Consider the following 55,949-nt stretch of genomic DNA (forward strand, 5'->3'; position numbering starts at 1 on the left):
TCGGAGGTCGAGGCCTGGTAGAACCGCGTCTCCTTCTCCATGCCGAGGATGCGGATCGCTTCGAGCAGCCGCAGCACGCCGATGGCGTCGGCGTTGGCGGTGTATTCCGGGCTTTCGAAGCTGACGGCGACGTGGCTTTGCGCTGCGAGATTGTAGATCTCGGTCGGCCGGATCTGCTGCATCAGGCGGATCAGATTGGTCGAATCCGTCATGTCGCCGTAATGCATCAGGAACGGCACATCGCCGACATGCGGATCCTGGTAAAGATGGTCGACCCGTGCGGTGTTGAACGAGGACGAGCGCCGCTTGATGCCGTGCACGATATAGCCGAGCGACAGCAGATGCTCAGCCAGATAGGCCCCGTCCTGGCCCGTCACGCCGGTGATGAGAGCGACCCGCTGGCTCATAATATAGACTTGCTCCCGATGACAACCGACAGGCGCGGTTGACACCACCGTCGAAAACTCTCCCTTCTTTGACATATCGGCCGCTGGGGTCAACCTCACAGGCGCGCCCGGGCGGGATTCCCGGGCGCTCCTCTCGAATCAGGCCGAAGCCAGCAAAAACTGCGGGGTTTTACTGCGAACGGTCCGACGTCCAGCCCTTGTAATCCTTGATATTGTCCCGGGTCACGAGCTTCGACGGCAGCAGTTCGACGGTCGAGGCCGGCTTCTGCCCATTGAGAATGCCGACGCCGACCTGCACGGCGCGCCGCGCCATGAAGAACGGGTCCTGCGACGCTGACGCCTGGATCTGCGGCGACGCCGGATCCTTGAGCGCGGCCTCGATGTCGGGCGCGCCGTCGACCGCAGTGATGATGATGCCGCTGCGGTTCTGCTGGCGCGCCGCAAGGTCAGTGCCGATCGCCTGCGGATCGTTGATGGCGAAGATGGCGTCGATCTTGGGGAAGCGGGTCAGATAGCCCTGCGCGACGGTGAGGCCGCCCTCACGCGAACCTTTGCCGTCCTGGTCGCTGGACAGCACCTTGATCCCCGCATTCTTCGCGAAGACGCTCTTGCAGCCGGTGACGCGATCGATGACCGCTGAGACCTGCGGCCCGTTCTCGATGATGACATCGCCTTTACCGCCGAGCTTGTCGACGATGTACTGGCAGGAAATCTCGCCGGCCTGGACGTTGTTCGTGGTCACCGTGGCATCGGCGCCTTCGGCCGCGGTGTCGACCGCGACGACGACGATACCCGCCGCCTGCGCCTTCTTGATCGCCGGCCCGATCGCCTTGGGATCGCCCGGGTTCAACAGGATCAGGTCCACGCCCGCAGCAATGAAATTGTCGATCTGGGTGACCTGCTTGCCGAGGTCGTATTCGAAGCCGACGGCGGTGATCTTCACATTGGGATTGGTCTTCTTGGCCTCGAACTCGGCGCCCTTCGACAGCGCGACGAAGAACGGATTGCCCATCGACCCCAGCGAGACGCCGATCGACTTGAGCTCCTTGGCAGAGGACGGCGCGGTGGTCAGGGCGAGCGCCATCGCGGCGCCGGCAAGCGTGGTCATCTTCAACATTGGCTTCCTCCCTGGTCTGTCATCAAACCCGGCACGGCAGACCAGTTGCCGCAACGGAATTTCGCATCCGCGCTCATGTGCGCGCCGAGCCGTTCATGTTCTGGCTGAGCCTTGCAGCCGATAGCGATCCAGCGCCACGGCGCCGATGATCACCAGGCCCTTGATCACATATTGCCAGATATCGGAAACGCCGGTGAGGATCAGGCCGTTCGAGAGCACGGCAATGATCAGCGCGCCGACCAGCGTTCCCCAGATCGAGCCGATGCCACCGACGAAGGACGTGCCGCCGAGAATGACTGCGGTAATGGCGTCGAGCTCGTAGCTCTGCCCGAGCTGCAGCCCGTTTGCCGCGTAGAGCCGCGCCGCCTGCATGGCGCCGCCCAACCCGGCCAGCAATCCCGACACGCCATAGACGAAGATCAGGACGGCCCAGACCTTGATGCCGGCCAACCGCGCCGCGCTTTCGTTGCCGCCCACCGCGTAGATATGCACGCCGAGCACGGTCCGGCGCAGCACGAGCCACGAAACGAGGATCACGAGCAGTGCGATCACCGAGAGCCATGGGATCGATGCCACGCCGGGCACAAGCGTCAGCGAGCCGTTGCCGATGAAGGCGTAGGGAATGGACGGGTTGAACACCGTGGTGTCGGCGCCGAGCAGCCGCGCCAGACCGCGCACGGCGGTGAGCGAGCCCAGCGTGACGATGAAGGGTGGCAAGCGCAGCAGCGCGATCAGCGCGCCATTGACGATTCCGAAGCCGAGACCGGTGAGAACGGCGGCTGGCAGCCACAGCGCGCCGAGCTCGGGCAGTTTCGACATCGTCAGGCCAGCCATTGCCGACGCCGCCAGGATCGAGCCAACCGAGAGATCGATGCCCCCGGTGAGGATGACGAAAGTCATGCCCGCGGCGAGCACGGTGTTGACGGCAGCCTGCTGCAGAACGATGCCGAGATTTTGGCCGGTGAAGAAACGACCATCCGACAGATAATGAAAGCCGGCGCATAGCAGCAGCAGCACCGGCAGCATGCCGGCCGCGCGGATCAGGAGCCTGATGCGCTGGCGCTTGGTTTCCTGGGCGGCGGCAAGTCCGTTTGCCGTGGCGGCCTTCGCCTGTGTCGATCCGTTGTCAGGCATCGAGATGCTCCGTCCCCGTAGCGAGGGCCATGATGTCTTCCTGGGTTAATGGCGCCGTCTCGGTACGCCTGACCTCGCCCGCGACAAGTCCCGACCGCATCACGATGACCCGGTCGCAGATGCCGATGATTTCAGGGAGATCGGATGAGATGACGAGGATCGCGGTGCCGGCCTTGGCAAGATTGTCGATGATCGAATAGATCTCGGACTTGGCGCCGACGTCAACGCCGCGCGTCGGCTCGTCCAGGATCAGGACCTTCGGCGCAATCGCCAGAAGCCGCGACAACAATACCTTCTGCTGGTTGCCGCCGGACAGGCCACCCGCGGGGACACCGACATTGGCGGCGCGGATGCTGAGACCCGCAAAAGCCCTGTCGGCGCGCTCGCGCGCCTTGTCGCGATCCAGGAACCAGCCGAGCTTGGCATCGCGCCCGAGCACGGCGAGGTTGATGTTGTCCAGACATGACATGTCGAGGAACAGGCCAAGCGCCTTCCGGTCCTCGGTCAGGTAGGCGATGCCGGCCTCGAGCGCTTCGCCGGGCGTGCGGATGTCAATTGGCTGGCCTTCGAGTTCGAGACGGCCCGAAATTCTCGGCGCCGCGCCGATGATGAGATGCGCAAGCTCGGTGCGGCCGGCGCCGATCAGGCCGGCAAGCCCCACCACCTCGCCGGCATGCACGGTGAGCGAGCAGCCCCTGACGCGCAGCCCATCGGCCACGTCGATCGCGCTGAGCACGGGATGCCCCTTCCCGGCCTCGGGATCATGATCCTTTTTATAGAAAGACGAGACATCGCGTCCGACCATCATGCGAACGATGGCGTCGGCGCGGATGTCCTGCTTGTCGAGCGAGCCGACCAGGCGGCCGTCGCGCAGCACGGTGACGCGGTCACCGAGCGCGTAGACCTCGTCCATGCGGTGCGAGATGTAGATGATGGCAAGCCCCTCGGCACGGAGCTGACGGATCAGCGCAAACAGCCGCTCGCTCTCGCCGGCCGACAGCGCGGTGGTCGGCTCGTCCATGATCAGGATTTTCGAGCGCGCGTGCAGCGCACGCGCGATCTCGACGAGCTGGCGCTGGCCCATGGAGAGATGCGCGACCAATGTCGATGGCAGGAAGTCCGCCCCCAGCCGCTCCAGGATCGGGCCGACGCCCTCGCGCATGGTGCCGCGCGCCAGCAAACCTGAACGCGAGATCTCGCGGCCGAGATAAATATTCTCCGCAACGCTCAGATTGGGGGCCAAAGACAGTTCCTGATAGATGATCGAGATGCCCGCGGCACGGCCGCCAAGCGGTCCCTCGATGCGCACCGGCTTGCCCTCGATGCGGATCTCGCCGCCGGGATCGGGCCGGTAGGCGCCCGACAGGATTTTCATCAGGGTCGATTTGCCGGCGCCGTTCTCGCCCATCAAGGCATGGATCTCGCCGGCATGGACGGTGAGATCAACCGCGCGCAGCGCCTTGATGCCGAAGAAGGATTTTGAAACTCCCCGCATCTCGAGGATCGGATCGTTCATCGTGCCTCCCGGCGCACAATGCATTTCCTGTCCGCATCTCGTTTTTGAAGCGCGGTTCGCCATTAAACAAAAGGCCGCAGCACAGGGCAACAGCGAACAGGCAGAAATACCGACGTGAATCGACGCTAGTGGCGCGGCCGATACAGTTCATGCCAGGCGGGAAGCCGTTCGGCGTAGGATTCGACCAGCGCGCCATCGGGTTCGAAGGTTTCGACGCGCTGCGGGGACGTGCATACGGCAGCGATTGCCTCGCCGGTGACAGCAAGCCGCCCCAATCTCGCCGCACCGAACGCGGCTCCGGTTTCACCGTCGGCAAAGCGATGAATCGGAACATTCAGGACGCTGGCCAGCACCGACAGCCAGAACCGGGATCGCGATCCGCCGCCGATGACGTCGGCTTCCGTTACCGCAATGCCGGCGTCGCTGAGCGCGTCCCGGCAATCGGCGAGGGCGAAGGCGACGCCCTCGAGCACGGCCTGCACGATCGCCGCGCGGTCGGTGCCGTGGCTCAAGCCATCGAGCATGCCGCGTACGACGGGGTCGTCATGCGGCGTCCGCTCGCCGGCGAGATAAGGCAGGAAGCTCACGGGAGACGGCGCCTGCGGGCGCGCCCCCAGTGGCGCCAGCAGCTCGGCTTCCGTGACGCCGAACAGCCGCGCGGCCCAGGCCAGACACGAGGCCGCCGAGAGGATCGCGCCGGCCTGAATCCACATGCCAGGGATTGCATGGCAGAAGGTGTGGACCACGCGGTCCGGATTGGCGGCCATGTGGCTGGTCGGCGCCAGCACGGCGCCTGAGGTTCCCAGCGAGATGAACGCGGTTCCGGGCCTGATCGCGCCGATGCCGATGGCACCCGCCGGATTGTCGCCAGCGCCGCCCGCGATCATCGGGCACCTCGCCATGCCCCAGCGCTGCGCCAGTTCGCTGCGCAATGTCGCCGCGGGCGCGCACCCCTCGACCAGGCGCGGCATGTGCGCGCGCGACAGGCCGGTCGCGGCCAATGCGGCATCTGACCAGTCCCGGCGCGCCGCGTCGAGCCACAACGATCCCGACGCGTCCGAGACGTCTTCGATCGCCTCGCCCGATAGCACCAGCCGCAGATAGGCCTTCGGCATCAGGACGCGTGTCGTTGCCGCAAAAATCTCGGGCTCGTGTGCAGCGATCCAGAGCAGTTTGGGCGCGGTGAATCCGGGCATCGCCTTGTTGCCTGTGATCGCACGCAGGGCGGGCCAGCGCTGCTCCAGGATGCGACACTCCGCGGCGGAGCGTCCGTCGTTCCAGAGAATGCAAGGCCGCAATGGCTTTTCGCTCGCATCAAGCAGCGTGGCGCCATGCATCTGGCCGGACAGCCCGATGCCTTCGACCGCTGCCAGCTCTTTTCCGTGCGATGCCTTCAAGGCGTCCAGCGTGGCAAAGGTCGCCTCGAGCCACTGCGCGGGATCCTGCTCGAAATAGCCCGGCTGCGGCGAGGCGATCGTCAACGCCCGGCTCTCGCTCGCAATCACGCGCTGCGCGCCGTCGACGAGAACGGTCTTGACCGCCGAGGTGCCGAGATCGATGCCGAGATACATGACGGATGTGGTTCCCGAGGTTTAGCGGCGACTGCGGATGACGCCAGACATTACGTGTGCATTTAAAAGAACTTTGCTTCCACAGCATAGTGCGTCGCGACTTTGCGCGCAGATGTTACATGAATGCAGCAGTTGGCGGTTGCCAGTCCTGGTTGATTGGACCACAGTTCTTGAAAGTGGAGGTCGTCTGTTGCGCTTGCGCAGGCTCGATCCCGTTGCCGCGCCGGAGCAGCCATGCAGCGATCCAGGGCAGTCTTTATCACGGGTCTCATCTATGCCCTGATCGGTCTGGTGCTCGCCGGCGGTGGCCTCTGGCTCGCCGAATTGGGGGGGTCCATCTTCTATGTTGTTCTCGGTGTCGGCATTCTCGCCACTGGTGCATTGCTGCTCGCACAGCGCCGCTCGGCGCTATGGCTGTTTGCGATCGTGCTGGTTGGCACGCTGGGATGGGCCGTCTCTGAGGTTCAATTCGACTGGTGGCCGCTCGCATCGCGCGGCAACATCGTGTTCCCCATGGCGCTCTGGCTTCTCACGCCGGTGATCGTTCGCGGGCTGCTGCGAGACGAGCCGGTGTCCTACCGAAGCGCGACGCTGCCGCTCTGGATCGGCGTTGCCGCAGCTTCCGCCGTACTCATCATCGCGCTTCTGTCCAGCTATCACGACATCAACGGCTCGATCATCGAGCAAGCGTCGATCGTGCCGCAAAGCGAAGCCGACCCCCAGCCTGATGCCGATTGGCGGGCGTATGGACGCACGCAATTCGGACAGCGCTATTCGCCGCTGAAGCAGATCACGCCTGACAATGTCGGCAAGCTCCAGGTCGCTTGGACCTTCCGCACCGGCGACGTCCCGACGCCAGAGGATTCAGGCGAGACGACCTTCGAGGTCACGCCGATCAAGGTGCGCGACACGCTCTATCTTTGCTCGCAGCACCAGGTGCTGTTTGCGCTCGACGCCAAAACCGGCAAGGAACGTTGGAGATACGATCCCAAGCTGGTGTTCAACAAGACGTTCCAGCACATGACATGCCGCGGGGTCTCCTACCACGAAACCGCGGCGGGTGCCGTCGACAGCAGCGGCAGTCCCGCGCCCGCCGAATGCCCCCGTCGGATCTTCCTGCCCGTCAATGACGGGCGCATGATCGCGCTCGATGCCGACACCGGCAAGCTGTGCGAGAGTTTTGGCGATCACGGCAGCCTCGACCTCCAGCAAGGCATGGGGATCAAGACGGCAGGCTTCTTCGAGCCGACGTCACCGCCGGTTGTCAGCGACAAGATCCTGGTCGTCGCCGCCGCGGTGATCGACAATTATGCGGTCGAGGTGCCTTCGGGCGTGATCCGCGGCTTCGACGTCTACACCGGCAAGCTGGTTTGGGCCTGGGACTCCGGCGCGGCGGACGAGAATGAGCTGCCGTCGCCGACGCGTCACTACACCAACGGTTCGCCGAATTCGTGGATCGCGGCCTCGTTCGATCCGAAATTGAACCTGGTCTACATCCCCACCGGCAATAACGGGCCGGACATCTGGGGCGGCAATCGCAATGCGCTGGTCGAGCGCTATTCCAGCTCGATCGTCGCGCTCGACGTCAACACCGGCAAGCGCGCCTGGTCGTACCAGACGGTGCATCACGACCTCTGGGACATGGACGTTCCCTCACAACCGAGCCTGGTCGATGTGACCACCGCCAGGGGCGTCGTTCCCGCGATCATCCAGCCGACCAAGGTCGGCAACATCTTTGTGCTCGATCGAAGGACCGGCGAACTGATCGTGCTGGCGCCGGAGCGTCCCGTCCCGCAAGGAGCCGCACCCGGCGACCGCACCGCGCCGACCCAGCCGTTCTCCGAGCTGACATTCCGCCCCGAGGCGAAACTGACCGGCGCGGACATGTGGGGCGGCACGATCTTCGACCAGCTGCTGTGCCGGATCATGTTCCACCGGCTGCGTTACGAGGGCACGTTCACGCCGCCGTCGCTGCGGGGCACGCTCGTATTCCCCGGCAATCTCGGCATGTTCGAATGGGGCGGCATCGCGGTCGATCCCGTGAGACAGATCGCCATCGCCAACCCGATGTCGTTGCCGTTCGCATCACGGCTCATTCCGCGCGGCCCGCAAAATCCTCCGGCGCCGACGGCCGAGAAGCCGGTCGGCAGCGAGGTTGGGACGCAGCCGATGTATGGCACGCCGTTCGGGGTGGATATCCAAAGCTTCCTCTCGCCACTTTCCGTGCCGTGCTACCGGCCGCCATGGGGCTCGATGGCTGCGATCGATTTGAAGACGATGAAGATCGTCTGGCAGCATCCCAACGGCACGATCCGGGACACCACGCCGCGGCCGCTGCCCTTCAGGATGGGCGTACCGATGCTGGGTGGGCCGATCACGACCGCCGGCGGGGTCGCGTTCTACACGGGGACTTACGAGTACACGATCCGGGCCTACGACGTGCGCGACGGCAGGGTGCTTTGGGAAGATCGCTTGCCGGCCGGCGCCCAATCGACGCCGATGAGCTACGAGGTCGACGGCAAGCAATATGTCGTCACCGCGGCCGGCGGCCACGGCTCGTTCGGCACCAGGCGCGGCGATTACGTCATTGCCTATGCATTGAAGGATTGAAGCCGGGAGCGACCTCATGATGGCATCCTCCGGCCAGCGAGCGAAGCATCCGGCGGCGCTTCTCTGGTTAGGGTCTGTCGGCGATGGTCGCCTGTCCAGGCAGCCACGCCGCTTATGCCGCCGATCTCACGATCCCCGGAGGTGCGATCAGTCCGGCACCGGTGCCGTGGCTGTTCGGCGACTGGGACGGCGCAAGAACCCGGCTGTTGAATGCGGGTATCGATTTCCAGTTTGGCTACACCAGCGAGATCGCCGGCAATGCGACGGGCGGTGACCGGCGTCAGGTCGGCTAAACCGATCAATGGACCTTTGGCCAGACTGAAGTTCAATCTGCAGGGTTTTGGCTATTTTCAGTTCGGTGTGTTTGACGCCAATCGCAATTACCTGAAGATGGCGCAATCGGCGCTTCCTGTTCAGGGTGCCACCAGTTTCTTGCGAATGGCATAGCGGACCAGTTCGGCCGTCGACGACATCCCGAGCTTGCGCATCGCCGAGGCACGATGGGTCTCGACCGTCTTCACGCTCAGCTCTAAAATGGTACTTATAGACCTGTTGGTATGTCCTTCCGCAATCAATTGGACCACGCACTGCTCGCGCGACGTCAGCAGCATGTCCGACCTGCCCTGCTTGTTGAGCTGGTAGTCATGAAGCAGCTTCTCGACCAGGGCGCTGGTGAAGTAGGGCCTGCCCTCGAGCAGCGTCTCGATCGCGGAAATCAGGTGCTTTTTGGCATCCGACTTGAACAAGAAGCCGCGGACGCCCGCCAAAATTGCTTCGGTCAGCAGTTCCTCATCTTCATGCATTGTCAGGATCAGCACTTCCGTACGCAGATCAGCCGCCCTAAGCCGGCGGCTCACCTCCAACCCGTTCATGAGCGGCATCGAGTAGTCGACGATCACGATGTCCGACCTCGTCTCCAGGGCCAATCCGACGGCTTGCTCACCATTGGTCGCTTCGCCAGTGACGATCCAGTTGGAGTGCGTTTCAACGATCGCGCGAAGCCCCGAACGTACGACTTCATGATCATCCGCAATCAAGATGCGTTTCATGGCGTCGTTCTCGTTTTCCGGCCGCAATTGATGGAGACGACCGGCAGCAGCAATGTCGAACCGATCATGCCGAAGACGGTTCGAAGCGCCATCATGCAAAACCCTGAGCCGCCCCGGCGAATGTACCGACGAGGCCTCCTTCCAGCAGATCCCACAGGTCGACGCGCCGTCACGCCTCAACCAGCTGCGCGCGAACGGCGTACCGGACCAAGCCTGCGGTCGAATTCACGTCCAGCTTACGCATCGCAGCCGCTCGATGTGCCTCAGTCGTCTTGACGCTGAGGTTCAGGATCGCGCTGATGCCTTTGTTGCTGTAGCCTTCGGCAACCAGTTTGACGACAAGCTGCTCGCGTGGCGTAAGCCCACGGCGCACATCTGCTTCGTCGCCCGCGCCGTGATCCAGCTCGTTCCGACAGCTTTCGCTGCAGAAACGCTTGTGAACCAGAAGCGCGTCGACGGCCGCCAACAGCAATCGGTTGGCATCCGATTTCACCAGAAACGCGCGTGCACCGGCCTCAAACGCCTGCTGCGCGAGCAGACCGGACTTGTACACAGTGAAGATCAAGACCTCCGTCTGCAACGGATAGTCCCTGATCCGCCGCGCAACCTCCACCCCCGTCATTCGCGGCATGGAGAAGTCGACGATAGCCACATGGGGCCGGCTTTCGATTGCCGCGGACAGCGCCTTGCTGCCGTCGTTCGCCTCAGCAACCACTTCCCAATCGGCTCGCTGTTCGAGCACCGCTCGCAAGCCCGATCGCACCGCTTCGTGATCATCCGCGATAAGAAAGCGTTTCATGGCAGAGCACTCCAATGTCATTACACGGCAGCCATTTCCACCCGCCACCGGTAGCCTTCTTCTTCCCTCAATGGGTGCCTGTCTGCGCCCTCACAAAGGCCGTGGCCTTTCGCCGGCCACGCCTGTTCGTCGCCAGCCCATGCGGAAACACCGCGCGCAAGACAGTACCGGAGCGCTGTGTTGCCGGATCGGAGCGGATGTCCAGCGAACCTCCGATCTGCTCGAGTCTTGCCCTCATCGCGGGAATTCCGACGCCGATGGACATCGCCTTTGCACCTTGCTTCGCGTAGTCGGCGCGGAGCCCCCGTCCATTGTCGCTGACCGTCAGTCGAAAATGGCTGTCGGTCGCGTCGATGACGATGCTCACTTCCGTCGCTTGGGCATGGCGAAATATGTTCGTGAGGGCCTCCTGGACGATCCGCAGCAAGGCGCGCTGCTTCTCGTAAGGCAGCCGATCGACATCGGGCACGATTGTAGTCGTGACCCGCAACGAGGTGCGAGCCGCAAACCCATTGGCGTACCGCTCAATCGCGGCTTTGAGCCTATCGACCGTCAGATTCTGAGGGTGCAGCAGATAGGAAAAGGCGCGGATTTCCCTGAGCGCCTCATCGATAGACGCATCGATCTCATCGCAAAGCCGCTCGACGCTGACCGGATCGCTCATGTTGCGCCGGATCCGCATGAGACCGAGGCTCGCGGCAATCAAATGCTGACATGTCGAATCATGGAGATCGGAAGCGATTCGCTGCTGGATATCCTCCTGGATGGACGCCAAATTGATGCTGACGTGTGCGTCCTCCGCTCCTCCAGACGCGGCTTCGAATGCGCCATTGCGCATGGCACGATGGCTGCCGATCAGCCAGATCGCACCAACGGGCGCGGGATCCACAACCGGAACGATGGTCGTCTCCATATTTTGCGGCCGGCCGCGAAATGCGAGGCGATGGCGAATCCTGACTTCCGCTCCGTCTGCGAGACAGGCGCGGAGGGCTTCGCAGATGGATCTGGCGTCGTCCCTGCTCATGCAGTTGGAGACGTCCATCTCCCGGATGTCGTCGGACGAGATGCCGAGATGCGACTCGAAGGCCGGATTGATCCCCTCATAGACGAAGCGTCCACCAAGCGAAGGGCGCATTACGAAGAGAAAGTCGGCTGAGCACATCCAGTACAGACGGTCGCTGGCTTCTTCGAAACCGAGCCGCAACCACCCTGTGCCGCTGGTTCGATTTGACTCGGAGCCGGGAAAGCTATGGGGCTTCACGGTACGCGCTCACTCTGCTGCGGCAACGCCCGACATTGAAGCTCAATATCGGGAGTCGCCGTCCTGCCCCGCGTGCGAGGGCATCCATCGCTGGATGAGAGTACGGACGCCCTTGGGGTCGGCCGATTATACACCGTCAAGTTGATCACACCACAAGTAGTAATGGTCTCAGATCAACATCTCGAATCCGTGAGGTGAGACCTGGAGGGGATCAAATATGCAGTTTGTGCCAGACTATCCGACGCTGGATTCAAATGAGATGCAACAGATGCTAAAGTGCCGCAAACAGCCTTCACGAAGTGTTCGAGGGATAACAGGTTCCCGATATGCAACCAGCACGCTCCGGGAATCGTGCGTATCGTTCTCGGGTCAACAGGTTGGTCGGCATGTGCCACCATGCGCTAACGGCTTCCATCTCCGCTCGCGCTGGACTTCTTTTTCTTTCCTGCCTTCGCGCTCGGAGGGAACTATTGAGGCGGCGCAATCACCAGCGGATGAGACGGCCCTCGGAGGCGATTGGTACCGACGTCGTCCCTGAGTGCATCGGTATCCAGGCGTTGGCTCCAGTCGACAGAATCGCGCGGGTCATGTGAAGACCTCGCGACACGCGAGTGCACAACATCCTGGCCGATCGACTTGCCGGCGGGTTCACCATGCGCCTTGGGCGGAGCCCGGAATATGAGGTGATGACCTAGTCTCGGATCTGGATTCCCCCGTCGCTGAAAAAAGCGGCTTAAGCGGGCGTTGGAGCGGAAGCCCCCGCCCGCCCCTTCTCCGCGAACCAGGCGACGTACAATGTCGGCAGCAAAACCAGCGTCAGCACGGTCGCAACGAGCAGGCCGCCCATGATTGCGACAGCCATCGGTCCCCAGAATACGGTCGGAGCGATCGGGATCATGCCGAGGACGGTCGACACCGCCGTCAGCATGATAGGACGGAAACGGGAGCTGCTGGCATCCACCGCCGCCTCCCACGGACTCTTGCCCCGTGCCCGTTCCGCGTCGATCTGGCTGATCAGAATCACGGCGTTCTTGCTGATCATGCCGAGCAAAGCCAGAACGCCAAGAATAGTGACAAAGCCCATCGGTCTGCCGGACAGTAACAACGCGGCGACGACACCGATCATCCCGAGCGGTGCCACGCTTACGACCATTAGCAGTCGTGGAAAGCTCTGCAACTGGATCATCAGGACAGTGAACATGACGAACAGCATCATGGGCACCACAGCGAGCACCGACGCCTGCGACTTCCGGCTCTCTTCCACGGTCCCACCGACGGCCACATCGTAGGACGCCGGCAGTGTCTTCCTCAGCTTGCCGATGGCGGGCGACAGAGCGTCCACCACCGTATCGGGCAGCGTTCCACCGCTGATGTCGGCACGCACCGTCAGGGTCGGAATGCGGTCGCGTCGCCAGATCAGGGGATGCTCCTGGCGATATCCGAAAGTCGCGAACTGGCTGAGCGACACCGTCCTGCCGCCAGGCAATGGCACCTGAAGAGTACGCAGGTTGGACAGCGAAATGCGCTGTTCATCGATCGCCCGGGCCACCACATTGACCAGATAGATGTCGTCGCGGACCTGGGTGACGATTGCGCCAGTTATCACCGTGTTCAACACGCTCGATATCGCTTGCGAGCTCAATCCGAGACGTCGCGCTTCATCCTGGTCGACCTGAATGCGCAGCTGGCGCTCCGGCTCCATCCAATCAAAATTGATGCCCTTGGTCCTGGGATCGGAGGCAACGATCTGCCCAAGCTTGAGCGCAATCTCACGTACCTGCTCGACATCCGGTCCGCTAACGCGATATTGCAGCGGCCATCCGACAGGGGGGCCGAGGCCAAGCGGCGAAACCGACGAGACGGCGGCCGGAAACTCCTCCGCGAGCAGACGCTCCAGCCTCACGTGCAGGCGCTCGCGCGCTGCGGCGTCGTTTGCCACGACAACGGCCTGCGTGAACGAATCGTTCGGAAGCTCGACATTGAGCGGAAGATAGAAGCGGATCGCTCCGCGCCCCACATTGGTGCTCCAGTGATGGACGTCCGGATCGCCCGTCAATGCTGCATCCAGGCGCCTGGCTGCCGTCTCGCTCGCATGGATCGATGCATTCTGCGGGAGACTGAGGTCCACAAGCAATTCGGGCCTGTCGGACGATGGAAAGAATTGCTGCGGGATCAACGGAAGCGCAAGAACCGACGCCACAAAGAGCGCCAGTGAGATCGCGATGGTCAGCCACTTGGTACGCATCGCCAGCGCAAGAAACGTCCGATAGAAACGGAGCATCCGGCCGGGCGCGGCCGAGTTATTCTGTTTCGGTGGAACTAAAATGATCACACCCAGGAGTGGCGTGAAGATCACGGCAACGAGCCACGACACCAGGAGCGCGATGGCGACCACCGCAAACAGCGAGAATGTATACTCGCCGGCCGAACTCGCGGCAAAGCCAACCGGGATGAAGCCCGCGATCGTCACCAGGGTTCCCGCGAGCATGGCAAAGGCATGGCTGCGATAGGCAAATGTCGCGGCGTCGATCTTGCTGTCACCTCGCGCCAGCCGGTTGAGTGTGGCGTCCGTAGTCGTCATCGCGTCATCGACCAGAAGTGCGAGCGCGATGATCAGTGCGCCAAGCGATATGCGTTGCATGTCGATGCGGGCGATCTCCATGAGCGGAAACACAATGGCGAGCGTCAGCGGGATGGCAAGCGCGATGATGAGACCCGGACGGATTCCGAGGCTGATGAAACTCACCACGAGGATGATGGCGACCGCCTGCAGAAGCGAGGTCATGAATTCGCCAATGGCATTGCCGACCACGACAGCCTGGTCGGCCACGAGCGCGGGCTCGATCCCAATCGGCAGGTTGGCCGTGATCTGCGTCATCGCCATCTCGATATTCCTGCCGAGCGCAAGTATGTCGCCGCCATCGCGCATTGCGATAGCGAGCCCAATTGCCGGCTGACCGTTGACCCGAAACATCGGTTGCGGCGGATCCACGTACCCGCGCCTCACCTTCGCGATGTCACTCAGCCGAATCGTGCGACCGCCTGCGACGAAATTGACACTGGCGATGTCCTGCTCCGACTGAAAGCTGCCCGACACCCGAACTGAAATGCTTTCCTTGCCGGTCTGGATTGTGCCCGCGGGCCGGACGATATTCTGCGCTTGCAGAGCGCCAAGCAAAGCCGCACGATCAATGCCTAAGGTCGCCAGGTCCTGCTTGGAGAACTCGACGAAGATCACCTCGTCCTGTGCACCCAGCAGTTCGATCTTCGACACGTCAGGGACCTGAAGCAATTGCGAGCGGATGTTCTCGACGTAATCGCGCAGCTCCCGCTGCGTGAAGCCGTCGCTGGTAAATCCGTAGATGATGCCGAACGTGTCACCGAAGTCGTCGTTAAAGCCCGGGCCGACAACTCCGGCGGGGAGCGTGTGGCGTATGTCTCCGACGCTCTTCCTTACCTTATACCAGGTATCGGTAACCTGCCTTGCGTTAGCGCTTCCCTTCAGGTTGACGAAGATGGTGACGAGACCCGCCCGGGTGAAGCTGCGCAAGAAGTCCAGATGGGGGATTTCCTGCAACTGTCGCTCGAGCCGCTCCGTCACTTGTTTCATCGTCTCTTCGGCTGTTGCCCCCGGCCAGGCCGCCTGAACGACCATCGTCTTGATGGTGAACGAAGGGTCTTCATTTCGTCCAAGGCGAAAATACGCGAGGTAACCGGCGATCACGGCGACCATCATGACATAGACGACGAGCGAGCGGCGCTTGAGAGCCCATTCGGAAAGGTTGAGGCCGGTCATGGCTCTGACCCGAGCACGCGTACCTTTTGGCCGGGATGAATTGCCTGAACGCCCGCGGTGACAATGATCTCGCCTGCGTCCAAGCCCTGCGAGATGATGACGTCGGCCTGGTCGAAACGCAGGATGTCAACGTTGCGTGCCGACACGACATTCGTCGATGGATCGACGATCCAGACGGCTGGCTGCTGATTTAGCCGTGTCAGCGCAGTTGCCGGTATGTCGATCACCGGTCCGGAGCCGGTTTCGACGCGACCGTTTACGGTCGCGCCGAGCCGCATGGCTGGCGGCGGGTCCGTCAAGCCGACCTTGACCTCGAACGTGCGGGTGACGGGGTCGGCCTGCGCCGCGACCTGACGGATACGGCCCTGTGCCGTGATCTTCGGATCATCAGTGAGGCTGACGGTAACCTGTACGTCGGTGGGCGCCGATCTGACCATCTGGGCCGGAACGTCGAACACCGCGTCACGGCCGTCCTGCCTCGCGATGTTCGCGATCATTTGACCAGCCTGAACGACCTCGCCGGCAGAGGGGCCCGTCGCGGTGATCTTGCCCGGCGCGTCGGCTCGCAGCTCGGTGAAACTGACGAGATCGTGCGCAGAACTGACTTGCGCTTCGGCTGCCTCGACCTGCGATTGGGCGGTCTGACGTGCTTGCGTTGCCGCCTCGAAATTGGCACGCGTGGTCCACCCCTGCGCCAACAGCGTTTCCTGGCGCTCATAGTGGTTGCGGGCCTGCGTCAGTTGGCCCTGTGCAGCGGAGAGAGCCGCCTGCGCCTGCCGCAATGTGCTCAGCTCGTTCTGGGACTCCAATTGGGCCAGCAACTGTCCGGCCTCAACCCTGTCACCGAGCTTGGTGTGGTTTGCAAGCAGGCGTCCGGAGATTCGAAAGGCGACGCTCACTTCGTCCTCGGCCTCGATGCGACCTGTGAAAGTCAACGGCACCAGGCTGTCGCGCTTCTCGATCGTCGTGGTCCGGACCGGACGCGGAAGCGATTCCTTTGTTTCCGCTTGGCGGCCGCAGGCCGCCAGAAGCGGCGCGAATACAGCGACAATCAGCGTCAAGGCAAGAATTTGCAGAGATGTCGTTCGCCGACCGTGCATCGCCATGCCCTCGTCGAGTTCCTGAACTGTGGTCAGGCAGGTTGCCCTTTCCCGGAGGTCGCGATCTAACCGTGTCGCCCCTCGCTATTGTTGCCCAAGGGAGCGGCCGTACACATCGGCAAATCTACTCGTACGACCGGATGCAATCGCGGTGCGGGGGCGCAGACGTACGGGAAACGCGGGCGATGCGTGAACAACGCCTCCCGGACCGCTCCGGGGAATTCCTGACGCTCGATCAGGCAATCACCCGATATTGCCGGTCGCACCATGAGTGCACGGTTCAGAGGCCAGGTTTTCGAAACACCGCAGAACGACCCGATGTGACCTATCGCCAATTGAGGAATCCTACGTGAGAGAGTCCTCAGGAAAAACAGATGCGCGTACGAGCGTCAGGGCCGGGGTATTCTGGCGGAGCGCGATGTCCCGAGCCGCATGGTTCCTCTGCCTTTGGCTCGTGCTTGCCGATGCTGCTCTCGATGACATTCCTGCTGCAGCAGTCGCCGTCGCGACGGCTACTGCGACCAGCTTACGATTGCTGGAGCCTGGCACGTCGCGGCGCTCGCTTCGTGCCATCTTCCAACTCGCGTTTCTGTTCCTTTACCACTCCATTGTGGCCGGAGTGGATGTCGCAAGGCGCGCAATCGATCCCCGCCTGCCGCTGCGCCCTGGATTCGTCACGTACCCAACTCGTCTTCCAGGTGGCCAGCGCCGCAACGTTTTCACGACCCTCACCAGCCTTTTGCCTGGCACGGTGCCAACCGGAGAGGAGAACGGGCAGATCGTCTATCACTGCCTCGATGTCGGGCAACCGGTCGTTGCCGAACTTGCCGCGGAGGAAGGGGCGTTGGTTCGAGCCCTCTACAATGACTGAATTCCTGACAACCGCAGTCGGCTTGATCCTGGCGATGCTGGGGCTCGGGCTGGTGTCCATCTTGCGTGGCCCGGCAGATGCCGACCGGATGATGGCAGCGCAACTGATCGGGACGGCCGGCATTGCCGTCTTGCTACTGCTCGGCACCGTGACGGGCGTGCCGGCGGCTGTCGACGTGGCATTGATACTGGCACTGCTCGCCACTTTCGCATCCATCGCATTCGTCAAGAAGGGGCTTTCCCGCCTCGAAACCGATGGGGCCGGTCCGGGGGAGGACAGATGAGCGTCGCACGGGACATCATCACGGTTGCGGGGGTGTCGGCAGGCGTATTCTTCTTTTTCGCCGGCACTGTCGGTCTTCTTCGCTTTCCCGACACGCTAACTCGTCTGCATGCGCTCAGCAAAGCCGACAACCTCGGCCTGGGTTTCGTCGTGCTCGGGCTGCTCCCCCAAACAGGAGGCCTGCGCGACGGACTGAAGTTGATCAGCATCTGGATGTTCGTACTGCTCGCGGGCGCCACCGTCTCCCAATTGATAGCGCGCACGGCACGTCAGAGCGGATCAGGCGAATGAGCATTGCAACAGTGTTCGAGATCGCGCTCGCCGTCGTGGTGCTGGGCCTCGCCATCTGGACGATTGCCGTCCCCGACACCTATTCGGCCACGGTCGGTTTTATCGCCTATGGACTGCTGGTGGCGCTGATCTGGGTCCGTCTTGACGCCGTCGATGTCGCGCTGACCGAGGCTGCAATTGGCGGAGGCCTGGGCGGCGTCGTGCTATTGGGTGCTGCGGCCCGGCTGCGCGGTACCGAGGCGATGACAATGGAACGACCCAGCCTGATCGTGCGCCTGAGCGCAGCCGCGCTGTCGGCGTCGATCGCAGCAGCGCTGGCTGTCGCGATCCTGCTTCCGCCCAATCCAGCGCCAACGCTCGCGCCCGACGTCGTCTCGAATGCCGGGGCGACCGGAATGGCCAACCCCGTCACCAACGTGCTCATGGCATTCCGCGCGATGGACACCATGCTCGAGAAGGTCGTGCTCCTGCTCGCCATCGTCGGTGTCTGGTCCCTTGCATCGGACCAGGCCTGGGGAGGTCGTCCCGGACCACGCCACCAGGCTGATCCAAATGGTGTTCTCGCCTTTCTCGCGCGCCTGTTGCCACCCGCCGGTATCGTCGTCGGCATTTACATCTTGTGGACGGGCGCTGATCACCCCGGCGGAGCATTTCAGGGCGGCGCCGTTCTCGCATCGATGTGGCTGCTGGTGATCATGGCCGGGCTGGTGGATACCCCACCCGTGCGCAGTCGATGGCTACGGCTCGTTCTGGTGGCCGGCCCCGGCTTATTCCTTGTTGTCGGCCTTGGCGGGCTCTGTTTTGGGTCGGCGTTCCTTGCCTATCCGGCTGCGTTCGCCAAACCGCTGATCCTGAGCATTGAGGCCGCGATGCTCCTGACGATCGCGACGACGCTCGGCCTGCTGCTCGCCGGTGCACCTGAAAGGAGCGCAGAGCGATGAGCGCCGTGACGGTGTTCGGATTGTACGCTGCCGCGGCAGTCGGACTCGGGCTCTATGGCCTGATTACGACCCCGCAACCACTTCGCAAGATCATCGCATTCAACCTGCTCGGCAGCGGCGTGTTTCTTCTGTTCGGTATCGTCGGGCGACGAGGCGCGGCGGCGGGCTTTGGTAACGACCCGGTGCCACAGGCCCTGGTGATCACCGGAGTCGTGGTCGCGTTTTCCGCGACGGCTCTGGCGATCGCCTTATTGCTGCGGCTTTTCCAGATCGCAGGGTCCACGACACTCAACAGTCGGGCGGCGGCGAGCCCGCGCTCCGATCCGTCCGGCAACTGATGCTGCCCCCCGCCCCCGCGCTGGTGACGACCGCCGGCGGCTTCCTGTTGGTGCTGTCGATCGTCGCGCCGGTCGCGGGCGTCCTGCTGGAGTTCGCTCTCGGCGAGCGCTACGTTCGGCCGGTTGTCTCCACGGTCATACCGGTCGGATTGGCGATTGCTGCCGCCGTCCTCGTCCTCTTGCCGCGGAGCGATGGCCACCTCGTCTATCTGCTCGGCGCCTGGCCACCACCGCTCGGCGTAGCCCTCCGCGCGGACGGATTGTCGGCGGTCATGCTCGCGACGACGGCGGTGGTGATCTGCGCGGTCGCCATTTTTGCCGCGACCGATTTTCGTCCCCAATCTGTCGAAGCGCGCACACCATTCGCATTCTGGATCCTGCTGCTGGCAATCTGGGGCGCGCTGAACACGATCTTCGTCGCGGGAGACCTCTTCACGCTGTATGTTGCGCTGGAATTGCTGACGTTCGCCGCGGTGCCTCTGGTCTCTCTCGACGGCCGCGCGGAGACGCTTCGGGCTGCGTTGCGGTATCTGCTCTTCGCACTGCTCGGTTCGGTCTTCTATTTGATGGGCACCGCGCTGCTCTACGGTCTCTATGGCACGCTGGATATCGTGCTGCTGTCTCATCGCGTCTCCGCGGAGCCCGGCGCGCTCATTGCGGCGGCGCTGATGACGTCCGGCCTGCTCGCTAAGACCGCGCTGTTTCCGCTGCACCTCTGGCTGCCGCCCGCTCACGCCGGCGCCCCGGCCGCAGCGAGCGCGATCCTGTCCGGCTTGGTCGTGAAGGGGTCATTCTTCATCGTTGTGCGGCTCTGGTTCTATGTGCTGCCCGCCCTGCCGGGCTTTACCGCTGCACAGTTTCTGGCAACGCTGGGGGCCGGTGCGATCCTGGTCGGGAGCATCGTTGCCCTACGGCAGGAACGCCTCAAGCTGCTCGTCGCATATTCGACACTGGCCCAGATCGGGTACCTCTTCCTGCTGTTTCCTCTCGCACTCGATGCCTCGGGCCGACTCGAGACCGGACAGGCCCTGGCGGGTGGGTTGATTCAGGCGATCTCCCACGCCACCGCGAAAGCGGCAATGTTCATGGCAGTCGGGTCGATCTACGCCGGACTCGGCCATGATCGCATCACCGGGATCAGTGGCGCTGCACGCGCTCTGCCCTTGAGCGTCATGACCTTCGCCTTAGCCGGCTTCGCACTGATGGGAATCCAGCCGGGCGGTGCGTCGCTTGCCAAGGAATTGTTGCTCCAGGAGACGGCGAGGACGGGACAGTGGTGGTGGGCTGGCGTGCTCCAGGTCGGCGGGATGTTCACGGCCGCCTATGTCGTACTGGTACTTGCCCACGCGCTTTCGCCTCCGGATCGGCCGGTCGCCCTCGCCGCGAGGCCGCCACGCGGCAGCGGTTTGGCGGCGCTTGCCTTGGCGCTCTGCTCGCTATTCCTTGGCCTGCTGCCATGGGAGCCGTATTTGCCGATCCCGTATGCTCTGGAATCGAAACTGTTCGGCGTCGAAGCGCTCGTCAAATTGCTCGTAACCGTGCTCGGAGGTGTCGCGCTAGCGATCCTGCTCAGTCCCTGGCCACATCCGCTGGCCGGTACGGTGGCCCGGAGGGATTTGAAGACCGTGCCCGGCCCCTTCCGGCGCGCGTGTCTAGGGTTTGGCAGCCTTGTCGAAAGAGGCGATCACGTTCTCCGTCAATGGCCGGCGGCCGGCATCTGCATGCTCGCAGTTGCGCTGCTGCTCGCCGCCTCGATGTTCGGAGCAAATTGAGTAGCTGAACGCTCGAAGCCTATCGTGAAGCGGTCCTTCCGGATAGACGTTTGTCCCAGAGCCACCATAGGATCCGCATAGGATCCGCGATCGAATGGTCCGCAAAAGCTTTTGCTCAGCTTGCCAACGGACTCTTGAGTGCGGCGCGGTCCATGTCCGCCGCGCCGCATTCTGATGGACAGAACTCACGTTCAAGCCAGTCACCACCTCAGGAAGAGCTGAGCGATTTAGGTCCGTCTGCGGACGCAGGTCCCGCTTCTTCCGCTGAGCGATGCGCGGCATTGATCTTCAGTATGGTACATACAGTGAGTCCCTCGTCCAGCGACCTTGGCGCACCACTGGATTTCGCGCGCCGCCTCTCCCGGCGCAACAAACGCGAACATGGTTGCCGTGAACGTGAGCAACGCCGCTGCGATCATGGATTTGCGAATTGGCGCGCGGACCAGCAAGGCGGATGAAAGGGACGGCTTAAACCTCGGCATGTTTCTCTCCAGTGTAAGTGTGTAGTTGCGCCAGCAGATTGAAGCATTCGAACCCATCGGAATATCAGGTGTTCACCCTGTTGGAAGATCGGGAGTCACCTGATGTAAGGCGTCGTCAATGTGCGATGCTGCCTTCTCCACAGGACTAGCTGAACGTATTACGGCGATCACCGACCTGTTCTTCGCGCATCGGAAATTCATCCTTCGAGCCCGGGGTTTTCTCCGATGCCGGGCCGGCGGTTCACCCTCTAGTCTCGATTTGGCACCGTGCAGCCGGGATCGGTCTCTCCGGCGCGGGGCTATCCCAATGGAAACGGAGGTCTCCATGTCCGATCTTGTCGCAATCGTGTATCCGAACGAGGCGAAGGCCGAGGAAGTGCGTCAACGACTGCTCAGGCTGCAGAAGGAATATCTGATCACAATCAGCGATGCAGTGATCGCCGTGAAGACGGACTCCGGCGGCATCAAGCTCAATCAACTCGTCAACACGACGTCGATGGGCGCAGTGACCGGCGGTTTCTGGGGGCTTCTGATCGGCATGATTTTCCTCAATCCGATCCTCGGTGTCGCCGTCGGCGCGGCCTCCGGCGCGCTCGGCGGCGCACTTTCCGATTTTGGCATCGACGACGCCTTCATGAAGGAATTGTCTTCGTCACTCCACACCGGGAACGCCGCCTTGTTCGTCCTGATCAAGAATATGACTGCGGACAAGGTCCTGAAGGAGATCAAGGACGCCGGAGGGACCGTGCTGAAGACGTCGCTGGATGACACCAGGGAACAGGCCCTGCGCGACGCGCTGGCAAGCGCCGCGGAGCGGCCCGCGGCCTGAACGCCACTCAGCGGCGGTTGCCGGCCAGGCGCAGCAGCATCATGAACAGATTGATGAAGTTGAGATAGAGCGACAGCGCCGAGATCACCGACTTTCGGCCTGTCGCCGTTTCATCGTCCCCACTGTCGTACATCGCCTTGATCCGCTGCGTGTCGTAAGCCGTGAGCCCGGCAAAGACGCCGACGCCCACGATCGAGATCAGCCAGTCGAGCCCGGTGGATTGCAGGAAGAGGTTCACCAGGCTGGCGATGATGATCCCAATCAGGCCCATGAACAGGAAGGTGCCGAGGCCGGACAGGTCGCGCCTTGTAGTGTAGCCAAAGACGCTGAGCGCCCCGAACGTCGCGGCGGTGATGAAGAAAACGCGGGTGATCGAGGCACTGGTGTAGATGTGGAGGAGCGTCGAGAGTGACACACCGACCAGCGCCGCATAAATGAAGAACAGAATCCGCGCCGTTGACACCGACAACGTGTTGATACGAGAACCAATGAAGAAGACCAGTGCCAGCGGCGCCAGTATGAAAACCCACATCAACGGACTCTGCAGCAATGCGGGACCGGTGAGCTGATAGGTCAGCCACGCGACAATGGCGGTCAGGCCGACGCCGGCGGCCATGTAGTTGTAGATGCGCAGCATGTAGCTACGCAGTCCAGCATCCACCGCGATTGCGTCGCCGCCGGCCGCGCCTGCGGCCGTTACGTTCTGATCATAGTTCGACATCGCCTGTCTCCTCTCAGAACCCGCGGAATCGGGCCACGCTATCCCTCGGACGCAGAGGACGGCATCGGACAATGACCCGAGAGCCGGCAGGGACAATCACCAGATTGCGCTGCAATTTTCGGCACTCCGCACCGCCCACTCACGGCGACCATTCTACGATTACAAATGGGCAACCTGGAACCGCCACACGTGTCCTCCTTTTGGAGAGGCCGCCTTACGCGTTTGTCACTTGGAAACCCGCTGCGGTCCGGCCTAATCCGACGGATATGCGCTTCTACTTTCATATAGTCGACAGATACGGTCTCTCTCCCGATGGAACCGGATGCGAACATGCCGACCAGGATGCGGCGGTTCTGCATGCCCAATGCATAGCCGCCGAGCTCGCGAAGGCCGGTGAACTCTGCCGCTTCAGCGTCGTGCTTTTGGCTGCCGTTCCCGGGCCATCATCCCATCCCGATCAAGGCGCCACCGCCCCTTCCGCGAAGGCCTGAAGGCGGTGCGCAGCCAGCCGGCGGCCAATTTCACCCTCGCTTCCTACAGAGAATCCCCGATGTGCGAGGCGGAAAGCCGCCTCTAAGGTCTTCGCCAGGTGCGGCTGGCATCAGTGTCCGTCCCATCCCGGATTGGAAGGCCATCCCGTCATGGCTCCGTCGTCGAACGAGGCCGATCAGAACCTCTCCCGCAACGCGCTCATCGCGCTCGTGATCGGGTCGATGGTCGGCTCCGGCATTTTCGCACTACCTGCAGCGTTCGGACGAACCACGGGTGCGCTTGGAGCGATGATCGCCTGGGTTATCGCAGGCACCGGCATGCTGATGCTGGCCTTCGTATTCCAGACCTTGTCACACCGCAAACCGGACCTCGATGCCGGCATCTATGCCTATGCCAGGGTCGGGTTCGGCGAGTATATCGGGTTTGCCTCGGCCGTGGGGTACTGGATCGGTTGCTGTCTTGCAGACGTCGCCTGTCTCGTCTTGATCAAGGCGACGCTCGGACAGTTTTTTCCCGTGTTCGGTGATGGGGCAACTCCGGTGGCGATCGCTTCGGCGTCCGTTCTGCTGTGGGGAGTGCACATCCTGCTGCTGCGCGGCATCAAGGGCGCAGCCGCGCTCAATACGATCGCGACCTACACCAAGATCATCCCGATATTGCTGTTCATTGGCACCGCCATCGAGCCATCTCGATTTGAGTCCTGGTTACTTTGGAGGCGAATATGAGCATTCGGGCCGTCTGTGGCGCCTTGATCCTGGGCGGGTTGGTGACGGCTTCCGCATTTCCGTGCCTGTCGCTGGCCCAGTCGACTGACACCGGCGTGTCTGCGTCAAAGGATGCCGGCGCGTCGGCACCGAAGAGCGCAACGCCCAATACCAATACGAACCCGACGAAGCACCGCTACTGGCGTCATCGCGGCGGAAGGCATCCGCACTTTGGCAGCCGGCGCGTCCGCACCTAGAGGCGACGGACGACAGACCACTCCTACGATTGGACCGATCCATGAGCGACTCCAGGACAGGACCGGAGAGACTCCGCGAGGTCGTTCCACGCGATGATTCCGCCGGCCTGCCGGACAACGACGCACAGCGCAGCATTCTCGCGACCGGGCTGACCCTGCTCGCCGCATGCGTCTTCCTGTTTTTGGTGTGGAAGACGGTCTCCAGTCTCCTGCTGATCTTTGCAGGCATTTTGTTCGCTGCATTTCTGGATGCTTCCGCGAGGGCTCTGGCGCCAGTCCTTCCGCTCAGACGCGCCTGGCGGCTGACGCTGGTCCTGTTGCTGTTCTCGGCCTTGTCGGGATCTGGACTGGCATGGGGCGCGGGCAAGCTGCCGGAGCAGACGCGCCTCTTGCTGAAGGTCATGGACAGCCAGCTCGACATCCTGCAGGAGCATCTGCTGTCGTACGGCGTTGACCTGCTCGGTCCGGAATGGGGCCGCGACTTCGCGCAGTGGCTGTTCTCGGATCAGGGCCGTTTTCTCAGCCATGCTCAATTCCTGCTTGGCGGAGCCTCGAGCCTCCTGACCGGCGCGCTGGTGATCCTGTTCCTCGGGATCCTCTTTGCCTTCGATCCGACCAGCCACCGTGAAAGCCTGGTCATGCTGGTGAAGCCGTTCCACCGCCCGCGGGCGAGAGTGGTCATGGATGAGATGGGCAACGTCATGCGGCTATGGCTCGTCGCACAGTTCATCCGCATCGTCCTTATGACGCTGTGGGTCTGGATTGCACTCAATCTCATGGGGCTGCCCGGCCCCTTCGTGCTCGGGTTGCAAGCAGGCCTTTCGAATTTCATTCCCTATGTCGGGCCGATCGTGGCCGCAATTCCGATCGTGCTCGTCGCAATGCCGCTCGGCAGTTCCCTGCTGATCTGGGCCGTCGTCATCTACACGATCATCCAGTCGGTCGAAGGCTACGTGATCGGTCCGCTGATCCAGCGTCAGGCAGTCGAGATTCCTCCTGCCTGGACCTTGGTCGCGATCGTCCTGCTAGGCGCGCTATTCGGCGTCCTGGGCATCGCGCTCGCCATGCCACTGGTCGCGATCGGCCGCGTCGCAATCATCCGTTTCTATGTCGAAGACTACCTCGGTGACGAGCTCAAGCAGACGTTCAACGGCGGTGGATCGTCAGTGAGGCACCCATGAACGAGATCGGCACGCAACCGAACGAGGGCGCGGAGCCTCCCTTGCCTCGATCCGGAATGGCTCAATTCCTCTGGCAGCAGCTTCCTTATATCGTGGCGCTGGTGCTTGCCATCGCAGGGGTCGCCTATACCAACGTCTCCCATCAGCCTCTCGTCGGCTACTGGGAATTCCTGGCACTTGCCATCTGCGTCGTCTGCATTGTCACCAAATGGCCGGAGACCGAAGGTAGGGAGGCCCAGCTCCGCTTGATCTGGACCCAGGCGTTACACTGGATTGCCGTCCTGGTGACGATGAACATCATGTTGGTGTCGGGCGTCCAGCAATTGCTGCCGACCCCTGCAACCGGCCTGGTCCTGCTGACGTTGCTCGCACTCGGCACGTTCCTCGCGGGCATCAGCCTTCTGTCGCTGCAAATCTCTTTCCTCGGCCTTGCGATGGGCGTCGCCGTGCCGGCGATCTCCTGGCTGAAGCAGTCCGTCTTCTTCTTCCTGCTGGGCGCCGTGCTGCTGATCGGCCTCGGCATCACGTTCTGGCTTCGCCAGGAGCGCCCGCCGAGAGTCTCACCATCCGACACCAACAGCCAAGTGGAGGCTTGAATGCAAATGACACAGCTTGTTGCAGTCTTCGGGGCATCCGCGCTGCTATGCCTCGCCACCCTGCCTGCGCGCGCCGAGACGTTCCGGGTTGGCCGGCTCCTGTGCTTCAGCAGCCCGCGCGTTGGGCTTGTGCTTGGATCGGCGCAGTCTCTGCGTTGCACATTCTTTGCTAGAAACCCGCCGAGGCAGTTCATCTATGAGGGACGGATCCGGCGTGTTGGCCTTGATCTCGGCGTGACCAGCGCCGGCACCCTGTCCTGGGCCGTGCTCGCCAAGAACTCGCGGGTCGGCTCCGCCACCCTGCGCGGCAACTATGTCGGCGCGAGCGGCAGCCTCGCATTGGGACCGGGCCTCGGCGCCAATGTCCTGATCGGCGGCTCGCGGCGGAGTGTCATGTTGCAACCGTTGTCGATCGAGCGATCGATCGGGATCAATCTCGCGGCGGGCGTCACCAACCTGACGCTGGGTCCGCGCGGAAGGCGATAGCCCGCAACAGCGATCTCAGGCCCGATGGCTCGCCCCTGGTTGGATCGGTGAGAACATTCCCGGCCGGTCGCTCAGGGTTTCGTCCGATGTCGGTGCTGCGGGGTCCAAGCTACCATTCCCGGCGGAAACTCGAATTATCGCCGAGATCGCGGTGAATGACATGACCGTCTATGACAGCAGAACCCTCATCGAGGCTCTGGGTCCTCCTCCAATATGGGTCTGCGCGCTCCTTGGCATCGTGCTGATCGCCGCAGGCGTCTTCGCGCTTGGCGACGTCGTGTTCGCGACCATCGTCAGCGTCAAGCGCGCATTGGCGACAGAGCGGCTGGGCGATGCTGATCTCCGGTCTCGTCGGAGTCCTCGCGGGCTCTTTGATCCTGTTCGGCTTCCCGACCATCAGCGTCTGGGTCCTTGGGTTCCTGCTTGGTGTCGATCTGATTTCGCACGGCATGGCGTGGCTGCTCTACGCGCTTCAGTCCGTGCGGAGGACTGCGTAACGAGAAGAGGATATGACGATGAATGCTCCCACCCGCCGTGCCTTCCTTGGCCTCGCATCGAAGGCCGCTGCCGCCGCTGCGGTCGGCGCAATCGGCGTTCGCTTCATTGCGGCTGCGGAGGCGATGCCGGTGGCTCCTGATCTCGGGCGATCCGGGACGCCGTCGGATCTCGTCACGCAGGCGCAGTGGGGACCGCCTGGACCCGGCTGGAGGCGGCCGTCGCCGAGGCGCCGGCGCCGCTGGGTTTGCTGGTGGCATCGCGGTCGTCGTCATTGTGGATGGCGGTGGCGCTAGCAACGCCTCGCGCAATTTGTGCAATCTGCGGGCGGCTAACCCGCCATGAAGGCGGTGCGAGCTCCCAACCATGCGATGGAGGCGATCGTGCGCTCCACAAATCGATGGCTCCTCGGGGCCGTTCTGACAGCTCTTCTCGTTGTGGCAACCTGGTACTGCGTGGCGGGATGGCAGGCAACGCCATCAATGCCGCTTTATCGCAACGTCATTCTGGCGGGGGCCGTCATCTTGATGCTGGTGACCGGCTGCGGCCTGATCTCGCTGATGTTCTATAGCCGCCGCAAGGGTTATGACGAGCCCGCGCGCAGCAATCGGACACGGCAGGAGTAGCGATGCGCTGGTAGCACAGACCCGGCGCGGCATCTAAGTCCGGAGCAAGGAGCGAACGATGTACCTTGCTGACGTCTCGATCAGACTGCTGGCGGCAACCCTCCTGATGATTATCGCCGGCGGGACGGTCCGGGCCCAACCCGCTCCCGCCGCGCCACCTGCGGTCGGCATCGTCGAAGCGACCAGGCGGCCGATCACCGAGACCAGTGAATTCCTCGGTCGGATCGAGGCGATCAATCGGGTCAACGTCGTCGCTCGCGTCACCGCATTTCTGGAACGGCGCCTGTTCGAGGAAGGCGCCGAGATCAGCAAAGGCGATGAGCTCTATCGGCTCGAGCGTGGTCCCTTCGAAGCGGACCTTGCATCGAAACAGGCGCAGGTGGCGCAGCTCCAGGCCACACTCGAAAATGCCAAGCTGACGACCGAACGCGCGCGGACCTTGCTCGGAGGCCCTGCCGGGCAACAGTCCACCTACGACGCAGCCATCGCGAACCAGCGCAGCCTCGAAGCTCAGGTGCAAGCCGCGCAAGCCCAGGTCCAGGCTTCGCAGATCAATCTCGACTACACCATGATCAGTGCGCCGATCGCCGGCAAGATCGGTCGCACGGCGGTGACAGAGGGCAACGTCGTCGGTCCAACCTCGGGCGTGCTGACCACCATTGTCAGCCAGGACCCGATGTATGTCACCTTCCCGGTGCCGGTGCGCCAAGGGCTTGAGCTGCGGGAACGATACGGACCGCAAGGCGGCCTTGAAGCCGTGGTCATCAGGCTGCGGCTGCCCGACGGCCGCATGTACGGCAAAACCGGCAAGCTGAATTTCGTCGACAACACCATCGCCCAGAACACCGATACGATCACCGTGCGCGGGGAGATCGGCAATCCGATCCTGCGAGCGCCCTCGGCGGCCGGCGTCACCGTTCACGAGCTGACGGATGGCGAGTTCGTCACGGTCGTGCTGGAAGGCGTCCAGCCGGTCGAGGTGCTGGCGATCCCACGCTCAGCCGTGCTCTCCGATCAGCAAGGCGATTATGTTCTCGCCGTCGGCGCCGATAACAAAGCCGAGCAGCGCCGCATCCAGCTCGGGCAATCTACCCCGACCATCGCAGCCGTGATCGCCGGACTTGCGGCCGGCGACAGGGTGATCGTCGAGGGCCTGCAGCGAGTTCGTCCCGGCCAGACCGTTTCGCCCGGACCGGCAAGTCCGCTGATCCTGTCGAGCATGAAAGCCGCCGCAGACGGCGGGGCTCCGCAAGCGGATCACGGTGCGTCCGGCCAGACGCACCCGGTGGACGCCAAGCCATGATGTCTGCGGTCTTCATCGATCGTCCGCGGCTTGCGATGGTGATCGCTTTTATCATCACCATCGCCGGCGCGCTGGCGCTGATGCAGATCCCGGTGGCACAATTTCCGGACATCGTGCCGCCGCAGGTTACCGTCTCCGGCACGTTCCCGGGCGCATCCGCGGAGGTCGTCGAGAGCAGCGTCGCCCAACCCCTGGAGGCGCAGGTCATCGGCGTCGACCGCGCGCTCTACATGAAATCGACCAGCGGCAATGACGGCAGCTATACTCTGACAGTTTCGTTCGCGCTCGGCACCAACCCCGATATCAACACTGTCAACGTAAACAACCGCGTGCAGAGCGCCCTGTCACAACTGCCCACCGAAGTGCAGCAACAGGGCGTGACGGTGCAGAAGCGATCATCGGCGATCCTGCAATTCCTCGTGCTCTACAGCGCCGACGGACAGCAGGATCCGCTTTTCATCACCAACTACGCCATCATCAACGTGCTCGATGCAATTTCCAGCACGCCGGGGGTCGGGCAGGCTCATCTGTTCGCCAAGATGAACTACTCGATGCGGATCTGGTTCGATACGCAGCGGCTCACCAGTCTCAATCTGTCCCCATCGGATGTCATCGCCGCGATTCGCGCGCAAAGCGTCCAGGCGCCGGTCGGCCGCATCGGCGCGCGGCCGATCAGCGATGACCAGCAGTTCCAGTTCAATGTGCAGACCCTGGGCCGGCTCGCCACCGTCGATCAATTCGCCAACATCGTGCTGCGCGCCAATCCGGATGGTTCGTCGCTGCTCGTCAAGGACGTCGCCCGGGTTGAGATGGGCGCGCAAAATCTCGACAGCGAAGCTCGGATCGACGGGCGGGCCGCGGTGCCGATAGCGATCTATCTCGCTCCCGGCGCCAATGCCGTGACCACCGCGCAGGCGGTGGCGACGACGATGCAGCGATTGTCCAAGCGGTTTCCGACAGGGCTCAGCTACCTTGTCCAATACGATTCCACGAGCTTTGTGCGGGATACGATCACGGAGGTATTGCGGACGCTGGGCGAGGCCTTCGTCCTGGTCGTGATCGTGGTCTACTTGTTCCTCGGCAATCTCCGCGCGACCGTCATCCCGGCCGTTGCCGTTCCCGTGAGCCTGATCGGCACCTTCGCCGTGCTGCTGGTGCTCGGCTATTCGGCCAACACCGTATCGCTGCTCGCAATGGTGCTCGCCATCGGTATCGTGGTGGACGACGCCATCGTCGTCGTGGAGAACGTCGAGCGCGTGATGGAGGAAGAGCCGGATTTGTCGCCGGCCGAGGCCAGCAAGAAGGCCATGACGCAGATCACAGGGCCGATCATCGCGATCACGCTGGTGCTGCTTTCCGTCTTCGTTCCGGTCGCATTCATTCCCGGAATTTCCGGCACGCTGTTTCGCCAGTTCGCTGTGACGATCAGCTGCGCCATGATGATCTCGGCGCTGAACGCACTGACGCTGTCGCCTGCCCTATGCGCGCTGTTCCTGCGTCACTCCGGGCCGCGGCGCGGTATCATGGCGCGCGTGCTCGGCGGCATCGACTGGGTGCGCGACCGCTACAGTGACGGCGTCCGCAGTCTGGTGCGCGTGGCCGGACTTTCCCTCCTGCTCGTCGCCGTCTTTGCTGCCGGCATCTTCGGCATGTCGCTGATCACGCCCACGGGGTTCCTCCCCGAGGAAGACCAGGGCGCCTTCTTCACCTCGGTGCAGTTGCCCGACGGCGCGTCGGTGGCCCGCACCAGTGAGGTCGCCGAACAGATCGAGGGCATCCTGAAGCAGATGCCGGCCGTCGATCACGTTCTGGCCATCGTCGGCTTTTCCCTGCTCGACGGCGTATCCGAACCGAACAGTGCGCTGGTTGTCACTCGGCTGAAGCCGTTTGCCGACCGCAAGGCGGCAGCAGATTCGGCGCAGGCGTTGATCCGGCAAACCTTTGCAGCCGGCGCGCAGATCAGGCAGGCCAACGTGCTGCCGTTCAACCTGCCGCCGATCATCGGGCTCTCCACCAGCGGCGGCTTCGAATACCAGCTCCAGGCATTGGAAGGACAGAGCCCGGCCGCGATCTCCAGCGTCACGAGCGCGCTGATCGGCGCCGCCAATGCCGACCCGCGGCTGACGCGTGTCTTCTCCACCTTCACCGCGACCAATCCGTCCATCTATCTCGACATCGACCGCCGCAAGGCACAAGCGCTCGGCGTCACCATCAGCGACATCTTCACCGCCCTGCAGGCAACGCTCGGCGGCATCTACGTCAACAACTTCAATCGGTTTGGCCGCACCTGGCAGGTCAACATTCAGGGCGAGGCGTTCGATCGCGCCGATATTTCGGACATCTGGCGCATCTATCTGCGCAACAACACTGGCCAGATGGTGCCGATACGATCGCTTGCCGGCATCAAGATCGTCACCGGGCCTCAGGTGATCACCCGCTACAACAATTATCGTTCAGTGACGGTGAACGGCAGCCCGGCGCCGGGCGTCTCGTCAGGCACCGCGATCGCCGCGATGACCGATGTCTCCAACGCCGTGCTGCCCGCGGGCTACAGCTTCGCGTGGACCGGCACCGCCTATCAGGAGCAACAGGCGGCCGGCCAGACCGGCACGGTGCTCATGCTTGCGGTCCTGTTCGCCTATCTCTTCCTGGTCGCCCTCTACGAAAGCACCGTGATTCCGATCCCAGTGCTGCTGTCGGCGGTCGTTGGTGTCCTCGGCTCCTTTGTCGGCATCAAGCTCGCCGGCCTCAATCTCGACCTCTATGGCCAGATCGGACTCGTGGTCCTGATCGCGCTCGCCGCCAAGAACGGCATCCTGATCGTGGAGTTCGCGAAGGAGCGGCGCGAGGCGGGTACGGCGCTTGATGAAGCTGCAATCGAGGGCGCCCAGATGCGGTTTCGCGCGGTCATGATGACCTCGGTTGCCTTCATTCTCGGACTGCTGCCGCTCGTGATCGCAACCGGCGCCGCCGAACTGAGCCGCAGAGCGGTCGGGACCGCCGTGTTTGCGGGCATGCTCGCCGCAAGCTCGATCGGGATCTTCATGGTGCCGATGCTCTACGTCACGTTCCAGCGCCTGCGCGAGCGTGTGAAGGCGACTCCCAAATCAACCAGTCGGTCGAGGCCGCCTGTCGATGAATCGGTCTAGACCATGACAAGCAATCGAAAACGCTGGCTGATCGCCCTTGTTGTCGGATCCTCGGCGCGGGCGGCTACTTTGCCTGGCAGAAGCTTGGAGGCAACAGCCTTCCGCCCGGATTCGCCAGCGGCAACGGCCGAAGGATACCGGTCTTGCGCCGTTCGCGGCCCGGCCCGCGGGCAAGCTGTCCGGCGGCATGAAGCAGAAGCTCGGCCTTTGCTGCGCACTCATTCATGATCCAGACCTGCTGATCCCGGACGAACCGACCACCGGCGTCGATCCGCTCTCGCGCCGGCAATTCTGGGAGCTGATCGAGGATATCCGCAAGGGTCGTCCCGGCATGAGCGTCATCGTCGCCACGGCCTATATGGAGGAGGCGGCGCGCTTCGACTGGCTTGTAGCTATGGATGACGGGCGGGTGCTTGCCACCGGCACGCCGGCCGAACTGCTGTTGCAGACCGGCGCCGACAATCTCGATGCTGCCTTCATCGCCCTGCTCCCCGAGGAGCAGCGACGGGACCACAAGGAGGTGATGATCCCGCCGCGCGCGAGCGGGCACGACGGAGACATCGCCATCGAGGCCGAGCAGCTTACGGTGACCCTCGAAGTGTTGGAGGAGCAATAACCCAAATATTCTCATCGCTGGCCTGGACGCTGCTGAAGATGTCGATCATGGCCGTCATTGCGCTAGATCGGCGAGCAAGGCTTTGGCCTGCTTCAGGTCCCGCGTGTCAAAACCTTCAGTGAACCAGCCATAAACGGGCGAGAGGAGATCGCGAGCCTCACTGCGCTTGCCCTGGTTGCACCAGAGCCGCGCTAGGTCGAGGGCCGCGCGCAACTCCCAGAACCTGGCGCTCTGTCGCTGTGCCACGCCGAGCGCGCGGCGATAGCTGTTCTCTGCCGCGGCGTGCTCATTCATCGACAGCAATAGCGTCCCACGCAGCCGGTGCATTTCGGCCTCGACCCAGCGCTCATGGGTCGCGTCAACCAGGTTGGCGACCTCGGCGAGTTGATCGAGACCTTGCTGCGGTTGACCCGCCATCCCATAGGCCTCCGCGAGCACGGTCAGAAAAAATGGAATCATCAATTTGCGGTCCCCCGCTCGACACACTCTCAGCCCTTCAAGGAGCAGCGGGATGCCCTCTGCCGCTTGCCCCAGGCTGGCCAGACACCACCCGCGCATGATGTTCCCGATCGCCAGCGAGTCGCGGAAGCCATGCTCATCCGAGACCACCACGACCTCTTGCGCAGACGCAAGGATCGTCTGGGCCGATTGAGCCCCCTTGGTGGCCCAATCGCCGTACCAGGCCTGACGTAGTGCGAAAGCCCGCATGAAGGGCGAGAGCCGTTGCGACTCGGCCAGAGCCTCGTCCCGCCGCGAACACGCCTGGTCCAGATGGCCGAGGCACACCAACGTCCGAGAAAAATGCACCATGGCCCCAACGTGTGGATCCTCCGCCGTCGGCGCGAAGGCTCGATACGCCGGGTCCCACAAGGAGAAAACACTCTCATGGTAAGCGCGGACGTCAGAGAACTTGCCAAGGTAGAAGCAGATATTCCCGCTGATCTGCGCGCCGAAACATTCCCACATCGCGTCGTTGCCGGCCTTACGCATGCGACGCAGCTCCTCGGCATGATGTTCCGCCTGCTCCAGCTCGCCACGTACGATGCGAAACAAATACTGGCCATAGAGGACAAGTCCAAATTGCTCTGGCCGGCTTAGTTGCTCGCAGAGTTGACGCGCGCGAGCGTAGGCCTCGCCAGTCTCAACCTCGGCCAGTCCCATCGTCGTCTCCAGCGCGTGTCCGAGTGCGATCTGCAGATCAAGCTCCTGCTCCCGGCGCACGGCGCCGTCGGACAGACCAGCGAGGATGTCGAGGCCCTTCCGAAGCTGTGCCACCGCTTCGGCCATGGTGCCCCGCGCGATGGCCTGTTGGCCGGCCTTGAGGCAGTAACCCACGGCCTTCTCGACGAACCCCGCTTCCGCGCAATGCTGCGCCAATCGCTCGGGCTGCATCGCCACGATCTCCGGAAATTGGCGTTCGAGGGTAGCGGCAATGCGGCCATGCAGTTGCCGCCGCCGGGCGCGCAGCAAGGTGCCATAGGCGGCGTCCTGAACCAACGCGTGTTTGAAGGTGTATTGTGCATCGGGGGGAGTCCCGCGCCGGAAAATCAATTCGGCGTGCACGAGTTGCGCCAGGGCATCATCCAGTTGCGGCTGAGGCATAGGCGTAACGGCTCTGATCAGCGCGTGCGAGAACTGACGTCCGAGCGCCGCCCCGATCTGCGCCACTTCCCGGACGGGCGCCAGGCGATCGAGCCGCGCCAGCAGCGAGGCGTTTAGCGATGTCGGGATGGCTAGCTCCGGCAATGGACCTGCCACTGCGTATCTATCGCCAACGTCGGTGAGCACACCGCTCTCGACCACGGCCTTGGTCAGCTCCTCGATGAATAACGGGATCCCGTCGGTTCGGGCAAGGATCTGTTGCAGCACCTCGTTGGGCAGTGCCTTGCCGCCTGTGACCTGCGCGATCAACGATGATCCTTCGTCTCGGCCGATGCGCCCGAGCTCAATGTGGGTCACATGCGCATAGCCGGGCCAGGGTGGTCTGAACTCCGGCCGTGCTGTGATGAGCAATAGCACCGGCAGGCTCTGCACTCGCTCGATCGTCAGTGTCAGCAACTCGAGCGTAGTTGGATCGATCCAGTGTACGTCCTCGTACACGACCAACACGGGGTGCCGCGCCGCCAGGCGCTCCATGTGCGCCAGAAGCGCCGTCAAGGTCTTCTCCTTACGCTTCTGTGGACTCAACTCGGGAGGAGAGTTACGCGCGGCATTCGGAAGAGACAGCAATGCGGCGATCAAGCCGATGTCCTCGCGTGGTGCATTGGACCGGGCCAGCAAGGCCTCTAGTTTCATGAGTTTTTCCGCGGCCGTGTCGTCGCGCGTCATGCCAGTCGCCCTTTCGAACTGGCCGATCCAGGGATGCAGCGGCGTTGACTGGTGATGCGGAGAGCAGAACTGCCGCAGCCGGGCGTGCGGATCAAGTTGCAGTTGCCCCTGGAGAGCAGCGGTAATGCGAGATTTGCCGATGCCCGGCTCGCCGATGACGACCACCACACGTCCTTGGCCGGATTTCGCCTGCTGCCAGCGTCTGAGCAGCAATTCGAACTCCTCTGCCCGGCCAACGAGCGGTGTGGTCCGGCCAGAATGCAGCGCCTCGAAACGGCTCTCTATGGAGCTCCTTCGCAGCGCCACCCAGGCCCGCACCGGTCCGGCGAGGCCCTTGAGGTCCCTGGCCCCCAGGTCCTGCAGTTCGAAGAGATTGCCGAGCAGCTTTCGAGTGCCCTCGGCGATCACCACGCTGTCCGGCAGGGCAATCGCTTGCAGCCGTGCGGCAAGGTTCGGCGTCTCGCCGACGATGCCACGCTCCTGGGCTTCGCCGGACCCGATCAGGTCCCCGACTACGACCAATCCGGTTGCAATGCCGACGCGAGTTTGCAGCGAAGCCCGGGTCTTGAGGCCAGCAACTGCCGCGATCAGCTCCAGTCCCACCCGCACGGCCCGCTCAGCATCGTCCTCGTGAGCCTCGGGATAGCCGAAGTACACGAGCACCCCATCGCCCATATATTTTGCTACGAACCCGCCGAAGTGACGCACCGTCTCGGCGACGCACTTCTGATACGCCGAAATGATCTCTCGCAGATCCTCCGGGTCCATTCGGGCAGAGAGCGCGGTCGAACCGACGAGATCGGTGAACATCACGGTCACCTGGCGTCGCTCGCCGTCCAGCTCTTGATGCTCTTGCGCCGGCTCCGGCGCGACCGCGGGCGGCTGCGTCGTAGCGCTGGTACCAACAAGCTCGTTGATCGCGCGCAGCATCTTCCGGCGATGGCCCAGCAAAACCCCGATGTCCTTGAGGTCCTGCTCCGTCAGATCCGGCAGAACGGAGATATCGATGCCGCTTTCACGAAAGCGACCCGCATATTCGGACAATCCCAGCGAGGCCAACCACTCGGTAATCGTTGCCACCGGACTTCCTCTCTCGGCCGTACAACGAGGGGAAGGTACCTCAAAACGCGATCAGCTAGAAGGGAATGCCAAGCTTACTGGAGACGGTCATCAATAAGAACGACTTTAGGTAGAGCTGGAAACGCTCGCGGATTTTGCATCGGCCTTCAGCCGTGCAGCCTCCAAATTGTCGGAATGGCGTTAGAATTGGAGCTTAAAATTCTTGGCCAAGTCATTGAAATCGTAGAATGGAGCGGGTGAAGGGAATCGAACCCTCGTATTCAGCTTGGAAGTCGGGAAATCTTGTCGTGTTTTCAAAGGCCGCTCTGACATTTTCGGTGTTTTTGTCCCATTGAGATCATTACAGAATTTCTCTTTGTCAGAATGGCGGTCGCCGGCCCATGGTCGCAGAACATTCGGCTCCATCGTACCAATCGGTTCAAAGCGGGGACACGCAACACCCGATTCTTGCAATCGGTCGAACGGTCAATTCCCAAGCTTGCTGCTTAATGGGGTTGCTGGCGGCTTATCTCCAAAGAGAATGCGCTCCGCTGATGCCAATCTTGGCCGGAAATCGTGGCCAGGCCAAAGTCAGGCAGTCGCCACCGCTGCCTGTCGAGCGTTCCTCCGCAACGCCTCCGCGGGCAGGCCGAAGGTCCGCAGGAACGCACGGCGCATGCGTTCGCGGTCCGCAAAGCCGGTTTCCTGCGCGACCACTTTAACCGAGTGCCGCCCTTCCTCGATCATGAACCTGGCAGCTTCCAGCCGGAGCCGCTCGACCGCTCTTGCCGGTGACTGGCCAGTCTCGGCGAGAAACGCGCGGCTGAACTGACGAGGGCTGAGGTTGGCGATGGCTGCAAGCTCCTCGACCGAGAGCGCGCTCCGCAGATTTTGGCGGATGTGCGCCACGACCAACTCCATCCGATCGGATCTCGGCGTCAAGTCGAGGAGTGCGGAATGCTGCGTTTGTCCGCCCATCCGACGTTGATTAATGACCATAAGCTTGGCAGCTACTTTCGCAACTTCGGGACCCAGGTCCCTATCGATCATCGCCAGAACGAGATCGATTCCTGCGGTCATTCCAGCTGACGTCCAGATCGGACCGTCATTGATATAGATCCGATCCTCCTCCATCCTGACATTCGGAAACCGAGCCCTGAAACTTGTCGCTTGGATCCAATGCGTCGTCGCACGGCGACCATTGAGAAGTCCGGCTTCGGCGAGAACAAACGCCCCATTGCAAAATGAAGCAGTGCGCCTTGATACCTTGGCGGCTTCTTGCACAAAGGCGATCAGATTTGCGCTCGATGGAGCCATTTCGAACGCGGTGACCGCGCCGACAATAATTGTATCAAAAGCCGGATCGTCGAATGCTTCAGTTTCAACTGTCAAACCACAAGAGGATCGAATGGGACCGCCGTGTTCCGACAACAGATGAAGTTCATAGTGAGAATCGGCCGGGGGCGGCTTTGCAAGTCCGAACCCCGTCATTTCGAATGCCGTCAGGGGAGCAAGGCTCAAGAGCTGGAAGCCGCGCGGGACGATAAGGCCTACCCTATGCATGGCTGCCTCCTAGTGTCGGAAATGTTGATAATAGCCCGGTGGGTGTCATCTAGGAGGCATGATTTGATGTCGAACCCGGATGCTCACGTGCGAGCCGGATGACCGAGAGCGGCGTTCGGCGCCACGTTGAGTGCTTGGCTCAAAAGCCTAAATTTCTTGACAGCCCGAAGTCAGGCAGCCGCCTCCGCCTCCCGTCGAGCGTTTCTCCGCAATATCTCCGGTGGCACGCCGAAGGTCCGGAGGAACGCGCGACGCATGCGTTCGCGGTCCACGAATCCTGTTTCCTGCGCCACAACATTGACCGTGTGCCGTCCCTCTTCGATCATGAACCTGGCGGCCTCCAGCCGAAGCCGCTCCACGGCTTTTGCTGGAGACTGGCCGGTTTCGGTTAGAAAGGCACGGCTGAACTGGCGGGGGCTCAGGTTGGCGACCGCCGCAAGCTCTTCGATCGTCAATGGGTTCCGCAAATTTTGACGGATGTGCGCCAAGACCAATTCGATGCGATCGGACTTCGGCGTCATGTCAAGGAGTGCGGAATGCTGTTTTTGTCCCCCCATCCGCCGCTGGTTCATGACCAGAAGTCTGGCGACCATTTTCGCGGCTTCGGGACCGAGATCATTATCGATCAACGCCAGTACGAGGTCGATCCCCGCGGTCATTCCCGCTGACGTCCAGATCGGACCGTCATTGATGAAGATCCGGTCCTCCTCCGCCCTGACATCCGGAAACCGAGCCCTGAAGCTAGCTGCATGGGCCCAGTGCATCGTCGCGCGTCGACCACTCAGGAGGCCCGCTTCAGCCAGTACAAACGCTCCGCTGCAGATCGAGGCGACCCGCCTCGACGCCTTGGCGGCTTCCTGCACGAACGCGATCGTATTCGCATCGGAAGAAGGCATGTCCATCTCGGTGATCGAACCCACGATGACCGTGTCGAAGGCGGGATCTCCGAACGCCTCGGTTTCCAGCATCATTCCTGAGGAAGACCGAACCGGACCGCCATGTCTTGACAACAAATGGATGTCGTAGCGCTGGTCAGCCGGGGGCAGGTTCACGATCTCGAACGCCGTCAGCGCCGCAAGGCTCATCAACTGAAACCGTTGCGGCACGATGAAACCGACCCGATGCATTTTCGCTCCTGTGGCACGAATGGTGGCAAGAACGACCTACGTCAGCCCCGCCGTAATCGCTAGAGTCCGAGCAACAAATCTCGCACTGGCTCCTCGCCGCCAAGCGACCCCCATGTCAGCGCTTCCGTGAGGAAGAAAGGATGATGCATGTCTTCCGATCACGCCGCCTTCGTCGAGCATCGCATTTCCAGGGGCGAAGGAAAAGTCTACGCTCGGGATTATGCGGGTTCTGGCCCGGCCTTCGTGCTCATGCACGGCTTCCCTGACAACCTGCATATCTGGGATGACCTGATCCCGTTCCTGGTCGCCAGCGGCCGGCGCGTGGTGACGTTCGATTTCCTGGGCTTCGGCGCCTCGGACAAGCCCGCCGGCGCTGTCTATAGCTTTAGGCAGCAACTGGGCGACCTTGAAGCGGTCGTCGGGGGGCTGGGCCTGGGAAAGATCGTTCCGGTGGCTCACGATTCCTCCGGGATGGCGACGCTCAACTACGCGCTCGCCCATCCGGGAGGCTTCGACTCCGCGATCATGCTCAACTCGGCCTATAGCGAGGACTCCACGGTTCTTTGGCCCGAGATGATCACGCTCTTTGCGACTCGGAGCATGCAGGCCCTTGCAATAGCGATCGCCCAGAGCCCCGAACAGTTTGGCTGGCTGCTGAAATGGCAGCAGAAGAAATTCCTGGACCCCTTGCCTGAGGCGCAAAGACCCCATTTCAGCGCGTTCATCGGTCCGCTGATCAGCGACAACTTCATCGCCCAACCCGGCGCCGGTCCTGCCTTCGTGCAGTTGGCGGCGGAATTCTTCGATGAACACGCCCGAAACGCCAAGCATCTGACCGCGCTCAAGACGCTCGATATTCCGGTCAAGCTGATCTGGGGACAATACGACCCCTACTTCCCCGTCGCCATGGCCGAGCGGCGTCAATCTCAGCTCAAAAATGCGTCCCTCACCGTCATACCGGCGGGCCATTGGCTGCAGGCCGATGAGCCCGCGCAAGTAGCGAAGGCGATGCTGTCATGAGCCCGCGCGCGCTCGACAAGCTCACCGTTCGCGTACGCCGCTTGACCAAGCTCGCTCGCGTCGTTGGCCTCGTCACGGTACTGGCGGTGATCAGCCCGACCGCTTCGTTCGCTCAATCGATGCCACCATCATCGAGCCTCGATGTCCCGACGACCAAATTGCTCGCGATTGGCACTTTCACAGCCAAGGGTTCGCCGGACCAATGGAAACCGCTCCTGCCTGCTGAAGTGCGCGACACCGTACGGCTCTATCTCGCTGGGAAAATTGACCAGTGGTACCTCAAGCAGGACCAGAGCGGGGTGGTGTTCATGATGAATGTCACCGATCCGAAGGAGGCTCTGGAACTGCTGGGCAGGTTTCCCTTCGGTCAGGCGGGGTTGATGGAGTTCCAGATCATCCCACTCGGCCCGATCGGTCCACTCCGCGTGCTTTTGACTGAGCCTGCGAAGTAGTTGGCAGCGGCCAAGAACTAGTTCAACAAAAGGAAACAGCGAAATGCCCGACAACAAGAATCCACGCGTCCACGCTGAGATACTGCCCGCGCTTGCCGCCGTCGTTGGTCCAACAACCAAGATCCTGGCCATCGGCTCGGTCACAGCGAAGGGCACGCCCGAGGCGATCGCCCCTATCCTGCCTCACGAAGTCCGCGCCACGGTTCGCAATCATCTCGCCGGCAAGATCGAGCAGTGGTTCTTCCAGACGGAGGGCTACGGCGTTGTCTTTATCGTCAACGCCAAAAGCACCGCAGAGGCCCACGAACTCCTGGAGAAACTTCCTCTGGGCGTGGCCGGCATGATGGAATTCGAGCTGATTGCTCTCGGGCCGCTCGCGCCTCTCGCTATGCTCATCGGCGAACCTCCGCGTTCGTAATGCGACCCGCGGGCCGAGAGAAATAGCAAAATGCCTGAAGTCAAGAACGCGCGCGTCCATGCTGAGATATTGCCCGCGCTCGCCGCGGTTGTCGCTCCGACAACCAAGATCCTGGCGATCGGCTCTGTCACTGCGAAGGGCACAGCCGAGGCGATCGCCTCGGTCCGCCCCCACGAGGTTCGCGCAACGGTTCGCAATCATCTCGCTGGAAAAATCGAGCAGTGGTTCTCTCAGACAGAGGGCCGCGGCGTTGTCTTCATCGTGAACGCCACCAGCACAGCGGAGGCGCACGAACTCCTGGAGAAGCTTCCACTCGGCGTCGCCGGAATGATGGAATTCGAGCTGATCGCGCTCGGGCCGCTTGCGCCGCTTGCGATGCTCATCGCGGAACCTCCGCGTTCGTAATGCGACCCGCGGGCCTCGTTGTGACCTTGGTAGTTCTATCGCCAACCGATCGAAGCCGACTGGGCATGGTGAAGGCGCGTCGCGCGGACCAAAGGTTACATCAACAACCCGCCAGGAAGGACCCGTCAGGATGCCTGTTGTCAAAGCCGCAGCCGTGCAGATCAGTCCCATTCTCTACAGCCGGGAAGGCACCGTTGGCAAAGTCGTCAAGAAGATTCTCGAGCTCGGGCGCCAAGGCGTCCAGTTCGCGACCTTCCCGGAAACGGTCATTCCCTACTACCCCTATTTTTCCTTCGTCGAAGCGCCCTACCTGATGGGCGCGGAGCACTACAAGTTGCTCGATCAGACGGTGACCGTGCCGTCCGACGCCACCAAAGCTATAGGCGATGCCGCCAAGCAAGCCGGCATGGTCGTCTCGGTCGGCGTCAACGAACGTGATGGCGGCACGATCTACAACGCGCAACTCCTGTTCGATGCAGAAGGCACACTCATCCAGCACCGCCGCAAGATTTCTCCGACCTATCATGAGCGCATGGTCTGGGGTCAGGGCGATGGCTCTGGCCTGCGCTGTGTCGACAGCGCCGTAGGACGCATCGGTCAACTGGCCTGCTGGGAGCATTACAACCCTCTAGCCCGCTACGCCTTGATGGCCGACGGCGAGCAGATTCACTCGGCTATGTATCCTGGCTCGTTCGCGGGTGACGGTTTCTCCGAGCAAATTTCGGTCAATATCCGCCAGCACGCACTGGAGGCCGGGTGTTTCGTGGTCTGTGCGACCGCCTGGCTGAACGCGGAGCAGCAAGCCCGGATCATGAAGGATACCGGCAGCAGCATCGAGCCGATCTCTAGCGGCTGCTTCACCGCGATCGTCTCTCCAGAGGGCGCATTGATGGGTGCGCCGCTGCGATCGGGCGAAGGCGAGGTCATCGCCGATCTCGATTTCTGGGCTATCGAAAAGCGCAAGCGCCTGATGGACTCGCGCGGTCACTACAGCCGCCCGGAGCTGCTCAGCCTCCTGATCGACCGCAGGCCGAAGTCCCATGTGCATGAGCGCAGCGCGCATCCGGCGCTGGAACCTGTCAACCCGGCCGATCGGCTGGAAGAAATCGGCTCGCGTCCGGCAATGGCAGCAATCTCATGACTTCACGCCGGCACCTCCTTCTCACTGGCGGTGGTCTCGTCGCCGCGCTCGGGCTCCCGAAAGCGGCGCTAGCGGACGCGATGAAGGTCGCCGAGCCGCCAGCCCACCAACCTGCTCACAAAGGATCAAAGCTCATGACGACGGCGACAATGAAAGACGGCGCGAAGATCTACTTCAAGGACTGGGGCGCCGGTCCGGTCGTGACCTTCTCCCATGGCTGGCCGCTCACCGCAGACGCCTGGGACGCCCAGATGCTGTTCCTGGCCAACCACGGCTACCGCGTCATCGCCCATGATCGACGCAGCCACGGTCGATCGGATCAAACGTGGACCGGCAACGACATGGACACTTATGCCGACGATCTCGCCACGCTGTTCGAGATGCTCGGCGTCAAGGACGTGACGATGATCGGCCACTCGACCGGTGGAGGCGAGGTGGCGCGCTATGTCGGCCGCCATGGCACATCACGTGTGTCGAAAGCAGTCCTGATTTCCGCGGTGCCTCCACACATGGCGCAGACGCCAACTAACCCCAACAGTGCGCCCATGAGCGTCTTCGACGGCCTGCGCTCAAGCGTGGTCGCCGATCGGGCGGGGTTCTTCAAGGAATTGGCGATGCCGTTCTTTGGCTATAACCGTCCCAACGCAAAGGTTTCGCAAGGCCAGATCGACTCTTTCTGGCTTCAGGGCATGATGGGGAGCCTCCAAGGCGAGTATGATTGTATCAAGGCCTTCTCCGAGACCGATTTCACGGATGATCTCAAGAAGATGACGATCCCAACTCTGCTGCTGCAGGGTAATGACGATCAGATCGTTCCTATCGACATCGCCTCCCGGCGTTCGGTGAAGATCCTGCCAAACGCGAGCCTGAAGGAATATGCCGGTGCTCCACATGGCATGTGCGTCACCCACGCCGATCAAGTGAACGCAGACCTGCTGGCCTTCCTCAGGGGATGACGGGGACGAAGTCCTCCTGCCGATCGACCGGCGGCAAGGCGGATACGTGTGCGGCAAGGCATGGTCATTCTGAGTGAGGCGAATGATGAGCAAGGCACGACATGAACGTCCGATTCTCGTGACCGGGGCGGCTGGACGGATCGGCTCGGTGGGCCGCTCCGTGACGGAGCTGCTTCTCGCCCGTGGATTCCGGGTACGGGCGCAGGTTCGTGTGGACGACGAGCGGGCCACAAGGTTGCGCGCCCTCGGTGCAGAAGTCGTGGTTGGTGATCTGCTCGATCTTACGGCGGTACATCGGGCGATTGAGGGGTGCGAACGTCTCCTTCGCAATGTCGGTCGCGCCGACGTATCTCGAAGCGGCTGTCAACGTCGCCGTCGTCGCGAAGCACTATGGCGTAAAGGCATTCGTCAATCTCTCCCAGATGACCGTCAACGAGATGGACATCTTCAATACGACCCCCAGCCCACAGCAAAAGCAGCATTGGTTGGCGGAGCAGATATTATCGTGGTCCGGGCTGCCGGTGGTGGAAGTACGCCCAACGGCCATCATGGAAGGGCTATTGCTTCAAACCGCGAAAACCATCTCCATGCAGGACAAGATCATGGCACCCTTTGGAAGGGGCAAGAACTCAGCCATCGCTGCAGCCGATGTCGCTCGGGTGATCGCCGAGATCTTGAGTGAACCCGCCGAGCATATCGGCCAAATCTACCATCTGACCGGCCCGGTTTCGCAGGACATGGACGCGGTTGCACGCGAGTTCTCGGCCGCGCTTGGTCGCACGATCTCGTACGTCAACGTTCCACTTGAGGTCATGAAGGGGCAACTCGCCGCCTTCGGAATGCCGCCGCATGTCGTTGCGCACGTGGCGACCATGGCGGGGCTACATCAGGACAACCGGTACGATCGGTTCAGCAATGATGTCGAAAGGCTGACCGGCATGCGTCCGATGAGCGTTCGGGAATTCGTGCAGAAGAACGCGCATGCGTTCGCACCGGTCGCGCCTTCGAGCGCGCCTGAATGAGCACGGCATCGTAGACAGGCGTGCGGCTTCGCAAAGGAGCGTGGTTGCGGGAACAGGATTTGAACTTGTAACCTTCAGTTATTGGTCGATGTCCCGAGCCTAGTTTGAGCGATTGGTCAAATCCAAGCGGCTCAACTTCAATCCCGAGACCGAGGTGCAGATCACGTCGCAGAACGCTACCGTCGACTGATCGTCTCTTCGCTTGTGTTCGACCTTTCCTATTTTTACGCCATCGTCGCCGATTTCCACACGCGCGTTCAGCACCTCTTCTCCAAACCGAGATATTCGGTTTTGATGAGCTCGCACCTCAGTCGGTCTAGAGCAGTACGGGGAATACCACAGCGTTTCAAGAGAGACGCGAAACAGTCGATCGGAAAGCGAGCAGCAGAACGTGTAAAGCAGCCCATTTGTCAGAATGAAATCCGACTCTCTCGCTAAGTCTTTGAAAAGGTTGGAGCGGGTGAAGGGAATCGAACCCTCGTATTCAGCTTGGAAGGCTGCTGCTCTACCATTGAGCTACACCCGCGACACCGGCTCCCTAACACGGCCGGGCGGCGGTCTCAACTGCCCCTGGGACCGCTTTCGCCGGGTTTCCGGCCGTTGCGCACAGGCCGGTTCCGCCCCACGCCGCCGGCCCTTAACAGCGGCGGCCTTCCGACCTATATTGAGATTTCCCGCAATCAACGAAAGGAGGTGATCCAGTGTCTTTTACCAAGCGCTGTCACCTCGCTGGGATCGCCCGCTAGGCTTTGAATAGAGGCTTGGCATCGGGGCGCTCTCAGCCCTGGACCAGCGAGCAAGAGATCGGGCGCGACGGGGTCTCCCCGCCGCGCCTTTTTCTTTTGTAAGATTTTTCTCCGACTTCAGAAGCCGAAGATGGCGAGCACGGACGGGCGCTTGCCGCGGCGGCTCTCGACGATGCGCTCGCCGCCACTCTCGACCGAGCTGCCGTAATAGCGGTGATGGCCAGCCTGGTCATGCAGATCGGCGGGCTCCGACTTCCCTGCCCGCCGCGCACCGCAGATGATCTTGACGGTCTGACCCGACATTGCCGCCTCCGATGAGCCTCAACTATTCTTGTGGCCATCAGTCGCCTCGGCTTCGGCCGGCGTTCACCCCGCCGGGCGGCAATCGGGTTTCAGGACAGTTTCGTCGCACAGTCGCGACGCAATATTCTAATCTCCGGGATTGTCGGTCCCGGCGGCGGTCATAAGTCCTTTGGGCTGTGCGCCCGAAAGCAAGCGAGGTGAAGATGCTTTACGCGATCCTGGCCTATCACGTGGAAGACGAGCTTTTGGAATGGACGCCTGAACAGGACGCCGCCGTCGTGGCCAAGGTCATCGAGGTTCAGGCGCCCTTGAGGGCAAGCGGACACCTTGGGCCGGCCGCTCGTCTGGATGACACAAGAAAGGCCCACACCTTGCGTGGCCCCAGCGCCGGCATCGTGCTGGACGGACCGTTTGCCGAGACCAAGGAGCAGCTACTGGGCTTCCACTTGGTCGAATACGACACGGATGAGGAGGCGATCGCGGCGGCGCGGAAGCTGCGTGAGGTCAATCCGAGTGCGGTCTACGAGATCCGCCCGGTCAAGCTTTACGTGCCCGCCGATGGGTTCGGCGCGACGCCGTCGGACAAATAGGGTCTACGCATCCGGCCCGCTCGGGGTCCCATAGAAGCGCCGGATCAGAAGCCCACCGAAGGCAATGAACCACAGGAAGGGTGCGACACGCGGAGCGAATGCTGCAACGATCGTGCCCGGAATGAACACGAGCAGCGGAAACAGCGAGGCCATGGTCTCGCGCCGCCAGCCGCCCAAAATAGTCCACCACAGCCAGGCATTGAGGCCTGCAATGGCGGTCAGGTGCAGGCCGTAAAGCACCGCTACCGCACTGCTCGTGTCGTAGTTGGTGTACAGGCCGTTGGTCACCGGCAGCAGCACGATAGAGAGCAGGAAAAACAGATTGAGGATCACCGCGCCGCGGCTCCCGACAGGCTGACGCGCAAGCCGCCGGTGATGGCTGATCCAGAACAGGCCGGCGATGATGAAGCTGAGCGCAAAGCCCGCAAGCTTGCCGGAATAAGCCTGGGCGAGATCGCTCCAATCGGGCGCGCTGGTGAACACTGCTGCTTTGGGTAGGTCGTAGGCCAATAGCGTCATGGCGACACCAAAGATGGTGTTGCTCAGCGATTCCAGCCGCCGCATCTCAAACTGGTCGGGCTTGAGCTCGGTCATGCCGGGTGCGCGCTTTTTCGGGCTGGAACTTTGGGCCATCTTTTCCCTAGGTGTTAATTGGAGTTCCGTCCAGCCGCATTGCGATTCGCGCGCGGATCGTTGATTCTGCAGGCTTCACCGGGGCGATTCGTGACAACCTATCTGGACACGCTCAATGCGGAGCAGCGCCGCGCCGTGGAGCATGGCGTGGCCGATGGCGCGACCGTGGGCGCCCCCCTGCTCGTCATTGCCGGTGCGGGCTCCGGCAAGACCAATACGCTCGCTCACCGCGTCGCGCATCTGATCGTCGCGGGCGCCGATCCCCGCCGCATCCTGCTGATGACGTTCTCGCGCCGCGCCGCGGCCGAGATGGCCGGACGCGTCGAGCGCATCGCCCGAAAGGTGCTGGGCGAGAACAACGCCGCGATCATGCGCGACGCGCTCACCTGGGCCGGCACCTTCCACGGCATCGGCGCGCGGCTGTTGCGCGAATATGCCGAGCGGATCGGCGTTGATCCCGCCTTCACCATCCACGACCGCGAGGATTCCGCCGACCTGATGAATCTGGTCCGGCACGAACGCGGGTTGTCGAAGACGGAGAGCCGCTTTCCGGCCAAGGGCACCTGCCTGTCGATCTATTCGCGCTGCGTCAATGCCGAGATGGAGATCGAGAAGATCCTCGGCCAGCATTATCCCTGGTGCGCCGGCTGGGCCGCCGAACTGAAGGGGCTGTTTGCCGCTTACGTCGAGGCCAAGCAGGCCCAGCACGTGCTCGATTACGACGATCTGCTGCTCTACTGGTCGCAGATGATGAGCGACGTGCTGATCGCCGACGAGATCGGCGGCCGCTTCGATCACGTGCTGGTCGACGAATATCAGGACACCAACCGCCTGCAATCCTCGATCCTGCTGGCGCTGAAGCCTGATGGACGCGGGCTCACTGTCGTCGGCGACGATGCGCAGTCGATCTATTCGTTCCGCGCCGCCACCGTGCGCAACATCCTGGACTTCCCGCAGAGTTTTTCGCCGCGCGCGGAAATGATCACGCTCGACCGCAACTATCGCTCGACCCAACCCGTGCTTGCGGCGGCCAACGGCGTCATTGGCCTTGCGCGCGAGCGCTTCACCAAAAATCTCTGGACCGACCGCACCGGGTCGCAGAAGCCGCAGCTCGTCACCGTGCACAACGAGGCCGACCAGGCGTGCTACATCGTCGAGCAGGTGCTGGCCAATCGCGAGCAAGGCGCGCTGCTCAAGCACCAGGCAGTGCTGTTCCGGACGTCCTCGCATTCCGGCCCGCTGGAAATCGAGCTGACCCGCCGCAACATCCCGTTCGTGAAATTCGGCGGGCTGAAATTTCTCGACGCCGCGCATGTCAAGGACGTGCTGGCGCTGCTGCGCTTTGCCGAGAACCCGCGCGACCGCGTCGCTGGTTTTCGCATCCTGCATCTGCTGCCGGGCATCGGTCCCGCCACCGCACAGCGCGTGCTGGACCAGATGGCCGAGAGCATCGACCCCCTGCACGCGCTCGGCCAGCTTGCGGGGCCGCCGCGCACCGGTGCGGACTGGACTGGCTTCGTCCGCACCGTCGAGAATTTGCGCTATTCAGAATGGCCTGCAGATCTCGAGCGCGTGCGGCTGTGGTACGAGCCGCATCTCGATCGCCTGCACGAAGATTCCGAGACGCGCCGCGCCGATCTGATGCAGCTCGAGCAGATCGCAAGCGGCTATGCCTCGCGCGAGAAATTTTTGACCGAGCTCACGCTCGATCCGCCGGATGCGACCAGTAACAAATCCGGACCGCCGCTGCGCGACGAGGACTATCTGATCCTCTCCACCATCCATTCCGCCAAGGGGCAGGAGTGGAAGTCGGTGTACGTGCTCAACGTCGTCGACGGCTGCATGCCCTCCGATCTCGGCGCCGGCACCAGCGCCGAGCTCGAGGAGGAGCGCCGCCTGCTCTATGTCGCGATGACGCGCGCCAAGGACAATCTGCATCTCGTCGTGCCGCAGCGCTTCTTCGTCCACGGCCAGGCTGCCAAGGGCGACCGCCACGTCTACGCCTCGCGCACCCGCTTCATCCCGGAGCAGCTGGTCTATCTGTTCGAGCGCACCGCCTGGCCGAAGGCCGGTGCGGGCGCGGCGCGCACCGCGGCGCAGGGGCCGAAGATCGACATCGGCGCGCGGATGCGGGGGATGTGGCGGTAGACGCACAAACGGAAACCGAGCATTTCCGGAAGCCGCCTTGTCACTTGGCCGCGGCCCATTAAATTTGGTCGATCCTCCCCACAGAGACCTGATCGATGACCGCACCGCTCGAATTCGGACTGGATACTTTTGGCGACGTCACCAAGGACGCCACCGGCAGCATGCTTCCGCATGCGCAGGTGATCCGCAATGTCGTCGACGAGGCGGTGCTGGCCGACGAGCTCGGACTCGACTTCATCGGGCTCGGCGAACATCACCGTGCCGATTTTGCGATCTCCTCGCCCGAGACCGTGCTCGCGGCCATCGCGTCGCGCACCAAGCGCATCCATCTCGGCTCGGCCGTGACCGTGCTGAGCTCTGACGATCCGATCCGCGTATTCCAGCGCTTTGCGACCTTGGATGCGCTTTCCAACGGACGCGCCGAGGTGATCCTCGGCCGCGGCTCGTTCACGGAATCATTTCCGCTGTTCGGCTTCGACCTCCGCAAATACGAAGAGCTGTTCGAGGAGAAGCTCGATCTGTTCACAGCACTGCTGTCGCAGAAGCCCGTGAGCTGGCAGGGCAAGCTGCGTCCGCCACTGAAGGACCAGCTGGTCTATCCGCCGGTCGAGAATGGTCAGCTCAAAACCTGGATCGGCGTCGGCGGCAGCCCGCAATCGGTGGTGCGCGCCGCGCACTACGACCTGCCCTTGATGCTCGCCATCATCGGCGGCGCTCCCGAGCGCTTCGCGCCCTACGTCGATCTCTATCACCGCGCCTTCAAGGAGTTCGACCGCCCCGCGCAGCCGATCGGCGTGCACTCGCCCGGTTACGTCGCCGAGACCGACGAACAGGCCCGCGAGGAGCTGTGGCCCGACTACAAGGCCATGCGGGACCGCATCGGCCGTGAGCGCGGCTGGCCGCCGATGGGCCGCGACGAGTTCGTCAGCGAGGCCGAGCACGGCTCGCTCTATGTCGGCTCGCCTCAGACAGTCGCGCGCAAGATCGCCAAGACAGCGAAGGCGCTTGGTGTTGCTCGGTTTCAGCTGAAATATTCGGCGGGACCGCTGCCGCACGAGAAGCTGATGCGGAGCATCGAACTCTACGGGCGGAAGGTGGTGCCGATGGTCAGGGAGATGCTGGGCTAGCGCTTCGCGACAGCCCGCCTGCGCCCTTCGGGCTACGGCGCGGCAGCCTTCGCCAGCTTCGCGCAACGGTCATCTTGGCTGGCTTGCCTAGCCGAAGCTCGCGAAGCGAGCGAAGGCTGGTGGGGGAGGCAGGACTCGAACCTGCGAAGCCATGAGGCGGCTGATTTACAGTCAGCTCCCTTTGCCACTCGGGACACTCCCCCGCTCGACGGCAGCACAATCGGGCCGGACCTTGCCGGCGGACCGAAGACGGCCATGGAACGTGAAGGCCGCGACAGCCCGGATGGGGGCGCGACCGGGCGCGTTTATGGGCGAAGGGGTGGGGCAAAGTCAACCGAGGCGAACAGCTAAAATGGCCCCTGGAGGCACCCAAATTGCCATATTCCGGGACCCGTGACACAAGCGAGCCCATGAAGGATCGAAAATTCATCCCCAAAGGCGCCCGGAGCGGGTCTAAGCCCTTCAACAGGCCCGGGAAATCGGCCGGCCGGTCGGCCTGGCGCGAACGCGATTCGCACGCCGACGGGCCCGTCATCCTCTATGGCTGGCACACCGTCACCATGGCGCTCGCCAACCCGCAGCGACGGATCCGCAAGCTGACGCTGACCGAGAACGCCGCACGGCGCCTAGCGGACGAAAACATCGAAACCCGCGTCTCACCCGAGATCGTCCGGCCCCAGGAGATCGACCGCTTGCTCTCCCCGGACGCCGTGCATCAGGGCCTGCTCGCCGAAGCCGATCCCCTGCCCTCGCCGGATATCGAGGCTCTGGAGCAGGAAGGCATGGTGCTGGTGCTCGACCAGATCACCGATCCGCACAATGTCGGCGCCATCCTGCGCTCGGCCGCAGCGTTCGCGGTGAAGGCGATCGTCACCACCGCGCGCCACAGCCCGGAAGCAACCGGCGTGCTCGCAAAAGCCGCCTCCGGCGCGCTCGAGCTGGTGCCGATGATCACGGTGCAGAATCTCGCCCGCGCCCTGAACGAGCTGAACGAACTCGGCTTCCAGACCGTCGGCCTCGACAGCGAAGGCAGCGAAGACCTCTCGAACGTCACGCTGCGCGAGCCGCTCGCGCTGGTGCTCGGCGCCGAAGGCAAGGGTCTGCGGCAATTGACGCGCGAGACCTGCAGCGTCGTGGCGCGGCTTGACATGCCCGGCGAGATCAAGAGCCTCAACGTCTCCAACGCTGCCGTGCTCTCGCTCTATGTCGGCGCGAGCCGGCTTGGCTTGATGAAGCGCTAACAAACGAAAGCGCCCGTCCACATCACGCGGACGGGCATTTCGTTGGTTCAACCGATCAGAGATCAGTAATAGCGGCGCAGCACGCGATGGCCGCCGTAATACGGCGCATAGCGATGGGCGTAGCCATAGCGCGGGCCGTAGCCGTAATGCGTGCGCGGCAGATAGCCGTAGCGCGGGCCATAGCCGTAGCGATACGGACGATAGTGCGGCCGGTGATAGTAGGCGGCTGGCGCTTCGACGGCAGATGCACCATAGCCGTGGCCGTAACCATAGCCGCGGCCATAGCCGTAGCCATAATTAGCGGGCGCGACGACCGCGTCCTCCTGGTAGGTCGGATGCGGCGCGAAGGCGCCCGGACCGGTGTAGGTCGGGCCCTGGTTGACGTAGTAATATTGCGAGGTCGGCTCGGCGAGGCGCTCATAGCCGCCGCCATAGCCATAGCTGGCACCATAGCCGTAGCCATAACCACCGCAGCCGGTGTTGCAGCCGGAATAGACCGGCGCAACCGGCTGGCACGGGCTGAAGCCGCAGGCCATCGCCGGCGCGCTGCCCACAAACATCACGGCAGCCGCCGCGACCAGTCCCGAAATCATCTGACGCATTACTCTCTCCTGTTGATTTCCGTTTTGTTGGATTTTGACGTTTCTTAGCCCGGCGGCTTGCCGGGGATTGCTGCATGCGGCCGTGGCCGAGGGCGCCGCGGATGGTCGTTGATCTCGGGTGCGAGGATCACCGGCGGCGGATTGACGGGCACATCCATCTGCGGCGGCAACGGCGCGGACTGCGCGCCCCAGGTCTCATGATAGCTTTCGGCCGGCTTCGGCAATTTGCGATTTGCGGGCGGCTCGATCTCGAGCCGGCCATAGCCGGGCTGCAAGCCCATGCTCGGATAATAATGGCCGACATCGGAGGGCTGCCGCTCGGCCACATAGCGCCCGCCATAGATCGTGGGCTGCACCTGGACGTTCTTGCCCAGGCCCCAGACACCTTCGACGACGCTATAGGACGCATCGATATTGTTGATGATGATGGGCACGCCGGGACGGCCGGGCACGACGATATCGAAGCCGCCGCCGGCAAAGGCCGTTGCGGGCAGTCCGATCAGAAAGGTTGCGAGCGCGACAGCGCGCATGGAAGGATCCCGGTTGTCCAGCCTGCAACCTATCCGATCACGACGGACAGAGAGTTAAGGACCCCTCACCAAATGCCAGTAAGCCTAACGCGCAAGGGTCGACAACAGCTCAAATGCCGCTCGGCACGCTAGCGAAGCGTTAACGGGAGGCAAAGACGCGGCCGGCGCGCGTACGGTTGCGTGGCACAGACTGCACATCCTGGGCGGGCTCACGTCGATGTGACCCCGCATCCGAGAAACCGCGGAACCACCGCCGAATGTCGCACTTAGCACAGGTCTCAACAACATGGAGGAAATGCCATGACGAGCCTGAAGCTTCTTGGCCTGGCCGCAATCGTCGCGTCCACGCTTGCCGCACCAGCCCACGCGCAAACCGTGACCGACAATTCGGCCCGCTGCACTGGGCCCTTCCAGGATCCGAATTGCCAGAACCTTCGCGCCGGCTATCCCGCCACCGATCGCGCCTATCGCCGCCGGCACATGGCGCATCGGCAGGTGAATGACCAGTCGGGCTTCTGGCCGCTCGACACAGCGGGCGCGGTCGCCGGCGCCGCCGTCGGCACCGCGGCAGCGGTCGCCTCCGCACCGTTCCAGGGCTGGGGCAATTCCTATGCGAGCTACGACCGCAGCGGACCCGGCTGGTACGGCAATTGGGACGCCTACGCAGCCCGCAACGGCATCGTGTGCAGGCCGGGAACCCACTTCAAAGGCGAAGATGGCCGGCAGCACCTCTGCCAGTAGGCCAATCTAGCCGAGCTCAGCAGAACAGGCGGCCTCCAGGGGCCGCCTGTTCATGCCAGGAGACCCCGCGCGGGTTCTGGCACTTTCCAACCAAGTCTGGTATTGCGGCGCGCAACGGGGAACAGCCTCGGCGGATCGCCGGGCCCTGCCCCGCCTTCCCAGCGTCGCCGGCTTAGCTCAGCGGTAGAGCAGCGGTTTTGTAAACCGAAGGTCGGGGGTTCAATCCCCTCAGCCGGCACCACATGACCATTTCAACCGGTCTCACCCCGTCCTCGGAATGACGACATCGCCTGAAATTACAGGCGAATTTAGGCTCAGACGGTCTCGCGATGTCCCTTCCAATCTCTGCCGGTTGACGGTACATCTGACGGTACCGCCGTTTGGGCATCACTCCGGATACCGTCATGGACGAACTTAGCGATACTGCGATCCGCAGCATCAAACCGAAGGACAAACCCTACAAGGTAACCGACGGTGGAGGCCTCTACCTGCTGGTGACGACGTCAGGATCGAAGCTCTGGCGCTTCGATTATCGCCGGCTCGGCAAGCGCCTGACGATGGCAATGGGGCCCTACCCCGACCTGACCTTGAAGCGGGCGCGCAAGGACCGGGATGAGGCCCGCGAGCAGCTGGCGAACGGCCTCGATCCGATCGTGCAGAAGAAGCTCAAAGAGGTCGCCGCGAAGACGGCTGAGGCCAACACCTTCAGCCTGATCGCCGACGAGTTCTTGGAGAAGATCAGGGCCGATGGTCTGAGCGAGGACACGATCGACAAGAACGCGTGGATGCTCGACTTCGCGCGCACCGACTTCGGGAACAAGGCGATCACCGCGATCACGGCCGCCGAGATCCTGATCGTGCTGAAGCGGATCGAGAAGGCTGGCAAACACGATACCGCAGTTCGGACGCGCAGCACCATCAGCCGCGTGTTCCGCTATGGCATCGCGACCAGCAGGGCCGAGCGCGATCCGACCGTCGATCTGCGCGGCGCGCTCGTCACCCGGAAGACGGAGCACCGCGCCGCCCTGTTTAAGCCGGAGGACGTCGGCGGCCTGATGCGCTCGATCAACGGCTATCGCGGAACCGCAGTCGTCCGGCTGGCGCTCCGGATCGCACCGCGCATCTTTCTGCGGCCGTTCGAGCTGCGGTATGCCGCCTGGTCGGAACTGCCGCCACTGAAGCACGGCATGGACTGGCGCATCCCGGGCGCCCGCATGAAGACCAAGGACGGTGAGGAGTTCGATCACATCGTCCCCTGCTCTCGGCAGGTCGTCGACATGCTGCGCGAGCTGAAGGAGCTTGCGGGTCACGGGAAATACCTGTTCCCATCCAACCGCACGATCACGCGCCCGATCAGCGAAGTCACCCTCAACGCTGCCTTCCGTCGCATGGGCTACACCACCGACGAAGTCACGACGCACGGTCTGCGCAGGACGGCGTCAACACTGCTGAACGAACAGACGCTGGGCGACCACCGACGGTTCGAGAACGATTGGATCGAAAAGCAGCTGCACCATCTCGATCCCAACGAAGTGCGCGGGACCTATAACGCGGCAGAATATCTCGAGCCCAGGCGCAGGATGATGCAGTGGTGGTCGGATTATCTCGATCGGCTGGCCGGCGTTTCGGAATTGCTCGGTTAGGCCAGCCTATAGGCTGGCAGATCGCCGTGGCGAAGTACCTCCTTCTTACGTCGGTGGGCGAAGAGTCCGAGGCCGCAAAAACCGAGAATAAGCATGGCCCACGTGGAGAGCTCCGGGACTGCTGGCGCGGGTGCCACGGCATCTATAGAGAAGGTGTCCCCGTTCGCGTCAACGAAGAAAGCCAACGGATCTTGGTATAACGCGGCGGACGAAAAAATCTGCAAATTCGCGCTGTGTTGACCCGCTGTAAGAATGTCAGCGAAGTCGAAGGTCAATAGGTCGCCATTAGATGATCGAGTAGCGCTGGTCGCAAGCACGCCATTTGCCCCCGATCCTCCGCAGGTGGATATGCCGCACTCCTTCACTGATGTTTGATACGAACCATATCCTGATATCGCAAAAGCAGCGAGGCTTCCCGAGGTGAGGCCAATTTCATAATCGAAGTAGAGTCCGGGATGATTCACTGAAGGACTATCTGCATAGCTGATGACGCGCTGACGGAATACTCCGGCCAACCCGTCGTCAAACGAGAAAGCAGTTCTTCGATCGAACAGTATCGTTCGAGCCGCAGTATCACCGGTGCTACCACCATTTGGAAGCCCAGTGATCGTTGAGCCGGGGGTCAACAGGTCGGGCGAAACGACAGCCGCATGGACCGGCGTCATAAAAGCTAGAAGAGAGGCGGCGATCAGAAATAAGTTCGGGGCGAGCCCTTTGGACTTGGTCATCAAATTACTCCGTAAAATATTCAGTCGATATAATTGCGCAAAGTTAATCCTAACATGCGACATGCTGTCAATTGCAGCGGTTGAGCATTCTTAGTGCAACAACTACCCTTTTGGCACTTGACAAAAGAAAACCCCGGCAACGCTGGCCGCTGCCGGGGCAAGTCTGTGGGAGGACCGGTCTCTCGACCGGCACCGGGCCGAACCCGGTGAACGCCCAAGGAGGGCAAAGCTGGCGTCGGATTTCTCTAACGCCATCTCACCCTCATCTTTTCCCACGCGATGGGTTGTATGTCAACTAAAAGGTGATAGTGTCACGCCGTCTCAGGGTGATCCACAATGACCGATTCCATTACCTTCCTCCGTGTTCCCGAAGTCTTGCGCCGCACCGGCATGTCTCGGCCGACCCTCTATCGCCGCATCAGCGAGGGCAAGTTCCCTGAGCCGAAGAAGGACGGCGGCCTAGCGCTCTGGACCGAGCTCGACGTCACCAACTACCAGCGCAAGATCATGGGCTTGCCGGTGCTGACACAGGACGTGGCGGATCTGCTGGGATGACCTTCCTGCGTACCACTCGGCGCTCGCCCGTGGACGACGTTGACGATCTGCTTGGCACAGCGGAACCCGTCGATCCGCC

The 55,949-nt window shown here is 62.6% G+C and carries 52 protein-coding genes, 3 tRNA genes and 3 pseudogenes (1 of these 58 running past the window's edge); 36 read left to right on the plus strand and 22 right to left on the minus strand.

The genetic code is table 11. The features are described 5' to 3' along the window. From YUA_RS0128425 to xylB, 5 genes are all read right to left on the minus strand, one after another. A partial coding sequence (locus YUA_RS0128425; RefSeq protein ID WP_035972108.1) for a GDP-mannose 4,6-dehydratase occupies window positions 1-407 on the minus strand: 407 nt, incomplete at its 3' end. 169 nt (window positions 408-576) lie between these two features. Beyond that, window positions 577-1,524 carry an ABC transporter substrate-binding protein gene (locus YUA_RS0128430; protein ID WP_027533751.1) on the minus strand — a complete coding sequence of 316 codons (948 nt, stop codon included), beginning with the start codon at window positions 1,522-1,524 and terminating at the stop codon, window positions 577-579. 93 nt (window positions 1,525-1,617) lie between these two features. Next, on the minus strand, window positions 1,618-2,658 hold the full coding sequence (locus YUA_RS0128435; RefSeq protein WP_027533752.1) for a ribose ABC transporter permease: 1,041 nt from the start codon (window positions 2,656-2,658) through the stop codon (window positions 1,618-1,620). Further along, window positions 2,651-4,174 (minus strand): sugar ABC transporter ATP-binding protein, encoded by a 1,524-nt coding sequence (locus tag YUA_RS0128440; protein ID WP_027533753.1) that lies wholly within the window; start codon window positions 4,172-4,174, stop codon window positions 2,651-2,653. The genes YUA_RS0128435 and YUA_RS0128440 overlap by 8 nt, the downstream gene beginning before the upstream one ends. 125 nt (window positions 4,175-4,299) lie before the next feature. Further along, window positions 4,300-5,745 carry a xylulokinase gene (gene xylB, locus YUA_RS0128445; protein WP_027533754.1) on the minus strand — a complete coding sequence of 482 codons (1,446 nt, stop codon included), beginning with the start codon at window positions 5,743-5,745 and terminating at the stop codon, window positions 4,300-4,302. A gap of 234 nt (window positions 5,746-5,979) precedes the next feature. Here xylB and YUA_RS0128450 point away from each other — a divergent pair, with 234 nt between their 5' ends. After that, the gene (locus tag YUA_RS0128450; RefSeq protein ID WP_027533755.1) at window positions 5,980-8,355 is read left to right on the plus strand and encodes a glucose/quinate/shikimate family membrane-bound PQQ-dependent dehydrogenase; all 2,376 of its coding nucleotides are present in this window, start codon (window positions 5,980-5,982) and stop codon (window positions 8,353-8,355) included. 83 nt (window positions 8,356-8,438) lie between these two features. Continuing rightward, the gene (locus YUA_RS0128455) at window positions 8,439-8,648 is read left to right on the plus strand and encodes a hypothetical protein (protein ID WP_027533756.1); all 210 of its coding nucleotides are present in this window, start codon (window positions 8,439-8,441) and stop codon (window positions 8,646-8,648) included. 120 nt (window positions 8,649-8,768) lie between these two features. On the opposite strand, the gene YUA_RS0128460 is transcribed toward YUA_RS0128455, so the two are convergent. The 5 genes from YUA_RS0128460 to YUA_RS0128480 all read right to left on the minus strand — a co-directional run bounded on the left by YUA_RS0128460 (window position 8,769) and on the right by YUA_RS0128480 (window position 16,360). Further along, entirely contained in the window at window positions 8,769-9,404 is a 636-nt protein-coding gene (locus YUA_RS0128460) for a response regulator transcription factor (protein WP_027533757.1), read from the minus strand. Window positions 9,405-9,573: 169 nt separating this feature from the next. Beyond that, window positions 9,574-10,203 carry a response regulator transcription factor gene (locus tag YUA_RS0128465; RefSeq protein WP_027533758.1) on the minus strand — a complete coding sequence of 210 codons (630 nt, stop codon included), beginning with the start codon at window positions 10,201-10,203 and terminating at the stop codon, window positions 9,574-9,576. A 67-nt stretch (window positions 10,204-10,270) separates the two neighbouring features. After that, window positions 10,271-11,365, minus strand: coding sequence for an ATP-binding protein (locus YUA_RS0128470; RefSeq protein ID WP_371259919.1), 1,095 nt, complete (start codon window positions 11,363-11,365; stop codon window positions 10,271-10,273). 832 nt (window positions 11,366-12,197) lie between these two features. Next, window positions 12,198-15,260 carry an efflux RND transporter permease subunit gene (locus YUA_RS0128475; RefSeq protein ID WP_027533760.1) on the minus strand — a complete coding sequence of 1,021 codons (3,063 nt, stop codon included), beginning with the start codon at window positions 15,258-15,260 and terminating at the stop codon, window positions 12,198-12,200. Further along, on the minus strand, window positions 15,257-16,360 hold the full coding sequence (locus YUA_RS0128480) for an efflux RND transporter periplasmic adaptor subunit (protein WP_051383447.1): 1,104 nt from the start codon (window positions 16,358-16,360) through the stop codon (window positions 15,257-15,259). Before YUA_RS0128480 ends, YUA_RS0128475 begins: the two co-directional genes overlap by 4 nt. A 418-nt stretch (window positions 16,361-16,778) precedes the next feature. Here YUA_RS0128480 and YUA_RS0128485 point away from each other — a divergent pair, with 418 nt between their 5' ends. Genes YUA_RS0128485 through YUA_RS0128510 form a run of 6 tightly spaced genes read left to right on the plus strand, consistent with a single transcriptional unit; the run spans window position 16,779 to window position 20,855 of the window. Then, the gene (locus YUA_RS0128485; protein ID WP_084292933.1) at window positions 16,779-17,231 is read left to right on the plus strand and encodes a Na+/H+ antiporter subunit E; all 453 of its coding nucleotides are present in this window, start codon (window positions 16,779-16,781) and stop codon (window positions 17,229-17,231) included. After that, the gene (locus YUA_RS0128490) at window positions 17,224-17,514 is read left to right on the plus strand and encodes a monovalent cation/H+ antiporter complex subunit F (RefSeq protein WP_027533763.1); all 291 of its coding nucleotides are present in this window, start codon (window positions 17,224-17,226) and stop codon (window positions 17,512-17,514) included. Before YUA_RS0128485 ends, YUA_RS0128490 begins: the two co-directional genes overlap by 8 nt. After that, window positions 17,511-17,804, plus strand: a complete 294-nt coding sequence (locus YUA_RS0128495) for a monovalent cation/H(+) antiporter subunit G (RefSeq protein ID WP_027533764.1) — start codon at window positions 17,511-17,513, stop codon at window positions 17,802-17,804. Before YUA_RS0128490 ends, YUA_RS0128495 begins: the two co-directional genes overlap by 4 nt. Before the next feature lie 11 nt (window positions 17,805-17,815). Then, entirely contained in the window at window positions 17,816-18,745 is a 930-nt protein-coding gene (locus YUA_RS0128500) for an MnhB domain-containing protein (RefSeq protein WP_245285282.1), read from the plus strand. Further along, window positions 18,742-19,083, plus strand: a complete 342-nt coding sequence (locus YUA_RS0128505) for an NADH-quinone oxidoreductase subunit K (protein WP_027533766.1) — start codon at window positions 18,742-18,744, stop codon at window positions 19,081-19,083. The genes YUA_RS0128500 and YUA_RS0128505 overlap by 4 nt, the downstream gene beginning before the upstream one ends. Continuing rightward, the gene (locus YUA_RS0128510) at window positions 19,083-20,855 is read left to right on the plus strand and encodes a complex I subunit 5 family protein (RefSeq protein WP_027533767.1); all 1,773 of its coding nucleotides are present in this window, start codon (window positions 19,083-19,085) and stop codon (window positions 20,853-20,855) included. Before YUA_RS0128505 ends, YUA_RS0128510 begins: the two co-directional genes overlap by 1 nt. A 227-nt stretch (window positions 20,856-21,082) precedes the next feature. On the opposite strand, the gene YUA_RS52740 is transcribed toward YUA_RS0128510, so the two are convergent. Further along, the gene (locus YUA_RS52740) at window positions 21,083-21,394 is read right to left on the minus strand and encodes a DUF3551 domain-containing protein (RefSeq protein WP_084292934.1); all 312 of its coding nucleotides are present in this window, start codon (window positions 21,392-21,394) and stop codon (window positions 21,083-21,085) included. A 268-nt stretch (window positions 21,395-21,662) separates the two neighbouring features. On the opposite strand from YUA_RS52740, the gene YUA_RS0128520 reads away from it, so the two are divergent. Then, on the plus strand, window positions 21,663-22,166 hold the full coding sequence (locus YUA_RS0128520; protein ID WP_027533768.1) for a DUF1269 domain-containing protein: 504 nt from the start codon (window positions 21,663-21,665) through the stop codon (window positions 22,164-22,166). A gap of 7 nt (window positions 22,167-22,173) precedes the next feature. Here YUA_RS0128520 and YUA_RS0128525 read toward each other — a convergent pair whose 3' ends face one another. Next, window positions 22,174-22,887: a Bax inhibitor-1/YccA family protein gene (locus YUA_RS0128525; RefSeq protein WP_027533769.1), complete on the minus strand. Its 714-nt coding sequence runs from the start codon at window positions 22,885-22,887 to the stop codon at window positions 22,174-22,176. Window positions 22,888-23,153: 266 nt separating this feature from the next. On the opposite strand from YUA_RS0128525, the gene YUA_RS52745 reads away from it, so the two are divergent. The 11 genes and pseudogenes from YUA_RS52745 to YUA_RS0128575 form a co-directional block, all read left to right on the plus strand. After that, window positions 23,154-23,378, plus strand: a complete 225-nt coding sequence (locus YUA_RS52745) for a hypothetical protein (protein WP_084292935.1) — start codon at window positions 23,154-23,156, stop codon at window positions 23,376-23,378. Between the two features lie 150 nt (window positions 23,379-23,528). Continuing rightward, window positions 23,529-24,056: pseudogene (locus YUA_RS0128530) on the plus strand (amino acid permease); the annotation flags it as partial. Window positions 24,057-24,100: 44 nt separating this feature from the next. Then, on the plus strand, window positions 24,101-24,340 hold the full coding sequence (locus tag YUA_RS0128535) for a hypothetical protein (protein ID WP_027533771.1): 240 nt from the start codon (window positions 24,101-24,103) through the stop codon (window positions 24,338-24,340). Between the two features lie 41 nt (window positions 24,341-24,381). Next, window positions 24,382-25,521 (plus strand): AI-2E family transporter, encoded by a 1,140-nt coding sequence (locus YUA_RS0128540; protein ID WP_027533772.1) that lies wholly within the window; start codon window positions 24,382-24,384, stop codon window positions 25,519-25,521. Beyond that, window positions 25,518-26,117 carry a hypothetical protein gene (locus YUA_RS0128545; RefSeq protein WP_027533773.1) on the plus strand — a complete coding sequence of 200 codons (600 nt, stop codon included), beginning with the start codon at window positions 25,518-25,520 and terminating at the stop codon, window positions 26,115-26,117. The genes YUA_RS0128540 and YUA_RS0128545 overlap by 4 nt, the downstream gene beginning before the upstream one ends. Further along, window positions 26,118-26,603 (plus strand): DUF992 domain-containing protein, encoded by a 486-nt coding sequence (locus YUA_RS0128550; protein WP_027533774.1) that lies wholly within the window; start codon window positions 26,118-26,120, stop codon window positions 26,601-26,603. Window positions 26,604-26,935: 332 nt separating this feature from the next. Beyond that, entirely contained in the window at window positions 26,936-27,100 is a 165-nt protein-coding gene (locus tag YUA_RS52750) for a hypothetical protein (protein WP_371259918.1), read from the plus strand. Window positions 27,101-27,439: 339 nt separating this feature from the next. Continuing rightward, on the plus strand, window positions 27,440-27,724 hold the full coding sequence (locus YUA_RS0128560; RefSeq protein WP_245285283.1) for a hypothetical protein: 285 nt from the start codon (window positions 27,440-27,442) through the stop codon (window positions 27,722-27,724). Between the two features lie 58 nt (window positions 27,725-27,782). Continuing rightward, entirely contained in the window at window positions 27,783-29,027 is a 1,245-nt protein-coding gene (locus tag YUA_RS45290) for an efflux RND transporter periplasmic adaptor subunit (RefSeq protein WP_035972112.1), read from the plus strand. Next, window positions 29,024-32,176 (plus strand): efflux RND transporter permease subunit, encoded by a 3,153-nt coding sequence (locus YUA_RS0128570; protein ID WP_027533776.1) that lies wholly within the window; start codon window positions 29,024-29,026, stop codon window positions 32,174-32,176. Before YUA_RS45290 ends, YUA_RS0128570 begins: the two co-directional genes overlap by 4 nt. Window positions 32,177-32,234: 58 nt before the next feature. Beyond that, a pseudogene (locus YUA_RS0128575) lies at window positions 32,235-32,765 on the plus strand (ATP-binding cassette domain-containing protein); the annotation flags it as partial. A gap of 81 nt (window positions 32,766-32,846) precedes the next feature. Here YUA_RS0128575 and YUA_RS0128580 read toward each other — a convergent pair. The 3 genes from YUA_RS0128580 to YUA_RS0128590 form a co-directional block, all read right to left on the minus strand. Beyond that, window positions 32,847-36,200 (minus strand): adenylate/guanylate cyclase domain-containing protein, encoded by a 3,354-nt coding sequence (locus YUA_RS0128580; protein ID WP_027533778.1) that lies wholly within the window; start codon window positions 36,198-36,200, stop codon window positions 32,847-32,849. Between the two features lie 570 nt (window positions 36,201-36,770). Beyond that, complete coding sequence (locus YUA_RS0128585; protein ID WP_027533779.1) at window positions 36,771-37,742, minus strand: GlxA family transcriptional regulator; 972 nt, start codon at window positions 37,740-37,742, stop codon at window positions 36,771-36,773. A 170-nt stretch (window positions 37,743-37,912) separates the two neighbouring features. After that, complete coding sequence (locus tag YUA_RS0128590; protein ID WP_027533780.1) at window positions 37,913-38,869, minus strand: GlxA family transcriptional regulator; 957 nt, start codon at window positions 38,867-38,869, stop codon at window positions 37,913-37,915. A 147-nt stretch (window positions 38,870-39,016) separates the two neighbouring features. Here YUA_RS0128590 and YUA_RS0128595 point away from each other — a divergent pair, with 147 nt between their 5' ends. The 7 genes and pseudogenes from YUA_RS0128595 (at window position 39,017) to YUA_RS45295 (ending at window position 44,283) form a co-directional block, all read left to right on the plus strand. Further along, window positions 39,017-39,889 carry an alpha/beta fold hydrolase gene (locus YUA_RS0128595; protein WP_027533781.1) on the plus strand — a complete coding sequence of 291 codons (873 nt, stop codon included), beginning with the start codon at window positions 39,017-39,019 and terminating at the stop codon, window positions 39,887-39,889. Beyond that, a complete protein-coding gene (locus tag YUA_RS0128600; RefSeq protein WP_027533782.1) occupies window positions 39,886-40,341 on the plus strand; it encodes a hypothetical protein in 456 nt (151 codons plus the stop codon). Before YUA_RS0128595 ends, YUA_RS0128600 begins: the two co-directional genes overlap by 4 nt. Window positions 40,342-40,384: 43 nt before the next feature. Next, window positions 40,385-40,759 (plus strand): hypothetical protein, encoded by a 375-nt coding sequence (locus YUA_RS0128605; RefSeq protein ID WP_027533783.1) that lies wholly within the window; start codon window positions 40,385-40,387, stop codon window positions 40,757-40,759. A gap of 30 nt (window positions 40,760-40,789) precedes the next feature. Further along, entirely contained in the window at window positions 40,790-41,164 is a 375-nt protein-coding gene (locus YUA_RS0128610) for an AIR synthase-related protein (protein WP_027533784.1), read from the plus strand. 130 nt (window positions 41,165-41,294) lie between these two features. Continuing rightward, complete coding sequence (locus tag YUA_RS0128615; RefSeq protein ID WP_027533785.1) at window positions 41,295-42,305, plus strand: nitrilase-related carbon-nitrogen hydrolase; 1,011 nt, start codon at window positions 41,295-41,297, stop codon at window positions 42,303-42,305. A 134-nt stretch (window positions 42,306-42,439) separates the two neighbouring features. Continuing rightward, window positions 42,440-43,261, plus strand: coding sequence for an alpha/beta fold hydrolase (locus tag YUA_RS0128620; protein ID WP_027533786.1), 822 nt, complete (start codon window positions 42,440-42,442; stop codon window positions 43,259-43,261). Between the two features lie 85 nt (window positions 43,262-43,346). Further along, a pseudogene (locus YUA_RS45295) lies at window positions 43,347-44,283 on the plus strand (NAD(P)H-binding protein). A 452-nt stretch (window positions 44,284-44,735) separates the two neighbouring features. Here YUA_RS45295 and YUA_RS0128630 read toward each other — a convergent pair. Both YUA_RS0128630 and YUA_RS0128635 read right to left on the minus strand, forming a co-directional pair. Beyond that, window positions 44,736-44,809: transfer RNA gene (locus tag YUA_RS0128630), tRNA-Gly, on the minus strand. Window positions 44,810-45,146: 337 nt separating this feature from the next. Further along, window positions 45,147-45,332: a hypothetical protein gene (locus tag YUA_RS0128635; RefSeq protein WP_027533787.1), complete on the minus strand. Its 186-nt coding sequence runs from the start codon at window positions 45,330-45,332 to the stop codon at window positions 45,147-45,149. Between the two features lie 203 nt (window positions 45,333-45,535). On the opposite strand from YUA_RS0128635, the gene YUA_RS0128640 reads away from it, so the two are divergent. Further along, window positions 45,536-45,922: a YciI family protein gene (locus tag YUA_RS0128640; protein WP_027533788.1), complete on the plus strand. Its 387-nt coding sequence runs from the start codon at window positions 45,536-45,538 to the stop codon at window positions 45,920-45,922. 3 nt (window positions 45,923-45,925) lie between these two features. On the opposite strand, the gene YUA_RS0128645 is transcribed toward YUA_RS0128640, so the two are convergent. Then, window positions 45,926-46,516, minus strand: coding sequence for a TMEM175 family protein (locus YUA_RS0128645; protein WP_027533789.1), 591 nt, complete (start codon window positions 46,514-46,516; stop codon window positions 45,926-45,928). A 129-nt stretch (window positions 46,517-46,645) separates the two neighbouring features. On the opposite strand from YUA_RS0128645, the gene YUA_RS0128650 reads away from it, so the two are divergent. Continuing rightward, window positions 46,646-48,703 (plus strand): ATP-dependent helicase, encoded by a 2,058-nt coding sequence (locus tag YUA_RS0128650; protein ID WP_027533790.1) that lies wholly within the window; start codon window positions 46,646-46,648, stop codon window positions 48,701-48,703. 95 nt (window positions 48,704-48,798) lie between these two features. Next, on the plus strand, window positions 48,799-49,830 hold the full coding sequence (locus YUA_RS0128655; RefSeq protein WP_027533791.1) for an LLM class flavin-dependent oxidoreductase: 1,032 nt from the start codon (window positions 48,799-48,801) through the stop codon (window positions 49,828-49,830). A 117-nt stretch (window positions 49,831-49,947) separates the two neighbouring features. On the opposite strand, the gene YUA_RS0128660 is transcribed toward YUA_RS0128655, so the two are convergent. Next, a tRNA-Tyr gene (locus YUA_RS0128660) sits at window positions 49,948-50,033 on the minus strand. Between the two features lie 207 nt (window positions 50,034-50,240). On the opposite strand from YUA_RS0128660, the gene rlmB reads away from it, so the two are divergent. After that, on the plus strand, window positions 50,241-51,071 hold the full coding sequence (gene rlmB, locus YUA_RS0128665) for a 23S rRNA (guanosine(2251)-2'-O)-methyltransferase RlmB (RefSeq protein WP_027533792.1): 831 nt from the start codon (window positions 50,241-50,243) through the stop codon (window positions 51,069-51,071). A gap of 62 nt (window positions 51,072-51,133) precedes the next feature. Here the strand turns inward: rlmB and YUA_RS0128670 are convergent, their stop codons facing one another. Together YUA_RS0128670 and YUA_RS0128675 are read right to left on the minus strand one after the other, a co-directional pair. After that, complete coding sequence (locus tag YUA_RS0128670) at window positions 51,134-51,673, minus strand: hypothetical protein (protein ID WP_027533793.1); 540 nt, start codon at window positions 51,671-51,673, stop codon at window positions 51,134-51,136. Window positions 51,674-51,717: 44 nt separating this feature from the next. Beyond that, entirely contained in the window at window positions 51,718-52,203 is a 486-nt protein-coding gene (locus YUA_RS0128675; RefSeq protein WP_027533794.1) for a hypothetical protein, read from the minus strand. A 300-nt stretch (window positions 52,204-52,503) separates the two neighbouring features. Here YUA_RS0128675 and YUA_RS0128680 point away from each other — a divergent pair, with 300 nt between their 5' ends. The 3 genes from YUA_RS0128680 to YUA_RS0128690 all read left to right on the plus strand — a co-directional run bounded on the left by YUA_RS0128680 (window position 52,504) and on the right by YUA_RS0128690 (window position 54,587). Continuing rightward, window positions 52,504-52,944 carry a hypothetical protein gene (locus YUA_RS0128680; RefSeq protein WP_027533795.1) on the plus strand — a complete coding sequence of 147 codons (441 nt, stop codon included), beginning with the start codon at window positions 52,504-52,506 and terminating at the stop codon, window positions 52,942-52,944. A 166-nt stretch (window positions 52,945-53,110) separates the two neighbouring features. Then, a tRNA-Thr gene (locus tag YUA_RS0128685) sits at window positions 53,111-53,185 on the plus strand. 163 nt (window positions 53,186-53,348) lie between these two features. After that, a complete protein-coding gene (locus YUA_RS0128690; RefSeq protein WP_027533796.1) occupies window positions 53,349-54,587 on the plus strand; it encodes an integrase arm-type DNA-binding domain-containing protein in 1,239 nt (412 codons plus the stop codon). Here the strand turns inward: YUA_RS0128690 and YUA_RS50305 are convergent. Beyond that, window positions 54,584-55,315 (minus strand): hypothetical protein, encoded by a 732-nt coding sequence (locus tag YUA_RS50305; RefSeq protein WP_156947292.1) that lies wholly within the window; start codon window positions 55,313-55,315, stop codon window positions 54,584-54,586. The two genes, YUA_RS0128690 and YUA_RS50305, sit on opposite strands and share 4 nt — an antisense overlap. Before the next feature lie 336 nt (window positions 55,316-55,651). Here YUA_RS50305 and YUA_RS45300 point away from each other — a divergent pair, with 336 nt between their 5' ends. Beyond that, window positions 55,652-55,870 (plus strand): AlpA family transcriptional regulator, encoded by a 219-nt coding sequence (locus YUA_RS45300; RefSeq protein WP_035972115.1) that lies wholly within the window; start codon window positions 55,652-55,654, stop codon window positions 55,868-55,870. Between the two features lie 29 nt (window positions 55,871-55,899). Further along, a protein-coding gene (locus tag YUA_RS0128705) for a DUF1441 family protein (RefSeq protein ID WP_198029524.1) crosses the window boundary here: on the plus strand, window positions 55,900-55,949 show its start. 544 nt of this gene lie beyond the right edge of the window; only the first 50 of its 594 coding nucleotides appear in the window; its start codon is at window positions 55,900-55,902; its stop codon lies off the right edge, out of view.

It is taken from the genome of Bradyrhizobium sp. WSM3983 (assembly GCF_000473045.1).
Taxonomy (GTDB): Bacteria; Pseudomonadota; Alphaproteobacteria; order Rhizobiales; family Xanthobacteraceae; genus Bradyrhizobium.

What these genes read in the sequence shown, in the direction of transcription:
- YUA_RS0128430 (WP_027533751.1), bottom strand. Translation starts at nt 1,524, where the DNA reads ATGTTGAAGATGACCACGCTTGCCGGCGCCGCGATGGCGCTCGCCCTG.
- YUA_RS0128435 (WP_027533752.1), bottom strand. Translation starts at nt 2,658, where the DNA reads ATGCCTGACAACGGATCGACACAGGCGAAGGCCGCCACGGCAAACGGA.
- YUA_RS0128440 (WP_027533753.1), bottom strand. Translation starts at nt 4,174, where the DNA reads ATGAACGATCCGATCCTCGAGATGCGGGGAGTTTCAAAATCCTTCTTC.
- xylB (WP_027533754.1), bottom strand. Translation starts at nt 5,745, where the DNA reads ATGTATCTCGGCATCGATCTCGGCACCTCGGCGGTCAAGACCGTTCTC.
- YUA_RS0128450 (WP_027533755.1), top strand. Translation starts at nt 5,980, where the DNA reads ATGCAGCGATCCAGGGCAGTCTTTATCACGGGTCTCATCTATGCCCTG.
- YUA_RS0128455 (WP_027533756.1), top strand. Translation starts at nt 8,439, where the DNA reads ATGGTCGCCTGTCCAGGCAGCCACGCCGCTTATGCCGCCGATCTCACG.
- YUA_RS0128460 (WP_027533757.1), bottom strand. Translation starts at nt 9,404, where the DNA reads ATGAAACGCATCTTGATTGCGGATGATCATGAAGTCGTACGTTCGGGG.
- YUA_RS0128465 (WP_027533758.1), bottom strand. Translation starts at nt 10,203, where the DNA reads ATGAAACGCTTTCTTATCGCGGATGATCACGAAGCGGTGCGATCGGGC.
- YUA_RS0128470 (WP_371259919.1), bottom strand. Translation starts at nt 11,365, where the DNA reads ATGTGCTCAGCCGACTTTCTCTTCGTAATGCGCCCTTCGCTTGGTGGA.
- YUA_RS0128475 (WP_027533760.1), bottom strand. Translation starts at nt 15,260, where the DNA reads ATGACCGGCCTCAACCTTTCCGAATGGGCTCTCAAGCGCCGCTCGCTC.
- YUA_RS0128480 (WP_051383447.1), bottom strand. Translation starts at nt 16,360, where the DNA reads ATGCACGGTCGGCGAACGACATCTCTGCAAATTCTTGCCTTGACGCTG.
- YUA_RS0128485 (WP_084292933.1), top strand. Translation starts at nt 16,779, where the DNA reads ATGTCCCGAGCCGCATGGTTCCTCTGCCTTTGGCTCGTGCTTGCCGAT.
- YUA_RS0128490 (WP_027533763.1), top strand. Translation starts at nt 17,224, where the DNA reads ATGACTGAATTCCTGACAACCGCAGTCGGCTTGATCCTGGCGATGCTG.
- YUA_RS0128495 (WP_027533764.1), top strand. Translation starts at nt 17,511, where the DNA reads ATGAGCGTCGCACGGGACATCATCACGGTTGCGGGGGTGTCGGCAGGC.
- YUA_RS0128505 (WP_027533766.1), top strand. Translation starts at nt 18,742, where the DNA reads ATGAGCGCCGTGACGGTGTTCGGATTGTACGCTGCCGCGGCAGTCGGA.
- YUA_RS0128510 (WP_027533767.1), top strand. Translation starts at nt 19,083, where the DNA reads ATGCTGCCCCCCGCCCCCGCGCTGGTGACGACCGCCGGCGGCTTCCTG.
- YUA_RS52740 (WP_084292934.1), bottom strand. Translation starts at nt 21,394, where the DNA reads ATGGGTTCGAATGCTTCAATCTGCTGGCGCAACTACACACTTACACTG.
- YUA_RS0128520 (WP_027533768.1), top strand. Translation starts at nt 21,663, where the DNA reads ATGTCCGATCTTGTCGCAATCGTGTATCCGAACGAGGCGAAGGCCGAG.
- YUA_RS0128525 (WP_027533769.1), bottom strand. Translation starts at nt 22,887, where the DNA reads ATGTCGAACTATGATCAGAACGTAACGGCCGCAGGCGCGGCCGGCGGC.
- YUA_RS52745 (WP_084292935.1), top strand. Translation starts at nt 23,154, where the DNA reads ATGCGCTTCTACTTTCATATAGTCGACAGATACGGTCTCTCTCCCGAT.
- YUA_RS0128535 (WP_027533771.1), top strand. Translation starts at nt 24,101, where the DNA reads ATGAGCATTCGGGCCGTCTGTGGCGCCTTGATCCTGGGCGGGTTGGTG.
- YUA_RS0128540 (WP_027533772.1), top strand. Translation starts at nt 24,382, where the DNA reads ATGAGCGACTCCAGGACAGGACCGGAGAGACTCCGCGAGGTCGTTCCA.
- YUA_RS0128545 (WP_027533773.1), top strand. Translation starts at nt 25,518, where the DNA reads ATGAACGAGATCGGCACGCAACCGAACGAGGGCGCGGAGCCTCCCTTG.
- YUA_RS0128550 (WP_027533774.1), top strand. Translation starts at nt 26,118, where the DNA reads ATGCAAATGACACAGCTTGTTGCAGTCTTCGGGGCATCCGCGCTGCTA.
- YUA_RS52750 (WP_371259918.1), top strand. Translation starts at nt 26,936, where the DNA reads ATGCTGATCTCCGGTCTCGTCGGAGTCCTCGCGGGCTCTTTGATCCTG.
- YUA_RS0128560 (WP_245285283.1), top strand. Translation starts at nt 27,440, where the DNA reads ATGAAGGCGGTGCGAGCTCCCAACCATGCGATGGAGGCGATCGTGCGC.
- YUA_RS45290 (WP_035972112.1), top strand. Translation starts at nt 27,783, where the DNA reads ATGTACCTTGCTGACGTCTCGATCAGACTGCTGGCGGCAACCCTCCTG.
- YUA_RS0128570 (WP_027533776.1), top strand. Translation starts at nt 29,024, where the DNA reads ATGATGTCTGCGGTCTTCATCGATCGTCCGCGGCTTGCGATGGTGATC.
- YUA_RS0128585 (WP_027533779.1), bottom strand. Translation starts at nt 37,742, where the DNA reads ATGCATAGGGTAGGCCTTATCGTCCCGCGCGGCTTCCAGCTCTTGAGC.
- YUA_RS0128590 (WP_027533780.1), bottom strand. Translation starts at nt 38,869, where the DNA reads ATGCATCGGGTCGGTTTCATCGTGCCGCAACGGTTTCAGTTGATGAGC.
- YUA_RS0128595 (WP_027533781.1), top strand. Translation starts at nt 39,017, where the DNA reads ATGTCTTCCGATCACGCCGCCTTCGTCGAGCATCGCATTTCCAGGGGC.
- YUA_RS0128600 (WP_027533782.1), top strand. Translation starts at nt 39,886, where the DNA reads ATGAGCCCGCGCGCGCTCGACAAGCTCACCGTTCGCGTACGCCGCTTG.
- YUA_RS0128605 (WP_027533783.1), top strand. Translation starts at nt 40,385, where the DNA reads ATGCCCGACAACAAGAATCCACGCGTCCACGCTGAGATACTGCCCGCG.
- YUA_RS0128610 (WP_027533784.1), top strand. Translation starts at nt 40,790, where the DNA reads ATGCCTGAAGTCAAGAACGCGCGCGTCCATGCTGAGATATTGCCCGCG.
- YUA_RS0128615 (WP_027533785.1), top strand. Translation starts at nt 41,295, where the DNA reads ATGCCTGTTGTCAAAGCCGCAGCCGTGCAGATCAGTCCCATTCTCTAC.
- YUA_RS0128620 (WP_027533786.1), top strand. Translation starts at nt 42,440, where the DNA reads ATGACGACGGCGACAATGAAAGACGGCGCGAAGATCTACTTCAAGGAC.
- YUA_RS0128635 (WP_027533787.1), bottom strand. Translation starts at nt 45,332, where the DNA reads ATGTCGGGTCAGACCGTCAAGATCATCTGCGGTGCGCGGCGGGCAGGG.
- YUA_RS0128640 (WP_027533788.1), top strand. Translation starts at nt 45,536, where the DNA reads ATGCTTTACGCGATCCTGGCCTATCACGTGGAAGACGAGCTTTTGGAA.
- YUA_RS0128645 (WP_027533789.1), bottom strand. Translation starts at nt 46,516, where the DNA reads ATGACCGAGCTCAAGCCCGACCAGTTTGAGATGCGGCGGCTGGAATCG.
- YUA_RS0128655 (WP_027533791.1), top strand. Translation starts at nt 48,799, where the DNA reads ATGACCGCACCGCTCGAATTCGGACTGGATACTTTTGGCGACGTCACC.
- rlmB (WP_027533792.1), top strand. Translation starts at nt 50,241, where the DNA reads ATGAAGGATCGAAAATTCATCCCCAAAGGCGCCCGGAGCGGGTCTAAG.
- YUA_RS0128670 (WP_027533793.1), bottom strand. Translation starts at nt 51,673, where the DNA reads ATGCGTCAGATGATTTCGGGACTGGTCGCGGCGGCTGCCGTGATGTTT.
- YUA_RS0128675 (WP_027533794.1), bottom strand. Translation starts at nt 52,203, where the DNA reads ATGCGCGCTGTCGCGCTCGCAACCTTTCTGATCGGACTGCCCGCAACG.
- YUA_RS0128680 (WP_027533795.1), top strand. Translation starts at nt 52,504, where the DNA reads ATGACGAGCCTGAAGCTTCTTGGCCTGGCCGCAATCGTCGCGTCCACG.
- YUA_RS0128690 (WP_027533796.1), top strand. Translation starts at nt 53,349, where the DNA reads ATGGACGAACTTAGCGATACTGCGATCCGCAGCATCAAACCGAAGGAC.
- YUA_RS50305 (WP_156947292.1), bottom strand. Translation starts at nt 55,315, where the DNA reads ATGACCAAGTCCAAAGGGCTCGCCCCGAACTTATTTCTGATCGCCGCC.
- YUA_RS45300 (WP_035972115.1), top strand. Translation starts at nt 55,652, where the DNA reads ATGACCGATTCCATTACCTTCCTCCGTGTTCCCGAAGTCTTGCGCCGC.